Below are 57,250 nucleotides of genomic sequence, written 5' to 3'. Positions count from 1 at the left end.
ACGTGCCGACGCTGCAGCGCTTCTCGGCGGAGAAATGCGCCGGCAAGTTCGCCGTCGCCAGCGCCGGGCCGGGCGTGATCAAGGGCTATGACGTCGCGCTCAACGGCGGTGGTCGCGCGCTGACCAAGCGCACCAGCTATGTCATCGCCAGCGATGGCCGGGTCGCCTATGTCCATGACGACATGAACCCGGCGCAGCACGTCGCGCTGACGCTCGCCGCGGTGCGCAAGCTCCGCCATTCCTGACCAATCTGCAACCCTCCGCTAATCAATCGCTTTTATAAGCGCTCGCGAACGAAGGGTGGGACATGCGCGGGTCTGCAGCGAGGAAGGACGGCAAAACCGATCTGTTTACGCAGATCGGCCACTTCCTTGCGGATCACGGCCTGTCGCCCGAGCCGGCGCATTACAGCTTCGCCTATGACGTCATCGCCGACCCGCAGGGGGCGATCGCCTCGGCGGTGCGACGGCTGACCGACGGCGGCATCCGGCTCAGCCGTTCCGATATCGAGGCGCTGGGCGGCACCGTCCATGCCGGTACCGGCGCCGGCGGCGGAAGCGGCGTCACCGAGTCGCCCGACCGGCGCTCCGCCGACCACGGCCTGTGCGACGAGGATGCCGCCGTTTTGGTGGCGACGACACAGGCGCAGGTCGATGGCTTTGCGACGATGATGCGCGAGATGCAGGACGAGACGCGCGGCTTCGGCCGCGACCTCGCGCAGAGCGCGGCGGCGATCCGCAACACGGCGCCGGCGGTCCCCGCCGCGGCGGGGCTCGACGAGATCGCCCGGATCACCGGCGCGATGCTGACCCGTATCCGCGAGGCGGAGACGCGGCTCGCCAAGGCGACCGACGAGGCGGAGGCGCTGCGCGCCAAGCTGGCCGAGGCGAACGACACGGCACGGCGCGATCCGCTGACCGGCCTGCCCAACCGCCGCGCCTTCGACGAGGCGTTCGCGGTGCGGCGCGAGCTCGACGGCCCGTTCTGCCTCGCGGTGTGCGACATCGACCGGTTCAAGCGGATCAACGATGTGCACGGCCATCCGGTCGGCGACCGGGTGCTGAGCGCAGTGGCACGGACGCTGGCCGACGAATGCGACGACCATCTCGTCGTCCGCCACGGCGGCGAAGAATTCGCGGTGCTGCTGCACGGCGTCGCGCTGGCGGATGCCGCGGCGCATCTCGACGGGGTGCGCGACACGATCTCCAGCAAGCGCTTCCGCCTGCGCGAGACCGACCGGCCGCTGGGCCAGGTGACGGTGTCGATCGGCGTGACCGCGGTCCATGCCGGCGAGACGCTGACCGACGCCTTCGATCGCGCCGATCGGTTGCTCTATACCGCCAAGGCCGAGGGTCGCGACCGGGTGTGCGCCGCCTGATTGTGGCGGAACGCGCCAGGGGGACTGGCGCAAACTACCAATCGCATTCGACGCTCGCCATGTTTTCCGCAGAAATCAGCCGTTTGGCGGATTTGGCACGGCGTCTGCAAAGTCCCTGGCATCGGCGGCGACCCAGCGCCGCGATCAACCAAAAGGGATAAAGACCATGTTTCTCCGTTTCGAACTCGCCCAGCGCACCGCCTTCTCGATCGTCGCGGCCTTCGCCTTCGCCGCCGTCGCGATCAGCGCCGCGATCCCGGTGTCGCCGATCGCCTGACGGCTCAGGCGGGCGCGGCGGCCCCGACGGGGCCGACCGCCGCCGCCTCGCCGCGGCCATAGGTCGCGGTCAACAATCCGGCAGCGAGCACATGCCCCGCCATCGCCTCGACGATCGCGCTGCGCCCCGGTGTCTCGCCCGGCGCCCCGACATCCGGCCCCAGGGCGAACAGCTGAAAGACATAGCGATGCGTGCCATGCCCGGTCGGCGGATCGGGCGGCAGCCAGCCCTCGCGCAGATAGGAATTGCGGCCGACATCACGGTCGGGCGACCCGGCGCCGTCGCCGACGATCGCGCCTTCCTCCAGCCGGCCGGCATCGGCGGCGATGCCCCAGACCACCGCATGGACGAGCGGCTGCGGCGCGGGTGCGTCGGCATCCTCGACCAGCAGCGCGAACAGCGCGGTGCCCTCGGGCGCGGCACCCCAGGTCAGCGGCGGCGAGACGCCCGCCCCGTCCGCGGTGAAGCGATCGGGCAGCCGCGCGCCATCGGCGAAGGCGGGGCTGGTCAGATCGAGCGCGGGGAAGGCCGAACCCAGTTCCGGTCGCGCGATCGCCAGCTTGTCGGCACCGGCGCGGACGCCGCTCAGCGCCTGACCGAGCCAGGCGGGGACATGTTCGAGCATCGCTTACTCCTGCGGACAATCGCCGGGACGGGATTTCGGCGGCGCCCCGGCGGCATACCAGCGGCTGGTCGCGCCCATCGTCTCGCCGTCGTGATAGCAGGCCTCGCCGCGCGTGCCGTCGGGTGCGACGAGGAAGGTCCAGTCCTTGCCGTCACAATTGTGCGCCTCGCAGGCGTGTGCGGCGAGGCGGCCGTCCTTGGTCTGGTAGATCGGCACCGCGACCGCATCCCGCGCGGTGAAGCGATGGCGGATCGCATCGTCGCCGACCGCGTCGATCAGCGCGCGCGACACCTCGGTGCGATCGTAGAAACCGACGCCGTCGACGGCGTCGCCGGGATATTTGCCGACATAGGCGGTGATCGGATTGCTGTGCTCCTGTCCGGGCAGCGGCTTGGGCGGCTGGGTCGGCGGCGGCACGAAGTGCGCCGCGGCGGCATTGTCCTCGCTGGCGGATTGGCCGCTGCCGCACGCGGCGAGCAGCAGGAGCGGGACAAGGGAGAGGAGGCGCATAAGGGTGGAACGCGGCAGGCGGCCCGGCGGTTGCTTGCCCCATGACGCAACAGCTCGATCGTTTCCTGTCCGCTCAAGCACTTGTCCACGATCAGGCGCTCGCCGAGCTGCGCCGCGGGCGCAAGACGAGCCATTGGATGTGGTTCGTGTTCCCGCAGATCGCCGGCCTCGGCCGCAGCGAGACCGCACGCTTCTACGCGATCCGCGACGCGGCCGAGGCGCGTGCCTATTGCGCGCACCCCCTGCTCGGCGCGCGGCTGGTCGAGGCGACGCGGACGGTCACCGCCGCGCCGGGCAGCGCCACCGCGATCCTCGGCGAGATCGATGCGATGAAGCTGCAATCGTCGATGACGCTGTTCGCCGCGGTGGCGGACGACCCGACGCCGTTCGAGGCCGCGCTGGCGCGTTTCTATGGCGGCCAGCGCGATCGCGCGACGCTGGCGCTGCTGGAGCGCGACGCCACGGGGGTGTGAGCCCGGAGGCTGGATCGACATTCCCCTGTCGAAGCGCATCGCAGCGGAGAATGTCGTCGCGCGGAGGCGCGCAGGATGCGGAGATGTGGCGCTTCGGCGTGCTCCGCGCCTCCGCGCGATCCCTATTCTATCCGCAACCGGACAGTTACCGGTGCGATCGGCGAGCCGTTCCGTCGATCAGAACAAACGCCCGCCGTTCGGCACCGCGAGGCTCGGACCGATCAGCACGACCTTGCCGTCGGCATCGGGGAAGCCGAGCGTCAGCACCTCGGACATGAACGGGCCAATCTGGCGCGGCGGGAAGTTGACCACCGCCGCCACCTGCCGGCCGACCAGCGTCTCGGGCGTGTAATGGTCGGTGATCTGCGCCGAGGATTTCTTCACCCCGATCGCCTCGCCGAAATCGATGCGCAGCTTGATCGCGGGCTTGCGCGCCTCCGGGAAGGGTTCGGCGGCGACGATCGTGCCGACGCGGATGTCGACACGCTCGAAATCGGCGAAGGTGATGGGATCAGAAGTCGACATTGTCATAATGCGCCGGTGGCCCGATCATCTCCATCCGCTCGGACAGCAACGGCCGGAAGCTCGGCCGGCTCTTGAAGCCGCGATACCAGCGTGCGGTCTGGTCATGCCCCTTCCAGTCGATGCCGCCGAGGTAATCGGCGACCGAAATCTGCGCCGCCGCCGCCAGATCGGCGAGGCTCAGGGTCGCGCCGCCGAGCCAGTTGCGGTGATCGAGCAGGTAATCGGTATAATCGAGGTGGCTGACCGCCGCCTTCATCGCCTCGCGCAGCCCCTTGGCATCGGGCGCGGCGCGATGCGCCAGCCGCTTGACGACGCGCTCGTGGAGCAGCGGCCCGGTGACGTCGCGATAGAAATGCGTGTCGAACCAGCTCACCAGCCGGCGGATCTCGGCGCGGTTGGCGGCGGTGCCGTTGATCGTCGCCGCCTTGTCGACCGTCTCCTCGAAATATTCGCAGATTGCCATCGAATCGATCAGCGGCGCGCCGGGACGCGAGGCGTCGACCATCACCGGCGTTTCGCCGGCGGGGTTCATGTCCATGAACTCGTCGCGCCGGTCCCAGGGCGATTCGCGCACCAGCTCATAGCCGATGCCCTTCTCGCCGAGCAGCAGGCGCACCTTGCGGCTGAACGGACACAGGGGGAATTGGTAAAGCTGCCACATACGGCCACCTGTAGGGCATCGGCGGGGGCGAGGTGAAGCCGTTGTCTTCCGTCCGCCGGTCTATAAATTGGGGACAAACTCCGAACGAGACATCCGATGGACGTGCACATCCAACGCGAAGCGCATGAACAGGCGATCCGCGAGCTGGCGGCCAGTCGAGGCCTGTCGTTCAGCGACGCCATCGGCGTAGCAGTTTGCAACGAACTTGAACGCGACCGCGAAAAGGCACGCAGGACCGATTATATGGAGCGCGTGCGGGAAGCGCAGGCGATCTTCGCAGCCGCCCCTATCCTTGATCCACGCACACCAGACGAAATCCTCGGCTATGACGAGCATGGTCTGCCGACATGATCGCGCTGGATACGTCAGCGATCGTCGCGATGTTGCAGAACGAACCGGACGCCGATCGCATCGCCGATCGGATGTCGGCCGCCACGCACCTGTTGATCGGCCGGCCGACGGAACTCGAACTGCATCTGGTGACAGCGAGCAAGGTTGGTGAAGCGTCAGCGCGCGCCGCGACGGAACGGCTTCTCGCCGATGTCGAGCGGATCAGCTTCGACGGCATCCATCTTGCGGCCGCGCGTGCCGCTTTCGACCGCTACGGCAAAGGACGCCACCAGGCGTCGCTCAACTACGGCGACTGCATGGCCTATGCCGTCGCGTACGTCGCCGGCTGCCCCTTGCTCTACAAGGGCGAGGATTTCGCGCGGACCGATATCCGGTCCGCGCTGTAACCCTCCGTCCGCGCTTACTCCGCCGCGACCAATTCCACCGAATCATCCAGCGGATAGGTCTGCCGCGACAGCATCTCCTTGGGCACCACCTGCCAGAAATCGCCGGCGATCCGCTCCCAGTCGGCGAGCAGGCCCTTCGACCATTTGCTGTCGGTCGCGGCGGCATGACGCTCGACGAGGTCGCGCAGCACGCCCTCCCAATGCGCCGAGGCGAGCCGCTGCCAGACGATATTCTCCGGATTGGCGCGCTGCGCGAACTCGCCGTCGGGATCGTAGACGAAGGCCATGCCCCCGGTCATGCCCGCACCGAAATTCTGTCCGACCTTGCCGAGCAGCACCGCGACGCCGCCAGTCATATATTCGCAGCCGTTGGCGCCGCAGCCCTCGACCACGACGGTCGCGCCCGAATTGCGCACCGCGAACCGCTCGCCCGCCTGCCCCGCGGCGAGCAGCGTCCCCGAGGTCGCGCCATAGAGCACGGTGTTGCCGAGGATGGTATTGTCCTGGCTCGCCAATGGCGAGGACACCGCCGGGCGGAGCACGATGATACCGCCCGACAGCCCCTTGCCGACGTAATCGTTGGCGTCGCCGAACACCTCGAGCGTGATGCCCTTGCACAGGAAGGCGCCGAGGCTTTGCCCGGCCGACCCGCGCAGCCGGACGGTGACGTGACCGTCGGCGAGCTTGCTCATCCCGAACCGGCGGGTGACCTCGCTCGACAGCCGCGTGCCGACCGCGCGATGCGTGTTGCGCACCGAATAGGTGAGCTGCATCTTCTCGCCGCGGCTGAACACGGCGGCGGCATCCTTGATGATCTGCGCGTCGAGACTGTCGGGCACCTCGTTGCGGAAGGTCGACAGCGAGAAGCGGCGCTCGGCGTCGGTCGCATCGACCTTGGCGAGGATCGGGTTGAGGTCGAGATCGTCGAGATGCTCGGCGCCGCGGCTCACCTGCCGCAGGAATTCGGTGCGGCCGATCACCTCGTCGAGGCTGCGCACGCCGAGCCGGGCGAGGATGTCGCGCACCTCCTCGGCGATGAAGGTCATCAGGTTGATGACCTTCTCGGGCGTGCCGACGAACTTGTCGCGCAAGGCCTGATCCTGCGTGCAGACGCCGACCGGGCAGGTGTTGCTATGGCACTGGCGCACCATGATGCAGCCCATCGCGACGAGGCTCAATGTGCCGATGCCATATTCCTCGGCGCCGAGGATCGCGGCGATGACGATGTCGCGCCCGGTCTTCAGCCCTCCGTCGGTGCGCAGCCGCACCCGGCCGCGCAGGCCGTTGAGCGTGAGCACCTGATTGACCTCGCTGAGGCCCATCTCCCACGGCGTGCCGGCATATTTGACGCTGGTCTGGGGCGAGGCGCCGGTGCCGCCGACATGGCCGGCAATCAGGATGACGTCCGCATGCGCCTTGGCGACGCCGGCGGCAACGGTGCCGATCCCCGACGAGCTGACCAGCTTGACGCAAACGCGCGCCCGCGGGTTGATCTGCTTGAGATCGTAGATGAGCTGCGCCAGATCCTCGATCGAATAGATGTCGTGGTGCGGCGGCGGCGAGATCAGTGTCACGCCCGGCGTCGCATGACGCAGCTTGGCGATGAACTCGGTCACCTTGAAGCCGGGCAGCTGCCCGCCCTCGCCGGGCTTGGCGCCCTGCGCGACCTTGATCTCGATCTCCTCGCAGGCGTTGAGATATTCGGCGGTGACGCCGAACCGGCCGCTAGCGATCTGCTTGATCGTCGAATTGGCGTTGTCGCCGTTCTCATAAGGCTTGAAGCGCTTGGTATCCTCGCCGCCCTCACCCGACACCGCCTTGGCGCCGATGCGGTTCATCGCGATCGCCAGCGTCTCGTGCGCCTCGGGGCTGAGCGCGCCCAAGGACATGCCCGGGGTGACGAAGCGCTTGCGGATCTCGGTGATCGCCTCGACCTGATCGACCGGCACGCCCTCGCTCGGGAAATTGAACTGGAGCAGGTCGCGCAGATAGACCGGCGGCAAATCGGCGACGCCGCGGCTGAATTGCAGATAGCTGGTATAGCTGTCGGTCGACACCGCGGTCTGCAACAGATGCATGAGCTGCGCCGAATAGGCATGGGTCTCGCCGGTATGCCGCTGGCGGTAGAAGCCGCCGATCGGCAGCTTGGCGACGCCTTCGTCCCAGGCGAGCTCGTGCCGCATCATCGCCGAATGGTGCAGCGAATTATAGCCCTCGCCCGAGATCTTGGCGGGCATGCCGGGGAACAGGTCGTTGACTAGGCTGCGCGAGAGACCGACCGCCTCGAAATTATAGCCGCCGCGATAGGAGGAGATCACCGCGATCCCCATCTTGCTCATGATCTTGAGCAGCCCTTCCTCGATCGCATGGCGATGGCGCTTGAGGCACTCGTCCAGCGACAGGTCGCCGAACAGGCCGCGCGCCTGCCGGTCGACGATCGCCGCCTCGGCGAGATAGGCGTTCACCGTCGTCGCGCCGACGCCGATCAGCACCGCATAATAATGCGTGTCGAGGCATTCCGCCGAGCGGACGTTGATCGACGCATAGGAACGCAGCCCCCGGCGGACGAGATGCGTATGCACCGCCGCCGCCGCCAGCACGCCGGCGATCGCGATCCGGTCTTCCGAGACATGCTCGTCGGTCAGGAACAGCTCGCTCTTGCCCTGCCGCACCGCCTGTTCCGCTTCGTTGCGGATGCGCTGGATCGCGGCGCGCAGCTTTTCCGGGCCGCCCTCGGCGTCGAAGGTGCAGTCGATCTCGGTCGCGGTGCGCGCGAAATGCGCCTTGAGCCGCGCCCAATGCTGGCCGGTGAGCACCGGCGAATCGAGCACCAGCACGCGATCACGCTGATCCTCGGTATCGAGGATGTTGGCGAGATTGCCGAACCGGGTGCGCAGCGACATGACGTAGCGCTCGCGCAGCGGATCGATCGGCGGGTTGGTGACCTGGCTGAAATTCTGGCGGAAGAACTGACTGATGAGGCGCGGCTTGTCGCTGATGACGGCGAGCGGCGTATCGTCGCCCATCGAGCCGATCGCCTCCTTGGCGGTCTCGACCATCGGCGACAGGATCAGCTCCATATCCTCGAGGGTCTGGCCGGCGGCGACCTGCCGACGCGCCAGATTGGCGCGGTCGAAGCGGACCACCGCCTCGGCGACCTCGGGCAGGTCGTCGAGCGTGTGGAATTCGCCGATCATCGCGGGATAATCGTGTTCCGCGGCGATCCGGTCCTTGACCTCGCGGTCGCCGAGCACCCGGCCTTTGTCGAGATCGACCGCGATCATCTGCCCCGGCCCGAGCCGGCCCTTGGCGACGACGGTCGATTCGGGGACGACGACCATGCCGGTCTCCGAGCCGACGATCAGCAACCCGTCGGAGGTCTGCGTATAGCGCAGCGGCCGCAGCGCGTTGCGATCGACGCCCGCCACCGCCCAGCGGCCGTCGGTCATCGCCAGCGCGGCGGGACCGTCCCACGGCTCCATCACCGAGGCGAGGTAATTGTACATCGCGGCGTGATCGGGCGGCGTGTCGGCACCGGTCGCCTCAGGCACCAGCATCAGCTTGGCGGTCGGCGCGTCGCGGCCCGAGCGGCAGATCGCCTCGAACACCGCGTCGAGCGCGGCGGTGTCGGATGCGCCGGCGGGGATCACCGGCTTGATGTCCTCCGAATTGTCGCCGAACGCGAGGCTCGCCATGCGGATCTCGTGGCTGAGCATCCAATTCTTGTTGCCGCGGATCGTGTTGATCTCGCCATTGTGCGCGAGGCAGCGGAACGGCTGCGCCAGCCACCATTGCGGGAAGGTGTTGGTCGAATAGCGCTGATGGAAGATCGCGACGCGCGATTCGAAACGCTGGTCCTGGAGGTCGGGATAGAAGACCGACAGGCTCTCGGCGAGGAACAGCCCCTTGTAGACGATCGAGCGGCACGACAGCGAGCAGACGTAGAAGCCCTGGATCTGCGCGGCGATGACGCGCTTCTCGATGCGGCGGCGGACGAGGTAGAGGTTCTTCTCGAACTCGGCGGCGGAGACGTCGTCGGGCAGCGGGCCGGCGATCATGATCTGCTCGATCTCGGGCCGCGTCGTCTGCGCCTTCAGGCCGATCACCGACACGTCGACCGGCACCTGCCGCCAGCCGTAGATGGTATAGCCCGCCTCGATGATCGCGCTCTCGACGATCGTGCGGCAATTCTCCTGCGCGCCGAGATCGGTGCGCGGCAGGAAGATCATGCCGACCGCGAGCCGGTTGGGGAGCACCTTGTGCCCCGAGGCGACGACCGCATCGTCGAAGAAGCGGTGCGGCAGGTCGATATGGATACCTGCGCCGTCGCCGGTCTTGCCGTCGGCATCGACCGCGCCGCGGTGCCACACCGCCTTCAGCGCATCGACCGCCGACTGGACGACGCGCCGCGACGCGCGCCCGTCGGTGGCGGCGACGAGGCCGACGCCGCAGGCATCGCCCTCGCTGTCGGGGCGGTACATGCCGTGTTCGGCGAGATAGGCGCGCTGGTCAGTCATGGTATGAGACCCTGTTCGGCGAGCCTCGCTCGCAAAGTGACATAAGCCTGGATAAGGCCGGACGAAGCATCCCAGGTATCGTTGACCCGATCGACCTGCTCGGCTTCATCAATGGGATATTCGTGAACCAACCGGTTGCGCAGTTCCGCCGCACCGATCCAATCGTCGGCATCCTCGACGATGCCCAGCTTCTCCAGCTGGTTGGCCTGATCGCGTCGGGTCATCGCCCGGACATCTTCGAGCTCCCAGGTCAGGTAGGCTCGAAAGAGGCGGCCGAGCATGTCTTGTAACTGCTCGTACCGTTTCAGCAGCGCGATGCTGGCGATCCGTTCGATCAGCGGCAGTCGCGAGGGATCGTCGCCAATGATCGGCAATACCGGGGTCAGGATCGGCCGAAGGTCATCGAACCCGGCGACGATCCGGTCGCAACGCGCTGCTGCCGCCTTGATCAAATCCTCGGTCGTCATGGCAACGGCCGTGCCTCGGGCTGGACGAGGCGGGCGAAGGCCGATGGCGCGCGGCCTCGCTCGATCAGGACGACATCGACCTTCTGCTCGTCGATATGGCGGAACAGCAGGTCGCGAAAGGCACCGACCCTCCGCCATTCCGCCTCGTCGCTGGGATCGGCTTCGATCAACAGGTCGATGTCGCCTCCCCGCAGATCGTCGCGGAGGCGACTGCCAAACAGGCTGACGGACGCGGTCTCGCCGAACGTCGTGCGCGCGGCGAGACGGATCGCGTCGATATCGCGCTGCTTCAGTCTCACGCCGCGACCTTTCCCGCCTTCACTTTCGCCTTCAGCCACTTGTGCATCGTCGCGGCGACATCGCGACCGTCGCGGATCGCCCAGACCACCAGGCTCGCGCCGCGCACGATGTCGCCCGCCGCGAACACGCCGTCGAGGCTGGTCATCAGCGTCTTGCCGTCGACCAGCACCGTGCCCCAGCGGCTGACCCCCAGCTCGGGCGCGCCGAACAGCGCCGGCAGATCCTCGGCATCGAAGCCCAACGCCTTGATCACCAGATCGGCCTTGAGCGTGAAATCGCCGCTCGGATCGGGTTCGGGCGCGCGGCGGCCGCTCGCATCGGGGGCGCCGAGCCGCATCTTGCGCGCGCGCACCGTACCGTCGCTGTCGAACGCCGCAGGAGCGGAGAGCCAGACGAACTCGGCACCCTCCTCCTCGGCATTGGTCACCTCGCGCTGGCTGCCCGGCATGTTCTTGCGATCGCGGCGATACAGGCATTTCACCGATGCCGCGCCCTGGCGGATCGCGGTGCGGACGCAGTCCATCGCGGTATCGCCGCCGCCGATCACGACGACATGCTTGCCCGCCGCGTCGAGTCCGCCCTGATCGAACGCCGGCACCGCATCGCCGAAGCCCTTGCGGTTCGACGCGATGAGATAGTCGAGCGCCGCCACCACACGGCCGTCGTCGCCGCCCGCCACGTCGAGCGCGCGCGCCTTGTAGACGCCGGTCGCGATCAGCACCGCGTCATGCTCGCGACGCAGATCGTCGAGGCTCGCCTGTTCGCCGACGCTGAACCCTTCGTGGAAGACGATGCCGCCCGCCTTGAGCCGGTCGACGCGACGCATGACGACGGGCTTTTCCAGCTTGAAGCCGGGGATGCCATAGGTCAGCAGCCCGCCGGCGCGATCGTGCCGGTCGTAGACGTGCACCTCATAGCCATGGCCGCGCAGATATTCCGCCGCGGTCAGCCCGGCCGGGCCGGCACCGATCACCGCCACCGACTGGCCGCGCGCTGGCCCCGGCACCAGCGGCTCGACCCAGCCCTCTTCCCAGGCGGTATCGGTGATGAACTTCTCGACCGAGCCGATCGTCACCGCGCCGTGGCCGGTGAACTCGATAACGCAATTGCCCTCGCACAGACGGTCCTGCGGGCAGATGCGCCCGCAGATCTCGGGCATGGTCGAGGTGCTGTTCGACAGCTCATAGGCCTCGCGCAGCCGCCCCTCGGCGGTCAGCCGCAGCCAGTCGGGTATATGATTGTGCAGCGGGCAATGCACCGAACAATAGGGGACGCCGCATTGCGAGCAGCGCCCCGCCTGGTCCTCCGCCGCGGGCGGCGCATAGCGCGCGGCGATCTCCGCGAAGTCCTCCGCACGCGCCTCGGGCGCGCGCTTGGCGGGATAGGCCTGCTGACGGCCGACGAACTTGAGCATGGAATCGTGCGGCATGAGGCCTCCTTGCGCCTCAGCTACGAAGGAAAGCCCGGCATGTCACGCACAAAATCGCCGATATGGCAGGCATACTGCCTTAGTATTGCAGTTCGCCTTGCTTGGCGAACGTCCCCTCGCTTCATCAGCGACAAAGAAGGTAACGATGCGGTCCTATCGCAACTGCAGCGCGACCAAGGCGACCGCGCCGACGACGATTCGATACCATGCGAAAGGTGCAAATCCGTGACGGCTGACGATGCCGACGAACCAGCGGATCACCACCAGCGCGACGACGAACGAAACGGCGAAGCCGATCGCGATGCTTAGCCACTCGCCCTGCCCCAATGTCGCGCCCGACTTCAGCAGGTCGTAGCCCGAGGCGGCGAGCATCGTCGGGATGGCGAGGAAGAAGGAGAACTCCGCCGCCGCGCGCCGGTCGACGCCGAGGCTGAGCGCCCCCATGATCGTCGCGCCCGAACGGCTGATGCCGGGGATCATCGCCAGGCACTGGATGACGCCGACGGTCAGCGCGGTACTCCACGGCATGTCCTCGACCGATTCGATCCGCGCCTTCTTCACCATGCGCTCGATCGCGAGGATCGCCACACCGCCGATGATCAGCGCGACCGCGACGACCGTCGGGCTTTCGAGCAGCGCCTTGACCGCCTTGTAGACCACCAGGCCGATCGCCATCGCGGGAACGAAGCCGAGCACGATGTTGCGCACGAAGGCGATCGACTTGGGCTGGCCGCCGACCAGGCCCACCGCCACGTCCCAGAAGCGCCGCCAGTACAGGACGATCACCGCCAGGATCGCGCCCAGCTGGATGACGATATCGAAGGTCGCGGTCGCCTGGTCCTGCACGCCGAGCAAGGTGCCGGCGAGAATGAGATGGCCGGTCGAGGAGACGGGCAGGAATTCGGTGACCCCCTCGACGATGCCGAGGAGGATGACGGTGAGCAGATCCATGAATAGTCCTTAGGCGGCGAGGGTTTCGGCGCGACGACCGAACCGGCCGGTGCGGCGGAAGCGGACGAGCCATTCGGGCGCGACCGCCTGCAGCGGGGTCGGGTGGATGCCAAGCGCCGCCAGCCCCTGTGCGCCCAGGGCGACGACATTGTCGCGCTGGAGCATCAGCCACTGGTCCTTGGTGATCGGCGCGAACGGCAGACGGGCGAGCAGCGCGCCGGCCGCATCGGGCAGTTCGACGATCGACGGGCTGCGGCCGATCGTCTTGGCGATCCAGCGGATGATCTCGCCCATCGTCATCACGTCGGGGCCGCCGAGCTCGAACGTCTGCCCGGCGAAGCGGGCGTCGGTCGCCGCCGCCATCGCATCGCCGACATCGGCCGCGAACACCGGCTGGAACTTCACCGGCGCGCGCAGCACCGGCACCACCGGCGCCTTGCCGATCATCGCCGCGAATCGATTGATGAACTGATCCTCGCGGCCGAACACGATCGACGGGCGGATGATCGCGGCGTGCGGGAAGGCGGCGCGCACCGCCTCCTCGCCGCGGCCCTTGCTGCTGCCATAGGCGGAGGGCGCCGACGAATCGGCGCCGATCGCCGACATATGCACCAGCGTCGCGACGCCGGCCGCCGCCGCGGCCTCGGCGACGTTGCGCGCACCGCCGACATGGATCCGCTCGAAATCGCCCGCGAGCACGCCGACCATGTTGATCACCGCGTCGGCGCCCTGCACCGCACGCTTGACCGTATCGGGCAGCGTCACGTCGGCGGCAACGAACTGGGTTTGGCCGAGACCGCCCAACGGCCTGAGAAACCACGCATGCCGCGGATCGCGCTCGGCGACGCGCACCCGCGCACCACCGCGCAGCAGCGCCTGCACCACATAGCGGCCGACGAATCCGCCGCCGCCGAAGATCGTAACCAGCTTGTCTTTCATCGCCCGGGCCTCTTTTTTCGTCGCTGTGCTGATGTTTCGCCCCTTGCCCCGCGAAACCCGTGTTGACAAGCGCGCCGAGACCCCCCTAAAGGCCGCCGCCTACCCCGTGCCCAGATGGCGGAATTGGTAGACGCACCAGCTTCAGGTGCTGGCGATCGCAAGGTCGTGGAGGTTCGAGTCCTCTTCTGGGCACCATTTTTTCCCGGGGCTTAAATGCCTTGGGATACGCAGGCTGCCGAGGCCCTTGACGGTCGGCAACTGCGGCGACGCACGAACCAAAAATTGTCGTGCGGGCTTCAGAAAGCCCGATTTGCGTACCATCTTAGGAAAAAACGACGCCGAAGCTAGCGTCGGCTGTGCCTTGCACGCCTGAGGGATAACCTCGTGGACAAGCCTGTGGATAACTCACCGGTCCAATTGCTGCGCGGTGCACCCACCAGCGCGTTTCTCAGCATGCGATTGCATGCCTGACAGCCAGCCCCGGTCTGGTCCGCAAAGATAAATCGAACCGCGGTATGGCAGGGCAAATGCGGCCCCGCCCGAAAAATCGAGTGACCGAGCACGCAATGCGCGGCGAAACCGCGGTATAGTCGGTTACCGTTCGCCCCCCTCGCGCAGCCAGCGGCGCAGCAGCGTCGTCACCTCGCCCGGGCGCTCCATCGGGGAGAGATGGCCGCAATTGCGCAGCACGTGCAGGCGCGCACCGGGGATCGCCTCAGCCAGGGCGCGGGCGTCGTCGGGGGTGCAGATCCGGTCGCGGTCCCCGACCGCGACCAGCGTCGGTACGCGGATCGCAGCGATCGCCTCGGCAATGTCGGGCCGGGCGAGCAGCGCGGCCTGCTGGCGCGCGAAGACCGTCGGGCCGAGCCGCTCGGCCATCGCCAGCGCCGGGCCGCTGACGATGGCGGACAGTTGCGGATCGGCGTGCGGCGCGGTGGCGATCAGGCCCTGATCGGCGACGGTGCGCGCGCGCGGCTCCATCGAGGCACGCGTGCCGAACAGCGCGATGCGGGTGACCCGCTCGGGCGCCTGGCGCACCATCTCGAGCGCGACATAGCCGCCGAGGCTGACGCCGGCGACGGCGCTGCGCGGCGGCATCGTGGCGAGCACCCGCGCCGCCATCGCGCCGATCGTCGTATCCTGCGACAGGTCGCCGAACTCGGGCTCGGCGATGTCGGCAAGGTCCATGATCTGGCGCGCCCACAGGCGCCCGTCGCAGCCCATCGCGGGCAGCAGCATCAGGGGCAGGCGCGGTCGGTCCATAAGGTCTCCGGGGGTTGGGGGCGGCGGAAGGCAAGCGGCGCCCCGATCAGCACCAGCACGACGCGGGTGAGATGGTGGACGATGACGAAACCGGGTTCGAGTGACAGGCCGAGCGCGACCATGCTCATCTCGGCCAGCCCGCCGGGCGAATAGCCGAGCACCAGCAGCACCGGGTCGAGATCGGTCAGCGCGGCGATGGCCGCCGCCCAGGCGATGGTGAGCGTCAGCAGGATCGCGGTCGAGCCGGCGGCGAGCAGCAAGGTGCGGCCGAGCGTCGCCAGCGTCAGCCCGACGAAGCGGCAGCCGATCGTGGCGCCGAGGCCGACCTGCGCCGCGCCGACGATCCAGCCGGGGATGCGGAAGTCGCTCCATCCGGTGAGATGCACCGCGGCGCTGACTGCGAGCGGCCCGATGAGATGCCACGCCGGCAGCCGCAGCGCCCGGCCGAGCAGCAGCCCGAGCGCGATGCACCCGCCGCCCCACAGCAGCAGCGTGGCGTCCAACGCGCCGCCGCCAGCCGGCGCGGCGGCCATCGCCTGCTCCGCCGCGGGGCGGATCAGGTGCACGGCCCAGGGCAGGGTGAAAATTACGAGGAAGATACGCGCGCCGTGGATCAATCCGATCGCGCGTTCGTCGGCACCGCGGTCTGCGCCCATCAGCACCATCTCGGCGATGCCGCCCGGCATGCCGGCGAAATAGGCGGTGGCGGGGTCGAAGCGCGCCACCTTGCGGAAATAGAGGACGCAGAGCAAAGCCGCGCTCGCCAGGAACAGCGGCAGCAGCGCGAGCGGCACGAGCCAGTCGCGCGCCTGCGCGACCAGCCCGGGATGAAAGCTGCTGCCGAGCACGACGCCGATCACCGCCGCCATCGGCCGCCGCGTCGCTGCCGAGGCGCGGATCGGCGCACCCGCGACGCTCGCCGCGGCACACGCCGCCATCGAGCCGAGCACCCAGGGCAGCGGCGCCCCCAAAGCGTGGAACAGCGCGCCGCCCGCGCCGCCGACGAGCAGCGCCGCGGCGAAGCGCAGCGCGATCGAGGCGGCGGCGCGGCTCACCCGGCGACGAACGGGAAGGCGAGCGCGATCATGCCGACCAACGTCATCACCGCGCAGACCATGATTGCCGGCAGCAGCGTGAACCGCTGGTGGTCGGCGAGATCGACGCCGGCGAGGCTGACCAGCAGATAGGTGGAGGGCACCAGCGGGCTGAGCAGATGGACCGGCTGGCCCATCAGCGAGGCGCGGGCGATCGCGATCGGCGACACGCCGTAATGCGCGCCCGCCTCGGCGAGGATCGGCAGCATGCCGAAGTAGAAGGCGTCGTTGGAGATGAAGAAGGTGAAGGGCAGGCTGAGCAGGGCGGTGATCGGCGCCATATAGGGGCCCATCACCGGCGGGATCATGCCGACGACCTCCTTGCTCATCGCCTCGACCATGCCGGTGCCGCCGAGGATGCCGGTGAAGATGCCGGCGGCGAAGATCAGCGACACCACCGACAGCACGTTGCCGGCGTGCGCGGCAATCCGCTCCTTCTGCTCGGCGACGCCGGGATAATTGACGATCATCGCGATCGCGAAAGCGATCATCATCAGCACCGACAGCGGCAGCAGCCCCCAGACGAGCAGGGTCAGCAGCGTGACGACGAGCAGGCCGTTGAACCAGATCAGCTTCGGCCGGCGCGCCTCGGGATATTGCGACACCGCCATGCCGGTGAAGTCGGCGTCGTCGCGCGCCTGCACCGCGCCGATGCGGGCGCGCTCCCTGCGGCCGAACCACACGGCGAGCGCGAGCAGGCTGGCGAGGCCGGCGATCATGCCGGGGATCAGCGGCAGGAACAATGTCGCCGGGTCGAGCTTGAGCGCGCTCGCCGCGCGCGCGGTCGGGCCGCCCCATGGCGTCAGGTTCATGATGCCGCTGGTCGCCATCAACAGGCAGCACAGATACAGCCGGTTCATGTCGTAGCGCTTGTAGAGCGGCAGCAGCGCGGCGATCGTAATGATATAGGTGGTCGAGCCGTCGCCATCGAGGCTGACCAACGCGCACAGCACGACGGTGCCGAGCAGGATGCGCGTGGGATCGCCGTGCACCAGCCGGATCAGCCGACCGACCAGCGGATCGAACAGGCCGGTATCGGTCATCGTCGAGAAGAACAGGATCGCGAACAGCAGCATCACGCCAGTTGGCGCGAGGTTCTTGATGCCGTCGATCATCATGTCGCCGAGCCCCGCCGCCTGGCCGGCGATCACGCCGAACAGCGTCGGGATGACGATCAGCGCGACCAGCGGGGTCATCCGCTTGGTCATGATGAGCGTCATGAAGGTGGCCACCATCAGGAAGCCGAGCAGCGCCAAATCCATGGGCAAAATCCTTGGGAAGGTCAGAAGGTGACGGCGACGCGGGCGCTGACGGTCTCGCCGGAGTCGGAGCCGATGACGGCGCCGCTGCGATTGTCGGTGTCCCAATGGATGCCGTTGACCTGCAGCCGCGTGAAACTGTTGAGGTACCAGTTCACGCCGAGAGTCCCCGCCCAGCCCTCGCCGCCGGTGACGAGATCGGTATAGTCGAGACTCTCATAGCGGGCGGTCAGCTCGATCGCGCCGGGACCGCCATCGAATGTCGGCCGCTTGACCTTGGGCTGGCCGAAGCTGCCGAGGCGCGGATTGTACGGCGGCAGGTCGCCGGTGATGAAGAAACCGCCCGACAGGCTCCACGCCTTGCTGACGAAATCGGAGCGGCCGCCGTCGAGCCGCGCGACGCGCCGCCCCGCCTCGCCCATCACCCACAACGGACCGCGATAGCCGCCGAGTTCGACGCCATAGCCGGTGGTGCCGGTGCCGCCGAGCAGGGTGCCGGTGGAGACGCGCAGGCCGCCGTTGAAGCGGCCGCCGATCACCGTATTGCGGGTCAGCGTCGTCGCGGCGGGCGACAGGCTCTCGTCGAAGCCCCAGGCGCCGACATGCATCACCGTGTCGTCGGTCTTGATCGGGTTCCAGTGCGCGCGGCCGAGCACGGTACGGCCGTCGCTCACCGCCTGGCTGCCGTCGACGCGGTCGCCGGTGACGGTCAGCGAGGCGTGGCCGGTCTTCCAGAACAGCCGCGGCATGATGCCGATGCCGTAGAAGCCGCGCTGCGGGATGATCGCGGTGGCGACCGTCGTGCGTTCGAGGAACGGCGTCGAGTCCGAGCCGGTCGAGCCCTCGAAGCCGCGGTCGTTGAACAGATGGCCGGCGCGGACGTCATAGTCGATCCCCGGCGCGATGCGGTTGCGCCAGCCCATGAAGGCGGTGACGACATCGACCTCGTTCTCCGAGAAATCGGCCTCCATCTGGTAGAAGAAATGCGCGCCGACGCCGCCCTCCAGCCCGAGGCGCAGCGCGCGCATGCCGGTGGTGGTGAGGTTGCGCGTGTCCGATTTGGAGCCGAAGGTGCTGCTGACGTCGGCGAGGATGCGGCCGCGCGGCTTGAACGTGTAGACGCCGTCCGCCGAGTGGAAGACGGGCAGGCCCGATCCCCATTCGGTGGTGACCCCCGAGGGATTGTCGCGCGCCGCGGTCGCCTGCGCGACGTCGCGGTCGGCGGGGCCGGGCGGCACCAGCTGCGGCGCGAACGGCACCGTGCGGCGGACCGCCGGCGGCGCCGCCTGCGCGACCTGTTGCGGCGGCGTCTGCGTCTGCGCCGGCGCGGGCACGGGTGCCGGTGCGGGGGTCGCGGCGAGCGCCTGCTGGCCCTCGATCCGGTCGAGCCGCGCCTTGAGCGCCGCGATCTCCGCCGCCTGTGCCCGCACCAGCTCGGCAAGGTCCGCCTGGCTGGGCGTCTGCGCCAAAGCGGGGGTGGCGACGACAAGCGCCAACAGGGCGCATCCGGTACGCAGGATCATCGAAGGGGGGCTCCGGCAAGGATCGCCTGCCAGTCGCGCAGGAAGCGCTGGCGGGTGATGCGGTCGAGGGGGACGAGAAGTTGCGGCCCGACGCGGATCGGGCGCGCCTGTGCCGCGGGCAGCCGCCGCGCCGGCACGTCGGCGCGCACCGGCCACAGGCTGCGCGCGGCCAGCAGGCTCTGGCCGCGGCGCGACAGCAGGAAATCGAGGAACAGCTTGGCGCTGGCGGGCGAGCGCGCCTGGCGCGCGATGAAGGCGATGCGCGACGAGACGATCGTATAGTCGCTCGGCAGCACCACGCCGAGCCGGGGATCGCGCTTCGCCTGCTCCAGCGCGTAGGAGGCGACGACGTTATAGGCGATCGCCTGCCGCCCGGCGGCGACCGCGGCGAGCATCGGCTCGGTCCGCTCCGCCAGCACCGGCTTGGTCGCCGCGATCGCCGCCATCAGCGCGCGGCTGTCGCGGGTGATCGCCAGATCCTCGGTCAGATAGAGATAGCCGACGTTCGAGCGGACCGGGTCGAAGGTGGTGACGCGGCCGGTGAATTGCGCGCGGCGCTGGCGCAGCAGCGCTTCGAGCGCGGCATGGCTGCGCGGCCGCTGCGCGTCGGGGATCAGCCGGCGGTTGTAGACGATGCCGATCGGCTCGGCGGTGACGCCATAGCCGATGTTCTTCCACACCGCCTGCGGCGGCAGCGCCGGCTTCTCCGGGCTGGCATAGCTCTGGCCGAAGCCGTCGTTGATCAGCTTGACCTGCAGCGCCATCGCCGACGACCAGACGAGGTCCGCCGACGGCCGGCGCGCGCGCGTCTCGCCGACCAGCCGGCGGTAGATGTCGATCGAGCCGAGGTCGACGTAGCGGACGCGGATCGTCGGGTAGAGGCGGTGGAAGCCGGCGACGACGCCGACCAGCTCGCGGCGATCGGCATTGCCGTAGACGGTCAGCCCGCCCTCCGCCTTCGCTGCGGCGATCAGCCCGTCATAGGAGCGCGGATAGCCCGCCGGCCGGGTCTGCGCATGCGCCGTCCCCGCTGCCGTCAGCACCATCATCGTCCCGAATAGGATCGTCCGCATCCCGGCTCCTCTCGCTTTTCCGCTTCTGTGATCGGATAAGCTGCCATCGTGGGATATCCGGCGCACCTGTCAGCAACCTTTCACCGGGTGAAGCCATGCGAATCCTGATGATCGAGGATGATGCGGCGCTCGCCCGGAGCATCGCCGCGCTGCTGCGCGCGGGCGGCCATGCGGTCGATCACTCGGCGAGCGGCGAGGAGGGGCTGACCCTGATCTCGGGCGAACCCTATGCGCTGCTGATCCTCGACGTCGGCCTGCCCGACATCGACGGCTTCACCGTGCTCGAACGGCTGCGGCGGCGCGGCGAGAAGGTGCCGGTGCTGATGCTGACCGCGCGCGACGCGCTCGACGACCGGGTGCGCGGGCTCGACCTCGGCGCCGACGATTATCTGCGCAAGCCGTTCGAACCGCAGGAACTGGAGGCGCGCGTACGTGCGCTCGGCCGGCGCCGTGGTGGCGATCCGACGCCGGTGGTGACGATCGGCGCGCTGACGCTCAACCGCTCGACCGGGCAGGCGGAGGTCGCCGGCCGCGCGCTCGACCTGCGTCGCCGCGAATGGGCGGTGCTCGACGCGCTCGCCACCCGCGCCGGCCAGGTGGTGCCGCGCGAACTGCTGCTCGCCGAGGTGTTCGGCTATGACGAGCCGGTCGGCCCCAATGCGATCGAGGTCAACGTCACCCGCCTGCGCAGCAAGCTCGCCCCCGACGGTCCGCAGATCCGCACCGTGCGCGGCGTGGGGTATCTGCTCGATGCGGGGTGACGCGCGATGCCCGGCGGTCGGACGCGCTGGCCCCGGCGCGGCGCCTGCTCGCGTGTTCCTGCGAAAGCAGAAACCCAGGGTCGAGCAGCACCACGGCCGGCGGGATCCGAAACTTCCGGGCTGCTGCGTCCGCAGGAGCGCTGGCGGATCTGGCAACAGTCGCGGACCACTCCGGGACGGCGCGACGCCCGGCACCCGCCCGACCCCTTCCGGAGGTGCGCAGATGACCTTCCGCGGCGCCAGCTGATGCCCGCCCCGCGCGCCATCGCGCTGCGCACGCGGCTCTTGGTCGCGATGCTCGGGCCGTTGCTCGGCGTCGCGGTGCTGCTCGGCATCGCCGGCGCGGCGCTGATCGCCGACGTCGTCCGCCGCACCAACGATCGCGTGCTCGGCGGCGCGCTCGGCGCGATCGCCGAGACGGTGCAGGTCGAGCGCGGCGAGGTGACGCTCGATCTGCCGCCCGCCGCCTTCGGGATGCTGGAGAATGCCGAGCGCGACAACGTCTATTATCGCATCGCGGTCGGCGGCGATCTGCTCACCGGTTATGCCGATCTGCCCGCCCCCGCCCCCGATGCGCTGGCGATCGACCAGCCGCGCTTCCGCTTCGCGTACTATCGCGACCAGCGCATCCGCATCGCCGAGGTGCGTCGTGCGCTGCCCGGCATCGAGCGGCCGGTCGTCGTGCAGGTCGCCGAGACGCTCGACGGCCGCCGCGCGCTCAGCCGCCGGCTGATGATCGCATTGCTCGGCGGCGAGCTCGCGCTCGTCGGCATCGCGATGCTGCTGTTGCGCCCCGCGCTCGGCTGGAGCCTGCGTCCGCTCGCGCGGCTGCGCGGCGCGGTCGAGGCGCGCCAGGGCCCGGCCGCGCCCGACCTGTCGCCGATCGATGCCGGCCCGCTGCCGCTCGAACTGCGCCCGCTCGCCGACGCCTTCGACCGGCTGCTCGCCCAGCTCGACACCGCCACCGCGGCGACGCGCCGCTTCACCGCCGACGCCTCGCACCAGATGCGCACGCCGCTGTCGGTGCTCAAGGTGCAGATCGAGCTGGCCCGTCGCGGCTCGCGCGAGGCGCTCGACGAGATCGCCACCGCCGCCGCGCGCCTCGAACGGCTGCTGATCCAACTGCTGGCGCTCGCCCGTGCCGAAGAGGCGGGCGCCGCGCCGCCGCTCGAACGCGTCGACCTGCGCGAGGTCGCGGTGCGCGTGATCAGCCGCCGCATCGGCCAGGCGATCGACGCCGGCGTCGAACTGCAACTCGACGCCGATGCCGCTCCCGCCTGGGTGCACGGCCATCGCACCTTGCTGGTCGAGATCCTCAGCAACCTGATCGACAACGGCATCCGCTACAACCGGCACGGCGGCACCGTGACCGTCGTCATCCGTGAGATGGGTGACGCCGTCGTCCTCTCGGTACGCGACGACGGCCCCGGCATCGCCGCCGCCGACCGCGAGCGCGCGCTGGAGCGGTTCGTCCGCCTCGGCGACGGTCATGCGCCCGACGGCAGCGGGCTCGGCCTCGCCGTGGTGCGCTCTGCCGCGGCGCGGATCGGCGCGACGCTGCGGCTGGAGGACGCCGACCCGGGACTCGTCGTCATCCTCCGCCTCCCACGCTCCACGACAACATAGTAAATGGCAAATGAACCATCATTCAACTCACAATGGTTCGATCACTGCCGACATCCGGCGAGATGTCGCCTCGATAGGCCGAACAACATCTCACCGGTCGTAAAGTACAATTCCAGTTGCATTGTCAGGCGATTAGCTGCGATACTTGCGACATCAGACGAAATAGGTGGGAGAGCACGGTGCACGAGCCGCGCGTCAGTTCATGGTTCGATGCGTTCTCCGCCGAGAAGACGCGACAGCTTGCCGTGGATCGCAGCCGCGCCGTGACGTTGCGCGGCAGTACGGAGCTGACCCGCATCGTCGATGTCGTGCGCGATCACTATCGCCGACCCTATGCGGCGATCTCGATCATCGACAAACGCTCGCAGCTGCTGCTCGCCGAGCGCGGGCTGGGCATCACCGAGACCGCGCGCAGCACCGCCTTTTGCGCGGTGACGATCCAGCAGGGCGGCCGCGCGCTCGTCGTCCCCGATGCGCGCGAGGACGTCCGCTTCGCCGGGTTCGACAGCGTCACCCACGATCCCTTCGTCCGCTTCTACGCCGGCGTGGCGATCCATGATGCGGCCGGCATGGCGCTCGGCGCGATCTGCGTCGCCGACAGCGAGCCGCTGCGCGACGAGTTCGACCGTGCGCTGCTCGTCATGATGGCGCACGAGGCCGAGCGCGAGATCGCGGCCAGCGTACCGACGCCGGCCCCTGCCCCCACGCCATGGCGACTGCGCCTCGAACCCGAGGTCTGAGCCCGCCGTCGCTCAGTCGGTGAAGGGACAGCTGATCGACGGCCGGCCGGCAGTATCGAGCCGCCCGGCGAGCCGCCGCACGAAGCGCGGCACGCGCGCGCTGCGCACCGTCACGTCATACCAACCCTGCGATGCGGCGAGCGGCCAGCGCCACTGCCCCGCCCTTAACGGCAGCGCCTCCCCCGGCCGGTCGGCGCGCACGATCGTCAGCCCTGCCGCCGCCGCATCTGCCGGCACGACCGCCGACAGCGCGTCGCCATCCAATCGCCAGTCGAGGGCGATGGGCGGTTCGTCGCGGTGACCGGCGACGTGACGGTGGAAGCCGTTCGGCCCCAGCACCCACAGGTCGTACCGCCCCGCGGCATCATAGGCCCAATGACCGGCGAGCCCGCGCTCGCCGGCGACGGTATAGCGGCGTGGCGGCGCGTCGAGCGCCAATCGATCGTAGACATGGAACACCGCCCCCGCCCCGCCGCCAGCATCGAAGCGCAGCTGGACGCCGGCGGCATCGATCGTATCGGTCATGGCGAGGCGATAGGGCAATGGCCGTGACCGGCGCGTTCCCGGCTCCTGCCACAAGGCTTCCGCTCGCGCAGGCGCGTCCGGACGCACCTGCCGCGGCAGCGCCGCCGCCTGCGCGGCGTCGGGGCGCGGATCGGGTAGTTGCGCGAACGCGGCCGCATCAGCCGCGGTGAAGTCGAACGCCGAGGTGAGGTCGCCACATACCGCCCGCCGCCACGGCGAGATATTGGGCTCGTGAAACCCGAACCGCTGTTCGAGGAAGCGGATCACCGACGTATGGTCGAACACCTGGGAATTGACCCAGCCACCTCGGCTCCACGGCGACACCACGTACATCGGCACGCGCGGCCCCAGGCCATAGGGTCGGCCGCGGAAGGCCGGCAGGTCGACCGCCGCATCCCCGCGGCTCGGCACGTCGTGATAGGCGCCGGCCAGATCCACCGTCGAGCCGCCGAGCAGCGCCCCCGCCGTATTCCGCGAGGGGGGCGCCGGCGGCGGCACATGGTCGAAGAAGCCGTCATTCTCGTCGAACATCACGAACAGGGCGGTGCGCGCCCATACCGCGGGGTCGGCGGTCAGTGCGTCGAGCACCTCTGCGGTATAGGCTGCGCCCTGTGCCGGGCTCGACGGACCGGGATGCTCACTCCCCTGGGCGGTGGCGATCACGTAGCTCACCTGCGGTAACCGCCCGCCGACGACATCGGCGCGTAGCGCGTCGAGCCCGCGCGTGGTGAGCGCACGGTCCTTGAGCACCGGATCACCCGCACCGCGATGCGCCGCGCGAAAGGCTTCGAAGCCGACCAGCGGGTTGTCGGTGAAATTATCCGCCATGTCCTGATAGATACGCCAGTCGACACCATGCGCCTGCAGCCGCTCGACCCCCGTCGTCCAGCGATAGGGCTCGACGGCGCCGCCCTTCTCGGGGAAATCGTCGTGCGAATTGGCGATTGCCGGGCCGCCGTGCGTGCCGGCTGGATCGTTGGTGCCGCTCCACAGGAACAGACGATTGGTATTGGTGCCGGTCTGGACCGAGCAGTGATAGGCGTCGCACAGCGTGAACGCCTCGGCAAGCGCGAACTGGAAGGGGATGTCCTCGCGCCGGTAATGTCCCATCGCGCGCGGCGATTTGGCCTCGGGCCAATGCGCCATCCGCCCCTGATCCCACGCCGCCTGTGCGTCGGGCCAGCTATGTGGCGTGCCCTCCATCCGCATCAGCTCGAAGTCGCGCCGCGTCGCAAGGTGGAACGGCTCGACGACCCGCGCGCCGCCCGGCGCCTGGCGGTCGAGCTGTTGCCACACCGGCCGCGGCGTTCCCTCGCCGGCGAGCGGCGCCAGCGGGATCGGATACCGGTCGCCAAAGCCGCGCACCCCGCGCAGCGTACCGAAATAATGATCGAAGCCGCGGTTCTCCTGCATCAGGATGACGACATGCGCGACATCGGCGATCGAGCCGGTTCGCACGTCCGGCGCGAACCCTACCGCTCGCGCGATCGCCGGCGGCATCGCCGCCAGCGCGCCCAGTCCGGCCAACACTGCCCGCCGCGACACGTCCGTCATCGATTTCTCCACGCAGGATGCGCCGCCTCGCACGGCACATCCTGCTGATGCAAAGGTCAGAAGTCGAGCGTGAGCGACGCAGTCACGGTCCGTGGCGCCCCCAGGAAGGCAGAGCCGCCGTCTGCGCCGGCAAGGTAGCGCTCGTTGGTCAGGTTGCTCCCCTGCACGGTCAGTTCCATGCCCTTGAGCGGCTCGATCACCGCGCCCAGGTCGACGCCGACATAGGCGTTGAGCAGCGTGAAGCTCGGTGCCACCTGCTCGCCCTGCGTATCGACGAAACGGTCGCCGACGAACTTGGCGGCAGCGCCGGCCTTGAAGATCGAGCGGTGGTAATCCGCCGCCAGCACCCACATCGTCCGTGGCGAGTTGATCACCTGGCTGCCTGGGTCGATCCCGACATCCGCATCCTGCCGGGCATCGCCGGTGCCGATATAGACCGCATGATTGTAGGTGTAGCTGCCCGACAGTGCCAGCCCCACCGGCAGACGATAGGCGAGCGCCGCCTCGACGCCGCGGCTGCGAATGCCGCCGACGTTAAGATATACGCTGTCCTGCTGCTCCTGATAATCGATGCCCGTCACCAGATTCGACGAGATGGACACGATGTGGTTGGCGAACTTGATGTCGTAGGCAGTCAACGAAGCCTTGACCCGATTGCTGCTGTAGCGAACCCCGGCTTCGATGTTGTTCGCGGTTTCTGGTTTGATGCGCGTCACGGTTTCAGCCGGCTGGCTGAGCGGGCCGTTGCCGATCGCCGCGAAATTCTGCGAATAACCCGCGAACAGCTCCATTCCGGAGATCGGCGTCTGATAGGTAACGCCTGCGTTGATCAGCGGCTTAGAGTGCGAGTTCAGCGCGGTGTGCACCCGATCGTTGAGCAGCTCCTGACGGTCCTGGTGCAGGAAGAACTGCTTGACGCCGAACCGCGCGGTCACAGGACCATAGGTCAGCGCATCTTCCGCATAATACATCACCTCGTCGGTACCATAGTCGGTGCTGAACTGCTCGTAATAGGGCCGCGCATCGAAGGCGATGCCGAGCCGGGGATTGGTCAGCTTGTGCCAGTCGCGCACCTGATTGGCACGGTCATGCTCAAACCAGAAGCCGCCGCGCAGCACGTTGCTGAGGTCACCAAAGGCGTGCGTCCAGTCGACGTCGACCGTGGTCCCGAATCGGTCGTTCTTGTAATGCGTATGGCGATAGGATTGGACCGGCGTTGCATTCGCCGCGTAGCAGGATGGCGAGTATTCCGGGGGAATGCCCGCAGAGCCGGTGCAACCCGCAATCAGTGTTGCCGCAGCCCCGGTCGGGGTGACGAAATAGATATTGCCGAGCGGCGGGCCGCCTACCACGGTCGGCGCGCCCAGGAACTCGCTCTCCGGCTGGCCGGGGCCGTCATTACGCACATCGACCAGATAAGGCGGAATCCAGTCGCCGCGGCCGCGCATGCGGTGACCGTAACCCGCCACCACCAGCTTGAGCTCGCCCTGCTCCACCTTCGCCTTGAGATAGCCAAACAGGTTTTTGCGCAGCGCGCGTGCCCCGGCGCGATAGGCCTGATCGATATAGGGAATACCGGTCCAGCTGTCGGTATAGGCGTCATGCTCCGGATCGTTGCGGAACTGCGCGACCGAGACCGAACCGAATTCAGCCTCGTCGGCATCGTCGTAGGAAACGAAACCGGTGAGATCGACCTGCGCCACCCGGCTGAGCAGCTTGGCGTCGATGTGGTCACGCCGCGTCTTGCCCGCCCCGCCGATCCAATCGCGGACACGCGAAGTCGACGCGCTGACATAGCCGCGCGTATCCGGGGCGAACTCGCCGGTGTCGCCGCGCACGTAGAATTTGCGCGCCCCGAAGTCGCCGCCGGCCGCCGCAAAGCGCAGCCGCGAGCGCGCCTCCGGGTCGGAGGTGAGATAGTCGAGCGTGCCGCCCAGCGCCTCGTTGGAGCGCGACGAGATGTCCGCCGTTCCCTGCGACACCACCACGGTCTTGAGGTCGAGAACGTCGAGATAGCGGTTGGCGCGCGATCCGCCGCCATAGCCCGATCCGCCGTTGGGCAGGCCGTCGATCGTCGAGCCGATCTGCTGCCCACCGCCACCGCCGCTGCTGAAGCCGCGGATGCTGATCGAGGTCGCCCAGTCGGATGAGCCGAACGCATCGCCTTCGGAGACGAACACGCCGGGCAGTTCGTTGATGACGTCGTTCACACTCGACAGCGCCGACTGGCGCTCGATCATCGCCGGCGTAACCCGGGTATTGGCGAATGCGGTCGACTGGCCGACGACCACGATCTCGTCGCTGCCCCTGCCCGCCTCGTCCTTCCCGGCAACAGCGGCCGGCGGAGCGGCCTGGGTTTGCGCCTGGGCATGACTCGCCCCCGCCGCGATCGCCATGATCGCGGCGCCAACCATCCACTTCGTCATCATGTCTCCCTGCGAGCCGGAAGGCTCCGTCCGCGCCGTACCTGCGTCGGCGTCGCCAGCCCGCTAGCCGCGACCAATGACGAGATCGTGACACTCGCGATGGACCGATCGCGCGATCGATCGTGGCCTCTTACGAGACGAGGACCGCCTCAGAACCGGACGCCGGCCGCATGCAGTTGCGCCTCGGCGGCGTCGACGGTCGTGCCGTGTGCCAGCGGCATGGCGATGGAGCGCGTGTACGGCGTCCAGATCATCGCCTCGAACCCCTCGCGGCGCGCGTCGAGCGCCGACCAGGCCACGCAGAAGTCATAGGCCAGCCCGACGAACACGCAGCGCTGCACGCCGATGTCGCGGAGATAGCCGGCCAGCCCGGTCCGCGTCGTCTTGTCGTTCTCGAAGAAGGCCGAATAGGAATCGACGTCGGGATGATGGCCCTTGCGGACGATCACCTGCGCCCGGGCGACCGCCGCCGCGACCGCCGGATGGAAATCGGCCCCCGCCGATCCCTGGATGCAATGGTCCGGCCACAGCACCTGCTCGCCATAGGGCATGGCCACGATGTCGAATGGCTGATGGCCGGCATGACTGCTGGCGAAGGAGCTGTGCCCCGCGGGATGCCAGTCCTGCGTAACCACGACATGCGCGAACCGCGTCGCCAGCTCGGCGATCGGCGCCATCACCGCGTCGCCGTCTGCGACGGCAAGCCGCCCGCCGGGACAGAAGTCGATCTGCGGATCGACGATGACGAGCGCATCGGCGCTGTTCGGCGTGGCGGGCGCGGCAATCATGCCGGCATCTTACCGCGCCCGCACGGCGGGGCAACCGGCGCGACGCAGCAACGCCCTTGCCAAGGGTATTGCGAATCATTAGCAGCGCAGCACTAGCGAGGGTGCCGGGGGGCATTGTTCGCAACGATTGGGGGACATATGGTTCGCATCTCGCGATGTGCGGCCGGGAGCGCGCTCGGGCTGCTGTCGACCGCCTGTGCTTTGGCGCTGGCCACCCAGGCGCAGGCGCAGGACAGGGCGGCGCAGGACAAGCCGGCGCAGGACAGGGCAGCGCGGCCGGGCGACGGCGTGGCGGCCGACGACATCATCGTCACCGGCGAGAAGATCGACCGCACCTTGCAGGAGACGAGCACGGCGGTGACGGTGATCCGCGCCGTCGATCCGCAGGTATTCAAATCGCCCTATGACGTCGCCGCGGTAGTGCCGAACATGGTCGCGACCGCCGCCGACCTGCCGAGTATCCGCGGCGTCACCGGATCGGGCGCGGCGAGCGGCATCTTCACGCTGATGTCGGGCGCACGCCCCCGCGTCGCGACGATCGTCGACGGCATTGCCGAGACCTTCGCGGGGCAGCGTTATGCCGACGCCGGCATGTGGGACATCGCGCAGGTGGAGGTGCTGCGCGGGCCGCAATCGACGACGACCGGGCGCAACAGCCTGGGCGGCGCGATCATCCTCAACACCAAGGACCCGACCTGGAGCTGGGAGGGCGCCGCCCGCGCCGGCTTCGAGACCGAGCGCGGCACCGGCCTGCTCGCGGCGGCGCTGTCGGGGCCCCTGATCGCAGACCAGCTGGCGATCCGCCTCGCCGCCGACGGCACGCGCGGCAAGAGCTATATCCATTACGACGCCGGCACCGGTTTCCCGTTCGATCCGGCGCGGATCGAACGCACCAACCTGCGCGGCAAGCTGCTGTGGGTGCCCGCGGCGTTGCCCGGCTTCACCGCGCTGGTCACCGGCACCAAGCGCTGGAACAAGGGGGAATACCTCTATTCCGCCACCGGTCCGGACTTCTTCCGTTACCGCTGGGACAATCCGTTCCTCAACACCCGCACGAGCGATTCGAGCGTCGGAACCGTCGCGGTCGACCTCGGCTACACGCTGTCGCCGGGGGTCCGGGCGCGGCTGCTCTACGGCCATGGCTGGTTCGACGCGCAGTTCCGCCAGGCCAACCAGAACAATGCCGCCACGACGGCCGGCCAGCTCGACCTGACCGAGGGCAACAACACGGTCGAGGCGCGGCTCTCCTATGCTCCGGCGGGCAGCCGGGTGTCGGGGGTGATCGGCCTCTATCATTACGACCGGCACCAGGATCTGCGCTCGACCCTGGGCGTCAACGGGCCGGACCGGATCGCCACGCAGGCGGTCTATGTCGACGCGACGCTCGGGCTGGCGGCGCGGCTCGACCTGCTCGCCGGCGGCCGGGTCGAGCGCGAGACGCAGCGGCGCAACGTCGCGCTGTCCTGGGGCGTGGTCGACGGCCGCACCGCGCAGACGGTCGCGCTGCCCAAGCTGGGGCTGCGTTATGCGCTCAGCGACAGCACCAACGTCAGCGCGACGCTGCGCAAGGGCTACAGCCCCGGCGGCGGCGCGATCGACTGGATCACCGGGGACTATTACGTCTACGATCCGGAGACGGTATGGACCTACGAAGTCGGCTCGCGCACCGCGGTGGCGGGACGCAGGCTGACGCTCGGCACCACCGCCTTCCTCAACAGCTATCGCGGTTTCCAGACGCTGGTCGCCTCGACCTTCACCAATATTCCGCGCGCGCGCACTTATGGTGTGGAGTTGGAGGCGGGCTATCGGCCGTGGGCCGGGCTCGACCTCCACGCCAGCCTCGGCCTGCTCGCCAGCGACATCCGCGAGGCGCCCGCCGGCCATGCCGAGGTCGCCGGGCACCGGCTCAACAACGCGCCGTCCTTCACCGGATCGCTCGGCTGGGACCAGCATTTTGCCAGCGGGGTCCTGTTCGGCGCCGACGCCAATCGGGTCAGCCGCTACACGTCGCAGGTGGAAAGCGGCACCGGCATCGACGGCGGCGACTATACCGTGGTCAACGCGCACATCGGCTATGAGCACGCGGGATTCGGCATCCGCGCCTATGTTCGCAATCTCGGCGATGCGCACATCCTCTATTCGGCGCGCGTCAGCCGCGCCGGCGACGTCCAGGGCCAGGTCGGCCAGCCCCGCGCGTTCGGCGTGGCGGCCGACATGCACTGGTAGGCCCCCGCAAAATCCTGCGGCCGAAACGGCGGCTTCATGCGTTGGGGGTGCTGGGCGGTCGGTGTGGACCGCCGGGAGAGGATCATGAGCACGACCCTGACCGCGAAGTTCGAGACGCGGCGCGAAGCGGAGATGACGGTGGAACGGCTGGTCCAGCAGTTCGAGATTCCGCGCACCGACGTGTTCATCGCCGCCGACGGGCCGCAGAATACCGTCGGCACCGAGGAAGCCGGCTCCGACACCGAGGCGGGCGCGCCGAGCCCCGAAGGCCGCGACGACGGCCAGCATGCCGGCGCCGTCGTGGTGTCGGTCGACATCAACGACGCGACGCTCGCCGACGAGGTGAGGTCCGCCTTCGCCGAGTTCAACGCGGGGGACGTCACCGCAGCGTGACGACGGGCCGGCCGGGCAGCGTATGCCCGGCCGGCGCTCTGCCGGGATGTGCTTGCCGCCTGGCGCGCAGGACGTAAGATCGACGCGATCGATACGCCGGAACCACCGGCGAAGGTCTCGACAGGGGTTCCTCCATGCGTCTCGCTCTTGCCCTCCTGCTGCTGTCGGCGGCGCCGCCCGTGCAGGCCGATGCCGCCCCGCTGCAAAGCGCGCCTGCCCGCGCCACGGCGACCGCCGCGCAGGATGCGGCGCTGCTGCAGTTCCTCGACCGCGCCTTCGACGAGCAGCTCGATCTCAACCCGGAGGCGCAGACCCAACTCGGCCTCAAGACGCATCAGAACCGGCTCGGCGATTATACCGATGCCGGCGCGCGCCGCGAGCAGGCGCTCGCCGAACGCCAGCTCCAGGCGATGCGGGCACGCTTCCGCCCCGACCAGCTCGGCGAGAGCGCGCGGGTCAGCTACCGCCTGTTCGAATATCAGGTCGCGCGCGGGCGCGAATCGCTGCGCTTCCGCAAGTTGCGCTTTCCGGTCTCGACCACCGGCAGCCCAGCGGGCGACATTCCGGTGCTGCTGATCAACAACCACCGCATCGATACGCTCGCCGACGCGCGCGCCTATATCGCCCGCCTGCGTGATACCGAGCGGGTGATGGGTGAGGTCACTTCGCGGATGCGCGAGCAGGCGGCGGCCGGAATCGTGCCCAATTCCGTCAATTTCGCCCCAGCCCGCGCCGACGCCCGCGCGGTCGTCACCGGCGCGCCGTTCGATACCGGCGCCGATTCCACCCTGCTCGCCGACTTCCGCAAGAAGGTGGCGGCGCTCGACGTGCCGGCGGCGACGAAGACGCAGCTGATCGCCGAGGCCTCGGCGGCGCTGGCCGGGCCGTTCCGCCACGGCTACGACCTGCTGTTCGCGACGCTCGACGCGATCGAGCCGCTCGCCAAGGGCAATTTCGGCGCCTGGCATCTGCCCGACGGCGCCGAATATTACGCCGACCAGCTCAAGGGCGCCACGACCACCGATCTCACCGCCGAACAGATCCATGCGCTCGGCCTGCGTCAGGTCGCCGCGATCCGGCAGGAAATGGAGGCGATCAAGCGCGAGGTCGGCTTCACCGGCACGCTCGAACACTTCTTCGACCGTATCCGCACCGATCCGCAGTTCAAATATCCGAATACGGCGGCGGGGCGGCAGGCCTATCTGGGCGATGCGCGCGCGGTGATCGCCGCGGCGATGGCCGCCGCGCCGCGCTATTTCCGCGTCCTGCCCAAGGCGCTGCTGGAGGTGCGTGCGGTCGAGCCGTGGCGCGAGCGCACCGCATCGACCGCCTTCTACGATCCGCCCTCCGCCGACGGATCGCGCCCGGGCGTCTATTACGTCAATCTGGTCGACATGACGCAGACGCAGAAGGTGCAGGTCGCCGCGATCGCCGCGCATGAGGGGGCGCCCGGCCACCATTTCCAGATCGCGCGCCAGCAGGAGCTGACCGGCATCCCCAAGTTCCGCAAATATGGCGGCTACGGCGCCTATGTCGAAGGCTGGGGCCTGTATGCCGAGCGGCTCGGCGACGAGATGCGCCTCTACAAGGACCCCTATGCGCGGTTCGGCATGCTGTCGCTGCAGATGTGGCGGGCGATCCGGCTGGTGCTCGATACCGGTATCCACGCGCAGCGCTGGGACCGCGACGCCGCAATCGCCTATTTCCGCGCCAACAGCTCGGTGTCGGACACCGATATCGCGCGCGAGGTAGACCGCTATTTCAACTGGCCGGGCCAGGCGACCAGCTACATGGTCGGGCAATTGAGGATCAGCGAATTGCGCGCCAGGGCGCAACGCGCGCTGGGCGCCAGGTTCGACATCCGCGATTTCCACGAAGCGGTGCTCGAACAGGGCGCGCTGCCGCTCGACCTGCTCGACGAACAGGTCGACCGCTACATCGCCGCCAAACGCTAGGCGGCGCGGCGCTCGGTCAGGAACAGCAGGAACACGGCGGTCGTCAGCACCGCGCCGACGGTCGCGGTGGCGGTCCAGCCGCCGTGATCGTAGCTGATCGTCGCGAGCGTCGAGCCGAGCGCGCCGGCGAGGAAGACCATCGTCATATAGACCGAGTTGATCCGCCCGCGCGCTTCGGGCGCGATCGAGAAGAGCACACGCTGGCCGAGCACCTGGTTCATCTGCGTCGCGGCGTCGAGCACCACGGCGGCCAAGGCGAGCAGGATCAGCGCATGCGCCGCCCCCGCCCAGCCGGCGAGCAGGAAGGCGACGATCGCCGCCGCCAGCGCCCCCGCGGTGCCGGCACGGATATGGCCACGGTCGCCGAGCCGCCCCGCGATCGGCGCCGCCAGCGCCCCGCCCGCGCCGGCGAGCGCGAACAGCGCGATCCCCATCTGGCCCAGGCCGAAGCGCTGCGCGAGCAGCAGCGGCACCGTCGTCCAGAACAGGTTGAACACCGCGAACATCGTTGCCTGATAGGCGGTGCGGCGGCGGATCGCCGGGGTGCGGACGAGCAGCGACAGGCCCGACAGCAGCAGCGCGCCATAGCGCAGGTTCGGCCTGGGCCGGTGCTGCGGCACGGTGCGCGCGATCAGCACCGCGAGCAAGGCCATGGCGACCGCCGACACGCCGAAGATCGCGCGCCACCCCGCCACCGCCGCCAGGCCGTTGGCGAGCGGCCGGGCGAGCATGATGCCGGTGATCAGCCCGCCCATGATGTTGCCGACCACCTGCCCGCGACGCTGTTCGGGCGCGAGATGCGCGGCGAGCGGCACCATGATCTGCGCGCCGACTGAACAAAAGCCGGTGACGAACGAGAAGACGAGGAAGCTCATCGCCCCCGCCGCCGTCCAGGTGCCGACCAGCCCCAGGCAGGCGCCGACCGTCAGCAGCAGGATCAGCCGCTTGTTCTCGACCCGGTCGGCGAGCGAGACGACGAAGAACAGACCGGCGCCATAGCCGAGCTGGGTCAGCGTGACGACGAGCCCGGCGACGCCGCCGTGCAGGCCCAGCGCCGGCGCGATCGCGCCGATCAGCGCCTGCGCATAATAGAGGTTGGCGACCATCAGCCCGCAGGCAATCGCGAAGATGGCGGTGAGCCCCGGGCTGATCCCGGCATGGTCGGTCTGGCTGGTCATCGCCGCCGCTTACCGCCTCCCGCCGCGCACGTCGCGGGTCGATCGCCGGTGGATGCGCAGCCGCAACGCCATCGGCGGATCAGGCGCCCGCCACCCGGTCGACGATCTCGCGGATCGCCTCGCGCTGCAACGGCGCGCGGTCGATCGAATTGTGGATGCCGATCCCCTCGACCAGCGCGTCGAGCGCCCGTGCGGTGAGCGGATCGAAGAACCGCTCCAGCGCGGCGCGGCTGTCGTCCATCCAGCGCTGCATTACCGCCGACACCGGCGGATGGCGCGCGGCGAAGGCGTAGAGTTCGTAGCTGAGCAGCAGCGTGCGCGGCTCCGCCCACACCGATTCGGCGATGATGTCGACGATCGCCGCGCGCGCCGCATCGCGATCCGCCGCCTGCGCCAGTCGTGCCGCGAACGCCGCCGAGGATTGCGCCGCCAGTTGCAGGAAGGCGGTGGTCAGCAGCGCCTCCAGCGAGGCGAAATAATAGGTCACCGATCCCAGCGGCACCGCCGCGGCGGTGGCGATACGCCGGTGCGTCGTCGCCGCGACGCCATGCTCGGCGATCACCGCCAGCGTCGCGTCGACGATCCGCTGCCGGCGATCGGGGCCGGTCCGCTTGGGTTGACTGGATGGCACGCATTCTTCCTTTGCCAAGGATGTGTACATTTGTACATATGCCGGTGATTCACGGCGGCTGGTGCTGCCGTACCGCAGGAAAGGCCGACGATCATGTCCCAACCGCCCCCCACCCGCCGCACGATCCTCGGCGCCGCCGCGGCGCTTGCCGTACCGGCGAGCGCCATGGCCGCGGGTGCCGGTGCCGCGGTCGGCGAGGCGGCGGCGGTGCCGGCGCTCGGCCGCCGCGACGGGCGCTGGCTCAACCCGCCCCGGCAGTGGCGCGCCGATCGCGACGGCGACTTGACGATCGTCACCGATCGCGCGACCGATTTCTGGCGCGAGACGCATTACGGCTTCACGCGCGACAGCGGCCATTTCCTCGGCTTCCCCACCCCCGCCGCCTTCACCGCGCAACTGCGCATCCGCGGCGCCTATGAGACGCTCTACGACCAGGCCGGGATCATGGTGCGCGTCGACGAACGCCGCTGGGTCAAGGCCGGGATCGAGCTGTCGGACGGCGCGGCGATGCTGAGCAGCGTGCTGACCGACGGCCGCTCCGACTGGGCGACCGGCCGCTACACCGGCAACCCCGCCGACTTCTGGATGCGCGCCACCGTCGCCAAAGGCGTGCTGCGGTTGCAGGTCTCCGCCGATGGCCACCACTGGCCGCTCGTCCGCCTCGCTCCCTTCCCGGTCGCCGCCGCCTATCGCGTCGGGCCGATGGCCTGTACCCCGGAGCGCAGCGGCCTGCGCGTGCGCGTCTCCGATCTCACCATCGGGGCGCCGCTCGGCAAAGACCTCCACGACCTGAGCTGAGACGATGACCGAGAAAGAGAAGATGCTGGCGGGCGAGCTCTACACCGCCGACGATCCCGTCATCGCCGCCGATTCGGCCCGTGCGGCGCAATGGATGGCCCGCTACAACCAGGCCGCCGCGGCAAGCCCGGCCGAACGCCACGCGCTGCTGGCCGAGGGGCTGGGCGCGGTCGGCCACGGCGTCACTGTACGGTCGCCCTTCCACTGCGACTATGGCTACAACATCCGGCTCGGCGACGGCGTGTTCCTCAATTTCGGCTGCGTCATCCTCGACGTGGTCGCGGTCGAGATCGGCGCGGGTACGCAGATCGGGCCGGGCGTGCAGATCCTGACCGCCGATCACCCGCGCGACCCGGCGGCGCGCGCCCGGATGCTCGAATTCGGACGGCCGATCCGCATCGGCGCCAATGTGTGGATCGGCGGCGGCGCGCTGATCCTGCCCGGCGTGACGATCGGCGACGATGCGATCATCGGCGCCGGCAGCGTCGTGACGCGCGACGTGCCCGCCGGCGCCACCGTCGCCGGCAATCCCGCCCGCGTGCTGCGCGCATGAGCGGCGTACCGACGCCCGACCGCACCAGCGCGGGCAAGACGCATTTCGAGGTGCTCGACGGCCTGCGCGGCACCGCGGCGCTGCTCGTAGTGGCGTTCCACATCCAGGGGATCGCGGTGCTGTTCGACGCGTCGCGGCTGATGCTGCCGCACGCCTATCTCGCGGTCGACTTCTTCTTCGCGCTGTCGGGCTTCGTCATCGCCTACGCCTATGACGATCGCTGGCCGCGGATGACGACGCGCGGCTTCCTGGCGCGGCGTCTCGCCCGGCTCCACCCGCTCGTCGTGCTCGGCGCGCTGCTCGGGCTGGCGAGCTACCTCTTCGATCCCTTCGCGGGTGGAAAGCAGGAGTCGTCCGCCGGCCTGATCGCGCTCGCCGCGGTCGCGGGGCTGCTCGCCCTGCCCTCGCTGCCGCTCGCCAACCGGCTCGGCGACAGCCATCCGCTCAATGCGCCCGCCTGGACGCTGTTTCAGGAGTATATCGCCAATCTCGCCTATGCGCTGGTGCTGCGCCGGCTCGGCCTGCGCGCGCTCGCGGCGGTCGCGCTCGTCGCTGCGCTCGTCTCGGCGGCGACCGCGCTGACGCTGGGGTCGTACGACACCGGCTGGGGCCTCGCCAATTTCTGGGGGGCACCGGTGCGGCTAACCTATCCCTTCGTCGCCGGCCTGTTGCTCTACCGGCTCGGCGACCGCCTGCCGCGGCTGCGGCTCGGCTTCGTGCCGCTCAGCATCGTGCTGGCGCTGGCCTTCGCCGCCCCGGTCTTTCCCGCGGTCGGCGCGCTCAAGCTCAACGGCGTCTACGAAGCGGCCTGCGTGCTGCTGCTCTTTCCGGCGATCATCGTCGCCGGCCGTCATTCCAGCGGCGGCCCGCGCGCGGTGGCGCTCTGCAAACAGGCGGGGCGCCTCTCCTACCCGATCTACGTCACCCATTATCCCTTCGTGTATCTCTACATGAATTGGATCGCCGACCGCCATGGACCGGCCTGGGTGACCGCGGTGGTCGCGGTGGCGCTGTTCGTCTTCACCATCCTGTTCGCCGCCGCCGCCCATGCCTTCTGGGACGTGCCGATCCGCCGGTGGCTGCAGCAGCGCCTGCCGGCCGCCTGAGGGGATATTCGGCACGGTCGCTGCCGCCGAGGAACGATCGCCGCCGCGCATCGCTTGTCCTGCATGCCCGCGGCGTACACCGCGGCCACGACCAAGGATGACATGATGAGCGACAAGGTCCCCACCCCCGTCAGCGGCAATCCGGCGAGCAAGGGCGCGCCCGACGGCGTCTCGGGCGTTCCCGGCGGCAGCGACCAGCGCGAGATCCACGGCCGCAGCGCCGGCGGCGAGAGCGCGGGCGGCGCCTATCCCAATCCGCACACCGGCAAGGCGCCGACCGGCGGCGGCTTCATGGGTCATGGCGGCCAGACCGACATGGCCTATCACGGCAGCGGCCAGGCCGGCGAGGACGGCGCGAGCGTGCCCAATGCGGCGACCGGATCGCGCGAAGGCGCCGACCGCACCGACGGCGCCGGCGACACCGTACCTAGCCCCGACCGCAGGGATCACGATCTCGCCGGCACCGACGGGTCGGTCACCGCGACCGCCACCGACGGCGTCGCCGAGGCGGAAACCAGTGGCAAGATCGGCACCGACGCAAGCTACGAGGCCGAACAGCGCAAGCCCGGTGCCGGCTGACCACAGGTGGAGCGAAACGGGGCGGGGCGGGGCCGGGCGACCGGTTCGTCCCGGTTTGCGACAGCCGGTCGCGTCGGCACACATTGATCGGGATCAGTTTGGCCGCTCACCGGTTCTGGTCGTGATGCGATTGTGACAAGGCTCGGATATTGACGGATTTCCCCAGTCGTGGCGGCGAGATGGCGGCATTGATCGCCGGGCACGACTGGGCCGCTTCGCCGCTGGGGCCGCGCGACGGCTGGCCGCCGCACCTCCACGTCGTCACCGATGTCGTGCTGCAATCGCCGCTGCCGATGGCGCTGCTGTGGGGCGAGCACGGGCTGCTGATCTACAACGATCATTATGCGACGATCGCCGGCCGCTACCATCCCGCGATCCTCGGCCTGCCGGTGGTCGAGGCATGGCCTGAGGCCGCCGACTTCAACCGCGGCGTGCTGCGCGCGGGGCTGGCCGGCGAACACCTCACCTTTTCGCGTCAGGAGGTCACGCTCCACCGCGACGGCTTCCCGGCGCAGGCGTTCTTCAACCTGACCTATGCGCCGGTGCGCGATCCTGCCGGGACGCCCGCCGGCGTCCTCGCCGTCGTCATCGAGGTGACGCAGGCGGTGACGATGGAGCAGGAACTCGTCGCCGAGACGCACAGCCTCGAAACGCTCAACCGGATCGGCGCCGCGCTCGCCGCCGAACTCGATCTCGAACCGCTCGTGCAGATGGTGACCGATGCCGGCGTGACGCTGACCGGCGCCGCCTATGGCGCCTATTTCCACAATGAGATGGACGACAGCGGCGAGCGCCTCCACCTCTTCACGCTGTCCGGCGCCAGCCGCGCCGAGTTCGAGGGGCTGGGCAAACCGCGACCGACCGCGGTGTTCGCGCCGACCTTCCGTAACGAAGGCGTGCTGCGCTCCGACGATATCTGCCGCGACCCGCGCTACGGGCACAACGCGCCGCATGTCGGCCTGCCCGCGGGGCATCTGCCGGTGCGCAGCTATCTCGCGGCGCCGGTCGTCTCGCGCTCGGGCGAGGTGCTCGGCGGGCTGCTGTTCGGCCACCCCGAGCCCGGCCGCTTCCACGTCCGCCACGAACGGCTGCTGGTCGGCATCGCCGCACAGGCGGCGATCGCGATCGACAATGCCCGGCTGTTCGCCGCGGTGCAGGAGGTCAACGACACGCTCGAACGCCGCGTCGCCGAACGCAGCGAGGCGCTGACCCGCGCCCATGACGCCCTCCGCCAGGCGCAGAAGATGGAGACGCTGGGTCAGCTCACCGGTGGCATTGCACACGATTTCAACAACCTGCTCACCGTGATCCGCGGCTCTGCCGATCTGCTGCGGCGGCCGGGGCTCAACGAGGACCGGCGTGACCGCTATATCGAGGCGATCGCCCAGACCGCCGATCGCGCCAGCAAGCTGACCGGTCAGCTGCTCGCCTTCGCCCGCCGCTCGTCGCTCACCCCGCAGGTGTTCGATGTCGGCGACACGATCCGCGGGCTGACCGACATGATGGAGATGCTCGCCGGCGCGCTGATCGAGGTCGATCTCGATTTGCCCGACACCGCCTGTTTCGCCCATGCCGACGTCAGCCAGTTCGAGACCGCGATCGTCAACATGGCGGTCAACGCGCGCGACGCGATGGGTCAGGAGGGCCGGCTGACGATCGCGGTCGGCACCTGCGACCGTATCCCGCCGGTGCGCGGCCATGCCGCACGCGACGGCGACTTCCTCAAGGTGGCGATCACCGATACCGGCACCGGCATCCCGCCCGAGCATCTCGACCGCATCTTCGAACCCTTCTTCACGTCGAAGGGGGTCGGCCATGGCACCGGCCTTGGCCTGTCGCAGGTGTTCGGCTTCGCCAAGCAATCGGGCGGCGACGTGCTCGTTACCAGTCGGCTCGGCGAGGGCGCGACCTTCACGCTCTTCCTGCCGCGCGAGCGCGACGCCACTGCGGCGGAGGCCATGCCCGCGCCGGCCACCGGCACCGCCGGCGCGGCGCTGCGCATCCTGGTCGTCGAGGACAATCCGGAGGTCGGCACCTTCGCCACCACCGCGCTCACCGACCTCGGCCACGACATCGTGCTCGCGCGCAACGCCAAGGAGGCGCTCGGCCGGCTGGAATTCGACGGCGACGGCTTCGACGTCGTCTTCTCCGACGTGATGATGCCCGGCATGAACGGCATCGAACTGGCGCAGCTGATCCGCGGCCGGCTGCCGGCGCTGCCGGTGATCCTGACCAGCGGCTATAGCGAGATCCTGTCCAAAGAGGGCGCGGGTGCGTTCGAGCTGCTCCACAAACCCTATTCGATCGACGCGCTCAGCGCCGTCTTCGAGCGCGTCGCCCCGCTCCGCGCGGATCGCCCTGCCGACGGCCCGCCGCTCAGATCACCGCATCGATGACGAACCGCACGCCCTCGGTCGGATAGTCGATCGACGCGCGCCCGCGCACACGCTGCGCCAGCACGCGCGAGATCATGCGCGTGCCGAAGCCGGTGCGGGTCGGCGGCACCACGGGCGGGCCGCCGCTCTCCACCCACGAGAACCGGACGCGATGCGCGTCGTCGCCATCACCGCCGCCGCCATATTGCCAGCGCACCGCGACATGCCCGCCCGCCACCGACAGCGCGCCATATTTGGCGGCATTGGTCGCCAGTTCGTGCAGCGCCATCGACATCGCCAGCGTCACCGCCGGCGACAGCCGCACCTCCGGCCCGTCGATCGAGAAGACGCTGCCGGCGCGGTCCATGAACGGCATCAGCACGCGTTCGGCCACCTCGCCGAGCGCCGCGCCCTCCACCTCGTCGCGGACCAGCAGATCGTGCGCCGCGCCGAGGCTGGCGATCCGCCCGGCGATCGCATCCTGCGCCTCGGCGATCGAGCCGGCGTTGCGCAGCGTCTGGCTGACCACCGCGCCGACCGTCGCCAGCGTGTTCTTGACGCGATGCGTCAGTTCCTGCGCGAGCACGGCGCGATGCTCCTCGGCGAACTTGCGCGCGGTGATATCGGTCGAAAAGCCGATCATCGTCGCCGCAGCGGCGCCCGCACGGCGCATCACCTCGCCACGCGTCTGCACCCAGCGCAGCTCGCCGGCCGGGGTGATGATGCGATAGTCCTGCGCGCATTCCACCTGGCCGGCGATCGTCGCCTCGATCGCCGCCGCGACCGTCGCCATGTCGTCGGGATGCACAGCGCGGGTGAAATCGGCAAAGGTCAGCGGCTCTTCGGGTGTGCGGCCGAAGATCGCCTTGCACCCGGGCGACGCCTCCAGCGCCTGCGTCGCGATGTCGAAGCTCCAATAGCCCAGCCCGCCGGCGCGCAACGCGAGCTGCAGCTGCAACTCGCGCTCGGCCAGCGCCGCCTCCTGCACCGCGACCTCGACCTTCAGCGCGTCGCGATCCTCGCGCAGCTGGACCAGCTGGTCGCGTTCCAGCGTCACGTCGGTCTGCGACGCGACGAAATAGGCCAGCGCACCGTCGTCGCCGAACACCGGCGCGACCGTCAGCCGGTTCCAGAAGGCGCTGCCGTCGCGGCGGTGGTTGAGCAGGTCGATCTCGATCCGCCGCCGCGCCGCGATCGCCTCGCGCAGCCGCGCGACATCGGCCGGGTCGGTGTCCGGCCCCTGCAGGAAGCGGCAGTTGCGGCCGATCACCGCCTCGGCGGCATAGCCGGTCAGCCGCTCGAATGCGGCATTGACGTAGATGATGGGATCGTCGGGCAACGTCGGGTCGCTGACCGCCATCGGCAGCGTCGCATCGCGGAAACCGACGACCACCGGATCGGCGGCGGCGAGCCGTTGCGCGAAGGCATGGATCGACTGCCGCACGGCCGGGGCAGTGACGTCCGGCGCGCCTGCGTCGGGAGAGGAAGAGAAACGATCCAAGCGGGGTCCGCGCTATCTTATGATAAGCTTTCCAGCAATATCGGGAAAGCTCCAGGATGGGGCTTTGTCGCCGGGGTCAGAGCGGCGGCGTGCCGCGTACCGCATCGGCGAGGACGCCGCACCCCGCCGCCGCCTTGCCGACCTCCAGCGCCACCTTGGGGTCCTTGACCTCGCCGGCGACGCGCAGGAAGTCGCCGACCGTGAGCCGTCCCGGACTGGTGCCACCCTGCCGTGCCGCGCGTGCCGCCCGGCCGAGCTGCTGCAACTGGCTGAGCGACAGGTTGGCCGTGATCCGCTCGCCGACACATTGCGACTGGGCCGGCGCGAATCCGTAACCGGTCATCGCGGTGGCGATCTGCGCGGAGGGGCTGACGCAGCCGGCGACCAGCAGCGCAAGACCGCCGACATGCATCGACCGGCGGTAGATGAAACGATCGGTCATGGCGCTATCCCCCTGTCGCCGCACCTTTGTGTCGGCCGCCTGATTGTCCCGGATCACCGCCGCCAAGTCGACCGAAAAGAGGCGCGATTTCCGCCATTTCGGCCGGTATTCCTGCACTAGGCCATGGTGCTTTTGGCCCATTCGGAGGCGCGCGCGCCGGCCGCCCGGCGTCATCACCCGCGCCGGGCGGCCGCCCGTCGTGCGATTGACACCGGCCCTGCCTCGGGTTCAACTCGCCGCCATCCCATCTGCCCAGCCGGAGCCCTGATCCATGCGCCTCGTTCGTGCCGCCCTGTTGCTCGGGGCCGCGCTCCTGCCCCTCGCCGCGACTGCCCAGACCGCCAAGCCCGCCGCCCCCCGCGCCAACACCGCGACGGTCAAGCCGATCGCCTTTACCGAGCGGACGCTGGCCAACGGGCTGCGCGTCTATGCGCTGCATGACACCGGCACGCCCAACGTCGCGATACAGGTCTGGTACGATGTCGGCTCGAAGGACGATCCGCGCGGCCGGTCGGGCTTCGCGCACATGTTCGAACACCTCATGTTCAAGGCGACGCGCAACCTCGTCTCCGAACAGATGGATCGGCTGACCGAGGATGTCGGCGGCTATAACAACGCCTCGACCAACGACGATTTCACCAATTACTATGAGGTGGTCCCCGCCAACCACCTGCAACGCCTGCTGTTCGCCGAGGCCGATCGCATGGCGAGCCTCGTCGTCGAGCCGAAGAGCTTTGCCTCCGAGCGCGACGTGGTGAAGGAGGAATTGCGCCAGTCGACGCTCGCGCGGCCCTATGGCAAGCTGTTCTCCACCTATCTGTCGGCCGCCGCCTATACCGCGCATCCCTATGCGCGCTCGACGATCGGCAGCATCGAGAATCTGGAAGCCGCATCGATCGACGACGTCCGCGCTTTCCACGCCACGTATTACCGCCCCGACAATGCGATCCTCGTCGTCGCGGGCAATTTCGACCCGGCGCAGCTCGACGCCTGGGTCGACCAGTATTTCAGCAAGATCGCCAGGCCGTCGACGCCGATCCCGCGCGTCACCGTACAGGAACCGCCGCGCACCAAGGCGGTCGGCTACACCGTCTACGAACCCAATACGCCGCTGCCCGCGGTGATGATGAGCTGGCACGTCCCCGCCGATCGCGACGCCGACATTCCGGCGCTGACCGTGCTCAACACCATCCTGTCGACCGGCGAGAGCAGCCGGATGTACGAAAGCCTCGTCTATCGCGACCAGCTCGCGCAGGACGCCTCATCCTTCCTCGACAGCAAGCAGGGCACCGGCAACCTCATCGCCTATGCGATCCTCGCCGGCGGCAAGACGGTCGACCAGGGCGAGGCGGCGCTCAAGCGCGAGATCGCGCGCTTCCGCGATGCACCGGTCAGCGCCGCAGAACTCGCCGAGGCGAAGAACGAGATCCTCACCGCCGCGATCAAGAGCCGCGAGACCGCCGAGGGCAAGGCGCGCATCCTCGCCTCGTCGGTGATCATCGACGGCGATCCCCGCGCTGCCGACCGTCAGCTCGCCGCGATCGCGCAGGTCAGCGCCGCCGACGTCCAGCGCGTCGCGCGCAAGTACCTCGGCGAGAACCAGTCGGCGACGATCCGCTACCTGCCCGACACCGCCAAGCCCGCCGGGAAGGCCGGCGACACGATCGCCGTCGCCCCGACCGTGCAGACCGCGCCGCTCACCCCGCCGGCGCAGATCGCGGTGGTCACCCCGGCACCCGAGGGGCAGCGCGTCCAGCCCCCCGCGCCCGCCGCGCCAGTCAAGGCGGACCTGCCGCAGCCGGTCGAGACGCGTCTCGCCAACGGCCTGCGCGTCATCACCGTCGCGCGCCACGACCTGCCGATCGCCACCGCCTATCTCGTCGCCAGCGGCGGCCAGGCGCTCGATCCGGCCGGCCGCTCGGGGGTCAGCAGCCTCGCCGCCAGCCTGATGACCAAGGGCACGATCACCCGCTCGGCGACCGAGATCGCGCGTCAGGTCGAAAGCCTCGGCGGATCGATCGGCGCCGGCTCGGACAACGAGGGCGGCACCGTCTCGGTGACCGTCAAGTCGGACCAGCTCGCCCCGGCGATGACCATCCTCGCCGATGTCGCGACGCATCCGGTGTTCGCGCCCGACGAACTCGAACGCGCCCGCGCGCAGCAGGTCGATGCGATCACCGTCGCCTTCAAGAACCCGGCGCAGCTCGCCGCGATGGTCGCCGATCGCGCCGCCTTCGGCGCCTCGCCGTTCGGTGCGCCCGGCGGCGGCACCCCCGCCTCGCTCAAGGCGATCACCCGCGGCGACGTCACCGCCGCTTATGCACGCACCTGGCGCCCCGATCAGGCGACGCTGATCCTCGTCGGCGACGTCACGCCGGCACAGGCCAAGGCGCTCGCCGAGGCGCAGCTCGGCCAGTGGCGTGCGCCGACCACTGCCGCCCCGGTCGCCGCGCCGGTCGCCGCCTTCCCCGCACCGCGCACCATCGTCGTCGACATGCCCGGTGCGGGCCAGGCCGGCGTCGTCGTCGAACGCCCGGTGATCGCGCGCGCCGACGCGCGATATTATCCGCTGGCGGTCGCCAATACCGTGCTCGGCGGCGGCTTCTCGTCACGGCTCAACCAGGAGGTGCGGATCAAGCGCGGTCTCGCTTATGGCGCATCGAGCGGCGTCGACGCGGCGCGGACCATCGGCAGCTTCGCGGCGCGCACCCAGACCAAGAACCCGACCGCGGCGGAGGTGGTGACGCTGATCACCGCCGAGATGGCGCGGATGGGCGCGGCGCCGGTGCCCGAGGCGGAACTGGCGACGCGCAAGGCGGTGCTGGTCGGCAATTTCGGCCGCACCGTCGAGACGACCGGCGGCATCGCTGGCATCCTCGGCGAATATGTCCTCGACGCCGTGCCGCTCACCGAATTGCAGAGCTATACCAGCAAGGTCGAGGCGGTGACCCCCGCCGCGGTCCAGTCCGCCGCCGCCGCATTGCTCGACCCCAAAGCGGCGAGCGTCGCAATCGTCGGCGACGCCAAGCAGTTCATCACCCCGCTCAAGGCCGCGCGCCCCGACACGGAAACGCTGACCGAGGCGCAACTGAACCTCGACAGCCCGACGTTGAAATAGCGGCCGGCAGCCGGACCGCCGCTCGACGCCATCGCAAAAGGCGGCACGTCGAGGCCAAAGGTCGCCGGGCGCAAGCACCGACCCGATCGGACATAACGGATTGCGTCGGTCATGCGCGTCCCCGTCACCCCGGCCTTGTTCCGGGGTCCACCGGGCCGCAGGGGAGCGGCAGGACGCTCAAGCGGTTCTCCCCGCCGCGGGGTGGACCCCGGAACTAGTCCGGGGTGACGGATTTCTGTGGGGCGATCGATCGAACCTCACCGGAGTCTTTCACGTCGGTCCGCTTGCCCGCCCGGTCCGCTCGCGAACACGCGCGCCACAGACGCGAAACCCTATGTAAGCTATTGGCCCGTAATGCAGCTGCCGATGCGGACGATCCGGACGATGACGCGCCTGTGGGCGGCCCTGGTCGCGCTCGGCCTCGCGATCGCCGTGCTGCTCGCGGCGCAGGCGGCGTGGCGCGCGGTCGCCGCGCATCGTGTCACGCCGCCGCCGCTGCCCGCCCCCGCCGGCTATGAGGCGGAGGATCATTTTCCCGGTGCCGCGCTGCTCTACGCCGTCGCCACCGTGCCCGCCGCCGGCGAGACCGCAGCACCGGCGGAGGGCGTCACCGGCACCACCGCCCTGCCCGCGCTCCCCGTTTCTGCCGCCGCGCTCGCCGCGGCGCTGCGCGACGGCGGCAGCGTCGCCGCGCCTTTCTCCACCACGGCGGCGATCAGCCTCGACCGGGCGCGCGCGCTCGAATGCCTGACCGCGGCAATCTATTACGAAGCCGCCTCCGAATCCGACGCCGGCCAGTCCGCGGTGGCGCAGGTGATCCTCAACCGGGCGCGCCACGCCGCGTTTCCCGCGACGGTGTGCGGCGTCGTCTATCAGGGATCGGAGCACGCCGGCTGCCAGTTCAGCTTCGCCTGCGACGGGGCGATGGCGCGGGTGCCGACGCGCGCCGCCTGGTCGCGCGCGGCGCGGCATGCGGCGATGGCGCTCGCCGGCTATGTCTATGCGCCGGTCGGCCTCGCGACGCATTACCACACCTATGCGGTGACGCCGGCGTGGAACCGGGCGATGGTGATGACCGACGTCGTCGGCGCGCACCTGTTCCACCGCTGGAAGGGCTTCTGGGGCACCCGTGCCGCGTTTGCCCGAAGCTATCGCGGCGGCGAGCCGGTGCCCGGCCCGCATCTGCGCCTCACCGCCCCGCCGGTCGCCCCGCCCCCCGAGCTGATCGCCGCCGCCGCGCCGCTGCCGGTGGCACCCGGGACGCCCGAGACGCCGCAGCCCGCCGCCAGCCCGACGCCGGACATGCTGCCGCCCGCCGCGACCGTGCTCGACAAGTGGAAGGACTCGGGCAAGCCGCTGTTCTAGCCGCCCGTGCGCCGCTCTCTTCGTCATCCCGGCGAAGGCCGGGACCCATGGTCACGGTGAACACCGTTGTTGTGCCGACCACCAGCCGCCCGGGTCCATGGGTCCCGGCTTCCGCCGGGATGACGGCGATGATGGAGGAGAACCGCTCCCCTCGACCGTCATCCCCGCGCCGGTGGTGATCCAAATTCCCAAGGTCGAGGGAAGCGCTACCTCAGCGTCTATGGATCCCCGCCTGCGCGGGGATGCCAGACGCGGGCGTAGGAACGGCACGTGGGGGACGACACCGCGCGGGGGGACGATGGTGCCAGGAAAAGCCGCCCCTATTTCGCGCCTTTCACATATGTGTCGAACCACGCGATCGACCGCGCCCGCACGTCGCTCGCCTGATCGGGCGCGCTCACGCAATGGCCGGCGTCGGGATAGATCACCAGGCTCACCGGCACGCCGCGGTCCTTCAGCGCATGCCACCATTCGATCGACTGGGTCGGCGGCACCTCGATGTCGCGCTCGCCGACGTAGATGAAGGTCGGTGTCTTCGCCTTCTTCGCCTGATAGACCGCCGACACGTCCTCATAGGCCTTGATGTCGTCGTACATCGACTTGCCGAAGAACGGCAGCAGCCATTGGTCGATGCCGTTGGTGCCGTAATAGCTTACCCAGTTCGACAGGCCGGCACCGGCGACGATTCCCTTGAACCGGTTGGTCTGGGTGTTGGCCCATATCGCCATGAAGCCGCCGTAGCTGCAGCCGCCGAGCCCCAGCCGCGCATCGTCGACCGGCGCGACGCGCTCGACCGCGTCGATCCCGGCGAGGATATCGCGCAGGTCGCCGCCGCCGAAGTCGCGCTTGTTGGCGGCGGTGAACGCCTCGCCCTGGCCGAAGCTACCGCGCGGGTTGGGCAGGAAGACGTAATAGCCCGCCTTGAGCAGCGCGCCGTTGGTCGACCCGGCCGAGACATAGCCGGGCATCGACGCCGCCGCCGGGCCGCCATGCACCATCGTGATCATCGGCGCCTTTCCCGTGCCCGCCGCCGCGTCGCGCGGCGCGAGCAGCCAGCCCTGCACGTCATAGCCCTCGTTCTTCCAGGCGATGCTGCGCGCGGTGGTCAGCGCCGGCGCGGCATCGTTGTCGTGCGTGATCTGCCGCACGCCATTGCCCCCGCCCGCAATCGGCCCGGCATAGATCGCCGGGGCATGTTCGTAATCCTGCACCACCGCCGCGGCGACGCGGCCGTCGGCGGAGAAGACGGCGCGGCCGTCGCCCGCCGCACTGCTCGCCGGCTTGGTGAAGCCCGGCGCCACCGGCTGGCCCGGCGTCAGCGTGCCGAACTGGATGCTGTCGCCCGCCAGCGTGACGGTGCGCAGCCCGGCGGCGGTCCAGTCGATCGTGGTCACCGTCGACTTGGCGCCGGCGGTGATGTTGCGCGGGCTGCCGCCGGACAGCGGCACGGTGAACACGTCGCCGCCGATCGAGCCGAAGTCGCTCATCAGCCCGCCGATATAGGCCACCGTCCGCCCGTCCGGCGAGACGCGCGGCTGGTTGAGCTGCGTCGCCAGCTTGGCGATCGGCCGCACCGCGCCGGTGCGCGCATCGATCGCGTCGAGCGACGCCACCCACCAATTGTTGTCGCCATTGCCGAGCGCCGTCGTCGCGACGAAGCCGCGACTGTCCGGCGTCCAGTCATATTCGTAGACGTAGCGGCCGGCGGGCGACAGCGGCGTCACCGTCGCCGCCGGCGTGGCTGCGGCCGCGATGTCGAACACTGCGAGCCGCTGTTCGTCGTTCTTCTCGCCGATCTCGCCGATCATCCGCACGCCCGCCTGCGTCGCGCCCGCTTCCTTGGCGGCGCCCAGCGTCACCAGCAACGCGATCCGCTTGCCGTCGGGCGAGACGCGCGGCGTCTGCGCGATGCCGGCGATCGTCGCGATGGTCCGCACCGCCTTGGCATCGGCATAGGTCAGCCGCACCGCCGCCGTATCACGCACCAGGAAGACGAGATCGCCATTCGGCGCGAAACTCAGCCCCGAATAGGTGCACGTCTTGCAGGGGTCGATCGTCCGCAGCACCCGCCCGTCCGCGACGGCGCGCACCGTCACCACGCCGTGGTTGCCGCTGCTCTCAACCGCGGCGATCCGGTCACCGGTCGGCGCGATCGCCAGCGCGCCATATTGATGCAGCGCCTGCGCGGCGGCGGGCGAGGTGGACGCGAGCAGGGCGGCAGCGAGGATCAGGCGCATCGGGACTCCGGCGGTCAGACAATATTCCTGACGCTTAACGCCTCGCCGCCGCGCCGCAAGCGGAACGCGGACACCGCGCCACGGGTTGAATCGGCGAGAGGAGCTAAACCATGACAGACCCAGCACAAACCGATTCGGTCACGCCGACGACGGAAACCCGCGATCCCAATCTTTCGACCGAGCATCAGCGCCCGGGCGATGCCCGCCGGCCCAGCGAGACGCTCGACAAAGGCCAGCCGCAGGGCGAGACGATCCCGCGCAAATCGTCGCTGCTCGGCAACGACTAAGCGGGATTCACATTCAGCCCAGTTCCTCCCCCCTGGCGGGGGAGAAATGTCTCCAAAGCTTGAATGTTGATACGGCCTAAAGCGTGGGAGTGCTCTCGCGAAGCCCAACGTAAAAGACGGATGCACCTCAGCACATGATAAACGGAAGGAGCCAGCGGCCCCTCCCCATTATGCCGCGCCGGCAGCCTCGCTGAAGCCACTGCCACGATCGGCGACCAGCGTCGGTGCCGGCCCGGTCGCGGGGCGCAGCGCCTCTTTCTCTTCCTCGGTCGGCACCGCGGTCGGATCGGGGCGGAACGCCTCGACCGCGCGACTGTCATTGCCGGGATGCGTGTCGCCCATCAGGTCGGTCGGCACATGCTCGGCGGCGGGATTGCCCGGCTGCTCCTCGAAATGCTTCTCGGTCTCCGCCATGCCGACCGGCGCGGCGGCCATCGTCGCCGGCCGTGGCGCGATCGGGCTGGTGGTGCTGTCGCCCGGCACCGCGCCGGCCCCCGCATCGTCGCCGCTGTCGTCGCGAACGTCATCGGCAAGCGGACGCGGCCGCGCGCCCGGCTTGGGGCCGAACGCCGCCGTTGCTGCGGTCCATGCCACCGCACCCGCCGCAAAGGCGCCGAGGCCGAAGCCGATCTTCTTATAATCCATCGCAAAGCGTCCCGGTTGCTGCTGTCGGGTCATCCAACGGTGCGGGTCGGGGCGGGTTCCGCCGGCGTCAGCAGTGCGACCAGCGCCGCGACCACCTGCACGTCGCTGAACGGCTTGGCGAGCAGTGGCATCGTCTGGAACCGCTCGGGCAGCGTATAGGGGCGGTTGGCCGACAGGAAGCTGTACGGCACGCCGATCGCGCCGAGCCGGTCGGCGACATCGAACGACATATGATCCATCAGCACGACGTTGAGCGTCGCCGCATCGGGGCGCGGGCGGCCGTGGTCGAGCGCGTCGAGCGCCTGTTGCGCGGTGGCGAACGGGCCGATCACCGATCCGCCGGCATCCGTAACGATCCCGTCGAGATGATCGGCCAGCAGCCACTCGTCCTCGACGATCAGGATGTGCCGCCCCGCAAGCGGATCGCCGCTGTTCAAGGTTTTCATGGTCCTGCAACAGGTTGGCGAAGCAATACGATCCCTCGCGATCAATCGCGGCGCCGGCTGCGGGGCGGGGGCGACGGTGATTTCCCGTGTCGCCACTTTGCTATAGGCGGGCCGACGATGCTCTCGCGCCTCGTCCTGACCGATTACCGCAACCATGCGGCGCTGGCGCTCGCCCCGGGTCCCGGCTTCGTCGTGCTCACCGGCGAGAATGGCGCGGGCAAGACCAACGTGCTCGAAGCGGTGTCGCTGCTCGCGCCCGGCCGCGGGCTGCGCCGCGCCGCGCTCGCCGACATGCAGCGGCAGGGCGGCGGCGGCGGCTTCGGCATCGCCGCGACGCTCGCCGCGGCGGGCGGCGACGTCGAGATCGCCACCGGCGCGCTCGCGTCCGCGCCGGAACGCCGCCAGCTGCGCATCCAGGGCGCGGCCGCCACCGCCAACACGCTGGCCGAATGGCTGACGGTGCTGTGGCTGACCCCGGCGATGGACCGCTTGTTCGTCGAGCCCGCCGGCGAGCGCCGCCGCTTCCTTGACCGCCTGACGCTCGCGCTGGTTCCCGCCCATGCCCATCACGCCGCGCGCTACGAAGCGGCGATGCGCGCGCGCAACCGGCTGCTCGCCGCGGACGAGCCCGCCGACCCCGAGTGGCTGACCGCGCTCGAAACGCAGATGGCCGACCATGGCGGCGCGATCGAGACCGCGCGCCGCACCACCGTTGGGCTGCTCGGCGAACGGCTTGCCGATCAGCCCGACGGCCCGTTCGCCCGCGCCGCGCTGGCGCTGGAGGGGTGGAGCGGCGACGCGGCGCATTTGCTCGACGCGCTGCGCCAGGGCCGCCCGCGCGACGCCGCCGCCGGCCGCGCGCTCGCCGGCCCGCATCGCGCCGATCTCGCCGTCACCCATCTCGGCAAGCGCCAGCCGGCGGCGCTCGCCTCGACCGGCGAGCAGAAGGCGCTGCTGCTCGGCATCGTCCTCGCCCATGCCGAGCTGGTCGCGCAGCGGACCGGCCACGCCCCGATCCTCCTCCTCGACGAGGTCGCCGCGCATCTCGACCCCGTCCGCCGCGCGGCGCTGTTCGCGCGGCTGGCGGATCACGGCCAGGTATGGATGACCGGGACCGAACCCGGCCTGTTCGCGGCGATCGGGGCGGATGCAACGCGGGTGGAGCTGGGGTAGCGCTTCCCAACCGGCCGCCGCCCGCCAACATTCGTCATCCCGGCGAACGCCGGGACCCATGGCAACGGAACGGCCGTGATGCGCATCGCCGTCAGCGACACCGCGACCATGGTTCCCGGCATTCGCCGGGATGACGAAAGGGAAAAGACGGGGGCAACGGACACGGGGGGACGCCCTCCACTCCTCCCGCCCATTTCGCTTTCGTTCCGCCCCCGCAATCCCTATATCCTCGCTATGGCAGAACCCCAGAATGCGAACGAATACGGCGCCTCCTCGATCAAGGTGCTGAAGGGCCTCGACGCGGTGCGTAAGCGGCCGGGCATGTACATCGGCGACACCGACGACGGATCGGGCCTCCACCACATGGTGTTCGAGGTCAGCGACAATGCCATCGACGAGGCGCTCGCCGGCCATTGCGACCGGATCGACATCCAGCTCAACGCCGACGGCTCGGTCAGCGTCACCGACAACGGCCGCGGCATCCCGACCGGCATCCACCCCGAAGAGGGCGTCTCGGCGGCCGAGGTCATCATGACCCAACTCCACGCCGGCGGTAAGTTCGAAAATACCAGCGATGACAATGCCTACAAGGTGTCGGGGGGGTTGCATGGCGTTGGTGTGTCGGTGGTCAATGCGCTGAGCGAATTTCTCGATCTCACGATCTGGCGCGATGGCCAGGAGCATTATATGCGCTTCGCGTTCGGCGATGCGGTCGCGCCGCTCAAGGTCGTCGGCCCCGCCGCGCCCGGCCAGAAGGGGACGCGCGTCACCTTCCTGCCCTCGCCTGCCACCTTCAAGATCACCGAATTCGACTTCGAGAAGCTCGAGCACCGCTATCGCGAGCTGGCGTTCCTCAACTCGGGCGTCCGCCTGTTCCTCACCGACGCGCGCCACGACGAGCCCAAGACGGTGGAGCTTTATTACGAGGGCGGCATCGCCGCGTTCGTCAAATGGCTCGACCGCGCCAAGACGCCGCTCTTCCCCGAGCCGATCGCGATCAACGGCCAGCGCGACGAGGTCGGCATCGACGTCGCGCTCGAATGGAACGATTCCTATTACGAGAACGTCCTCGCCTTCACCAACAACATCCCGCAGCGCGACGGCGGCACCCACCTCGCCGCCTTCCGCGCCGCGCTGACCCGCACGCTCAACAATTATGCCGAAAAGTCGGGCCTCCTGAAGAAGGAGAAGGTGACGCTTACCGGCGACGACATGCGCGAAGGCCTGACCGCGATCGTCTCGGTCAAGCTGCCCGACCCCAAGTTCAGCAGCCAGACCAAGGACAAGCTCGTCTCGTCCGAGGTGCGCCAGCCGCTCGAATCGCTGATGGCCGACAAGCTCGCCGAATGGCTCGAGGAGAATCCGGCGCACGGCAAGGCGATCGTCGGCAAGATCATCGACGCCGCCGCCGCGCGCGAAGCCGCCAAGAAGGCGCGCGAGCTGACCCGGCGCAAGGGCGTGATGGACATCGCCAGCCTGCCCGGCAAGCTCGCCGACTGTCAGGAGAAGGACCCGGCCAAGTCCGAACTGTTCCTCGTCGAGGGCGATTCGGCCGGCGGCTCGGCCAAACAGGGCCGCGACCGCCATTTCCAGGCAATCCTGCCGCTGCGCGGCAAGATCCTCAACACCGAGCGCGCGCGCTTCGACCGGATGATCTCCAGCCGCGAAATCGGCACGCTGATCCAGGCGATGGGCACCGGCATCGGCCGCGACGACTTCAACGCCGACAAGCTGCGCTACCACAAGATCGTCATCATGACCGACGCCGACGTCGACGGCGCGCATATCCGCACGCTGCTGCTGACCTTCTTCTACCGGCAGATGCCCGAGCTGATCACCCGCGGTCACCTCTTCATCGCGCAGCCGCCGCTGTACAAGGCCACCAAGGGTCGGTCGGAAGTCTATCTCAAGGACGATGCCGCGCTCGACGAATATCTGGTCGATGCCGGCGTCTCGACGATGGTGTTCGACGCGCCGAGCGGCACCCGTTCGGGCGCCGACCTCAAGAGCCTGCTCGACCATGCCCGCCGCATGCGCACGCTGATGCGCTACGTGCCGCGCCGCTACGATCCGGTGATCATCGAGGTGCTGGCGCTCGCCGGTGCGCTCGACCCGACCTTCACCCGCGAACAGCGCGCGGCGACGGTCGCCGAGGTCACCCGGCGGCTCGAGTCGGGCGACGAGGAGGCGCGCTGGACGGCGCGGCTCACCGAGGACGGCGGCATCCACTTCGAGCGGCTGTGGCGCGGCGTCACCGACCATCACATCGTCGAGGCGACCTTCCTCGCCAGCGCCGAGGCGCGCAAGCTGCACGGCCTCGCCGCCGAACAGGCGGAAAGCTTCGTCGCCGCGGGCAAGCTGATGCCGATCAAGGGCGTCTCGGTCGCCGCCGCCGAGCCGGAGCCCGCCGCCGGCAGCGGCGAGGATGGTGAGGAGAATGCCGGCCAGATCGGCAGCGTCACCACCACCGTCTCCCGCGGCGAGAGCCTCGTCGCACGGCCCTCGCAATTGCTCGACGCGATCCTCGCGGCGGGGCGCAAGGGCCTCGCGATCCAGCGCTACAAGGGTCTGGGCGAGATGAACGCCGACCAATTGTGGGAAACCACGCTCGATCCGTCCAACCGCACGATGCTGCGCGTCACCTCGGACGACGTCTCGGCCGCCGACGTGATCTTCACCCAGCTGATGGGCGAAGTGGTCGAACCGCGCCGCGAATTCATCCAGGACAATGCGCTGAACGTCGCCAATCTGGACGTTTGATAATCCGCGGGCCGTGGGGGGGTAGGTCCTCCCCCGGACTGTGGCGCGGCGAGGCGCTGACGGCGAGGATACGGCGAACGTGGTCGTATGCGGAGACGCCCCCTCCACCACCCGGCTGCGCCGGGCGGTCCCCCTCCCCCGCTACGCGAGGGAGGACTTTGCTGCACTCGTCGCCGGGTGAGAATGGTTCGGCTGTCGAGATGATCTTCGTCGGCGCTGAGTGCCCCTGATTCCTCCCGTTATGGTAGGGGGATCGGATAGGAGCGTCCGTGTGAGCCCGGCCGTCTTCCAACTCCACCCCGTCACCCCGGACTTGTTCCGGGGTCCACTCTGCGGCGAGGAGAAAGGCTTGATTGGATACCGTTCTCTTGTTGCCCGGTGGACCCCGGAACGAGTCCGGGGTGACGGATAAGAAGAGGAAACCGATCGAACCTCATCACCGCAGCCATGTGCGATAGCCCTCCCCCGCCAGGGGAGGTGGCCGGCCAACAGCCTGACGGAGAGGATGGATACGGCGATTCACCGTCTGCGAAACGCCCCCTTACGACCGGTTCCTCAGCGCACGGAAGGCGTGCTCACGCCGCCAGCCGCTGCGTCATCCCCAGCCAGTCGCGCGCCTGGCGCTGCGCCAGCGCGATCTCGCGCGCGGTCATGTCCTCGGCGACTTCGGCGCGCGCATCGGCGGCTTCGCTGAGGCCCGCCACCGCGGCCAGATTGAACCATTTGTGCGCCTCGATCAGATCGACCCCCGCCCCCGCGGTGCCGGTCTGGTAGCACACGCCGAGGTCGAACAGCGCCTCCGGCCGGCCGCGCCGCGCATCGGCGATCCGGCTGTCTATAAGATACTGTGCGCTCGTGAAACTCTTGCCCATCGTCTGCCCCCATTCGTCATGACGGCACCATCGGCGATTCGTTTTGCGAATAGGTTAACGCAGCGGCAACCCGGCGGGTCAGGCGCCTGGTTCGACCGCGACATTGTCGATCAGCCGCGTCGCCCCCATCCGCGCCGCGGCGAGCAGCCGGCGCGGACGATCCGCGGCGGGCGACTCGGCCAGCGTCTCGGCATCGGCAAGCGCGATATAATCGACGGCGAAGCCCGCCGCGATCAGCGTCGCCCGCGCCTCGGCGAGCGCGGTCTCGACATCGTCGCCGCGCGCCACCGCCCGCGCCGCCACGCCGAGCGCGCGCGGCAGGGCCACCGCCTTGGCGCGCTGCTCGTCGTCGAGATAGATGTTGCGCGAGGACAGCGCGAGCCCGTCATCGTCGCGCTGGGTCGGCACGCCGACGATCTCGATCCCCATGTCGAGATCGGCGACGACGCGACGGATCACGCTGAGCTGCTGGAAATCCTTCTCGCCGAAATAGGCGATGTCGGCACCGGTCTGGTTGAACAATTTGGTGACGACGGTGGCGACGCCGTCGAAATGCCCCGGCCGCGCCGCGCCGTCCAGGCCGTCGCTGACCCCGGTGACGCTGATATTGGTCGCGAAGCCCGCCGGATACATCACCTCGACCGGCGGCAGCCACAGCAGGTCGCAGCCGCCCTCGGCGAGCAGCCGCGCGTCCGCCGCCTCGCGCCGCGGATAGCGGGCGAGGTCCTCGTTCGGGCCGAATTGCCTGGGATTGACGAAGATCGACGCGATCACCTTCGTTCCCGGCCGGCGCGCCGCCTCGATCAGCGCCATATGGCCCGCATGCAGCGCCCCCATCGTCGGCACGAGCGCGATCGTCGCGCCATCCGCACGATAGCCGGCCACCGCCGCGCGCAGCCCGTCCAGGTCTCGAACCGTCAGCACCGTTTAATCCCTCGAACAATGAGCGCGCGGCTTCTATGAAGAGCATCGTGACCGAGCAACCCGCCAGCATCGATAAGGAACGAACCGTGCCCGCAGGGCCACACGTCATCGTCTTCGCCAACGAAAAGGGCGGCACCGGCAAATCGACGACCGCGGTGCACGTCGCCATCGCGCTCGCCGCCAAGGGGGCCAAGGTCGCCTGTTTCGACCTCGACCATCGCCAGCGCACCGTCGGCCGCTATCTCGAAAACCGTGCCGCGACGATCAAGCGGACCGGCAGCGACCTGCCGATGCCCGTCCATGCGACGCATGACGGGGTCAGCGAAGAGGTGTTCGAGGAAACGTGGCAGCGGCTGTCCGAGGGCGCCGACTTCCTGATCGTCGACACCCCCGGCCGCGACGATTATTTCGCGCGCACCGCCGCGGCGCTGTCCAACACCCTGGTCACGCCGATGAACGACAGTTTCGTCGACTTCGACCTGATCGGCCAGGTCGATCCCGAGACGTTCAACGTCACCCGCCCCAGTTTCTATTCGGAGCTGATCTGGGATGCGCGCAAGCAGCGCGCGCGCGCCGACGGGACGCAGATCGACTGGGTCGTGCTGCGCAACCGCCTGCAGCATATCGAGGCGCGCAACATGCGCCGCGTCTCCGACGCTCTGGGCCAGCTCGCCAAGCGGGTCGGCTTCCGCATCATTCCCGGCCTCGGCGAACGCGTGATCTATCGCGAGCTGTTCCCGGCCGGGCTGACGATGATCGATTCGAAGGAATTCGGCGCGATGGGCCTCGGCCACGTCGCCTCGCGCCAGGAATTGCGCGAGATGATGAGCGCGTTGCAGCTGCCCGAGCCCGCCGCGCCGCAGTTCGCCGCATGAAGTGGCTGCTCGCCATCGGGCTGATCTGGCTCGCCTGGCATTATCTCCGCCCCGCGCCCAAGCGCGTCAAGCTCACCGACATGCAGCGCGCGCGCCGGGTGCTCGGCCTGCGCGCCGATGCCGACGAGGGCGAGATCCGTGCCGCGCATCGCCGCCTGCTCGCCGACGTGCATCCCGACCGCGGCGGCTCGGCGGAGGCGAGTACCGAGATCAACGCGGCCCGCGACCTGCTGCTCGGCGCGCTGCGGCGCAACGGATGACGCATCGCCTGTCGCCCGCGATCCTGCGGGAATATGACGTGCGCGGCACCGTCGGCCGCAATCTCGGCGCGCCCGATGCGGTGGCGATCGGCCGCAGCTTCGCGACGCGCGTGCGCGCCGCGGGCGGCCA

51 protein-coding genes and 1 tRNA gene (2 of these 52 cut by a window edge) are annotated in these 57,250 nt (G+C 69.4%); 25 read left to right on the top strand and 27 right to left on the bottom strand.

Features of this window, described 5'->3' with window-relative positions:
* Positions 1–245: the final stretch of a peroxiredoxin gene (locus HD841_RS18250; RefSeq protein ID WP_179510312.1), read on the top strand. 286 nt of this gene lie to the left of the window's left edge; only the last 245 of its 531 coding nucleotides appear in the window; the start codon falls outside the window, past its left edge; its stop codon occupies positions 243–245.
* A gap of 62 nt (positions 246–307) precedes the next feature.
* Entirely contained in the window at positions 308–1,378 is a 1,071-nt protein-coding gene (locus tag HD841_RS18245) for a GGDEF domain-containing protein (RefSeq protein WP_179510311.1), read from the top strand.
* Between the two features lie 281 nt (positions 1,379–1,659).
* Here HD841_RS18245 and HD841_RS18240 read toward each other — a convergent pair whose 3' ends face one another.
* On the bottom strand, positions 1,660–2,280 hold the full coding sequence (locus HD841_RS18240; protein WP_179510310.1) for a YbhB/YbcL family Raf kinase inhibitor-like protein: 621 nt from the start codon (positions 2,278–2,280) through the stop codon (positions 1,660–1,662).
* A 3-nt stretch (positions 2,281–2,283) separates the two neighbouring features.
* On the bottom strand, positions 2,284–2,790 hold the full coding sequence (locus tag HD841_RS18235) for a hypothetical protein (protein ID WP_179510309.1): 507 nt from the start codon (positions 2,788–2,790) through the stop codon (positions 2,284–2,286).
* 41 nt (positions 2,791–2,831) lie between these two features.
* Between HD841_RS18235 and HD841_RS18230 the strand changes: the two genes are divergently transcribed.
* Complete coding sequence (locus HD841_RS18230) at positions 2,832–3,263, top strand: DUF1810 domain-containing protein (RefSeq protein WP_179510308.1); 432 nt, start codon at positions 2,832–2,834, stop codon at positions 3,261–3,263.
* A gap of 177 nt (positions 3,264–3,440) precedes the next feature.
* Here HD841_RS18230 and HD841_RS18225 read toward each other — a convergent pair whose 3' ends face one another.
* Together HD841_RS18225 and HD841_RS18220 are read right to left on the bottom strand one after the other, a co-directional pair.
* Complete coding sequence (locus tag HD841_RS18225) at positions 3,441–3,788, bottom strand: tRNA-binding protein (RefSeq protein ID WP_179510307.1); 348 nt, start codon at positions 3,786–3,788, stop codon at positions 3,441–3,443.
* A complete protein-coding gene (locus tag HD841_RS18220; RefSeq protein WP_038665920.1) occupies positions 3,775–4,449 on the bottom strand; it encodes a glutathione S-transferase family protein in 675 nt (224 codons plus the stop codon). The genes HD841_RS18225 and HD841_RS18220 overlap by 14 nt, the downstream gene beginning before the upstream one ends.
* 96 nt (positions 4,450–4,545) lie before the next feature.
* On the opposite strand from HD841_RS18220, the gene HD841_RS18215 reads away from it, so the two are divergent.
* Both HD841_RS18215 and HD841_RS18210 read left to right on the top strand, forming a co-directional pair.
* On the top strand, positions 4,546–4,800 hold the full coding sequence (locus HD841_RS18215; RefSeq protein WP_179510306.1) for a type II toxin-antitoxin system VapB family antitoxin: 255 nt from the start codon (positions 4,546–4,548) through the stop codon (positions 4,798–4,800).
* Positions 4,797–5,186 carry a type II toxin-antitoxin system VapC family toxin gene (locus HD841_RS18210; RefSeq protein WP_179510305.1) on the top strand — a complete coding sequence of 130 codons (390 nt, stop codon included), beginning with the start codon at positions 4,797–4,799 and terminating at the stop codon, positions 5,184–5,186. The genes HD841_RS18215 and HD841_RS18210 overlap by 4 nt, the downstream gene beginning before the upstream one ends.
* Before the next feature lie 14 nt (positions 5,187–5,200).
* On the opposite strand, the gene gltB is transcribed toward HD841_RS18210, so the two are convergent.
* From gltB to HD841_RS18180, 6 genes are all read right to left on the bottom strand, one after another.
* The gene (gene gltB / locus HD841_RS18205; protein ID WP_179510304.1) at positions 5,201–9,703 is read right to left on the bottom strand and encodes a glutamate synthase large subunit; all 4,503 of its coding nucleotides are present in this window, start codon (positions 9,701–9,703) and stop codon (positions 5,201–5,203) included.
* Entirely contained in the window at positions 9,700–10,170 is a 471-nt protein-coding gene (locus HD841_RS18200) for a hypothetical protein (protein WP_179510303.1), read from the bottom strand. Before HD841_RS18200 ends, gltB begins: the two co-directional genes overlap by 4 nt.
* On the bottom strand, positions 10,167–10,469 hold the full coding sequence (locus HD841_RS18195) for a nucleotidyltransferase domain-containing protein (RefSeq protein ID WP_179510302.1): 303 nt from the start codon (positions 10,467–10,469) through the stop codon (positions 10,167–10,169). Before HD841_RS18195 ends, HD841_RS18200 begins: the two co-directional genes overlap by 4 nt.
* The gene (locus HD841_RS18190) at positions 10,466–11,899 is read right to left on the bottom strand and encodes an NAD(P)-dependent oxidoreductase (protein WP_179510301.1); all 1,434 of its coding nucleotides are present in this window, start codon (positions 11,897–11,899) and stop codon (positions 10,466–10,468) included. Before HD841_RS18190 ends, HD841_RS18195 begins: the two co-directional genes overlap by 4 nt.
* A gap of 153 nt (positions 11,900–12,052) precedes the next feature.
* The gene (locus HD841_RS18185) at positions 12,053–12,850 is read right to left on the bottom strand and encodes an undecaprenyl-diphosphate phosphatase (RefSeq protein ID WP_179510300.1); all 798 of its coding nucleotides are present in this window, start codon (positions 12,848–12,850) and stop codon (positions 12,053–12,055) included.
* A 9-nt stretch (positions 12,851–12,859) separates the two neighbouring features.
* Positions 12,860–13,789 (bottom strand): complex I NDUFA9 subunit family protein, encoded by a 930-nt coding sequence (locus HD841_RS18180; protein ID WP_179510299.1) that lies wholly within the window; start codon positions 13,787–13,789, stop codon positions 12,860–12,862.
* Between the two features lie 108 nt (positions 13,790–13,897).
* Between HD841_RS18180 and HD841_RS18175 the strand changes: the two genes are divergently transcribed.
* Positions 13,898–13,984 (top strand) — tRNA-Leu (locus HD841_RS18175).
* Between the two features lie 399 nt (positions 13,985–14,383).
* On the opposite strand, the gene HD841_RS18170 is transcribed toward HD841_RS18175, so the two are convergent.
* Genes HD841_RS18170 through HD841_RS18150 form a run of 5 tightly spaced genes read right to left on the bottom strand, consistent with a single transcriptional unit; the run spans position 14,384 to position 20,001 of the window.
* On the bottom strand, positions 14,384–15,052 hold the full coding sequence (locus HD841_RS18170; protein WP_179510298.1) for an alpha/beta fold hydrolase: 669 nt from the start codon (positions 15,050–15,052) through the stop codon (positions 14,384–14,386).
* Positions 15,028–16,107, bottom strand: coding sequence for an AbrB family transcriptional regulator (locus HD841_RS18165; protein ID WP_373563067.1), 1,080 nt, complete (start codon positions 16,105–16,107; stop codon positions 15,028–15,030). Before HD841_RS18165 ends, HD841_RS18170 begins: the two co-directional genes overlap by 25 nt.
* Positions 16,104–17,408 (bottom strand): CitMHS family transporter, encoded by a 1,305-nt coding sequence (locus tag HD841_RS18160; RefSeq protein ID WP_179510297.1) that lies wholly within the window; start codon positions 17,406–17,408, stop codon positions 16,104–16,106. Before HD841_RS18160 ends, HD841_RS18165 begins: the two co-directional genes overlap by 4 nt.
* 20 nt (positions 17,409–17,428) lie before the next feature.
* Positions 17,429–18,928 carry an OprO/OprP family phosphate-selective porin gene (locus tag HD841_RS18155; RefSeq protein ID WP_179510296.1) on the bottom strand — a complete coding sequence of 500 codons (1,500 nt, stop codon included), beginning with the start codon at positions 18,926–18,928 and terminating at the stop codon, positions 17,429–17,431.
* The gene (locus HD841_RS18150) at positions 18,925–20,001 is read right to left on the bottom strand and encodes an ABC transporter substrate-binding protein (RefSeq protein WP_179510295.1); all 1,077 of its coding nucleotides are present in this window, start codon (positions 19,999–20,001) and stop codon (positions 18,925–18,927) included. Before HD841_RS18150 ends, HD841_RS18155 begins: the two co-directional genes overlap by 4 nt.
* A gap of 107 nt (positions 20,002–20,108) precedes the next feature.
* Here HD841_RS18150 and HD841_RS18145 point away from each other — a divergent pair, with 107 nt between their 5' ends.
* From HD841_RS18145 to HD841_RS18135, 3 genes are all read left to right on the top strand, one after another.
* Positions 20,109–20,762 (top strand): response regulator transcription factor, encoded by a 654-nt coding sequence (locus tag HD841_RS18145; RefSeq protein WP_218845643.1) that lies wholly within the window; start codon positions 20,109–20,111, stop codon positions 20,760–20,762.
* A 246-nt stretch (positions 20,763–21,008) separates the two neighbouring features.
* Complete coding sequence (locus HD841_RS18140; RefSeq protein WP_179510293.1) at positions 21,009–22,388, top strand: sensor histidine kinase; 1,380 nt, start codon at positions 21,009–21,011, stop codon at positions 22,386–22,388.
* Between the two features lie 179 nt (positions 22,389–22,567).
* A complete protein-coding gene (locus HD841_RS18135; protein WP_179510292.1) occupies positions 22,568–23,128 on the top strand; it encodes a GAF domain-containing protein in 561 nt (186 codons plus the stop codon).
* Positions 23,129–23,140: 12 nt separating this feature from the next.
* Here the strand turns inward: HD841_RS18135 and HD841_RS18130 are convergent, their stop codons facing one another.
* The 3 genes from HD841_RS18130 to HD841_RS18120 all read right to left on the bottom strand — a co-directional run bounded on the left by HD841_RS18130 (position 23,141) and on the right by HD841_RS18120 (position 28,421).
* Positions 23,141–25,207: a phosphocholine-specific phospholipase C gene (locus HD841_RS18130; protein WP_179510291.1), complete on the bottom strand. Its 2,067-nt coding sequence runs from the start codon at positions 25,205–25,207 to the stop codon at positions 23,141–23,143.
* Between the two features lie 56 nt (positions 25,208–25,263).
* Positions 25,264–27,633: a TonB-dependent receptor gene (locus tag HD841_RS18125; RefSeq protein ID WP_218845642.1), complete on the bottom strand. Its 2,370-nt coding sequence runs from the start codon at positions 27,631–27,633 to the stop codon at positions 25,264–25,266.
* Positions 27,634–27,782: 149 nt separating this feature from the next.
* Positions 27,783–28,421, bottom strand: coding sequence for a nicotinamidase (locus HD841_RS18120; protein ID WP_179510289.1), 639 nt, complete (start codon positions 28,419–28,421; stop codon positions 27,783–27,785).
* Positions 28,422–28,559: 138 nt separating this feature from the next.
* On the opposite strand from HD841_RS18120, the gene HD841_RS18115 reads away from it, so the two are divergent.
* The 3 genes from HD841_RS18115 (at position 28,560) to HD841_RS18105 (ending at position 32,995) form a co-directional block, all read left to right on the top strand.
* The gene (locus HD841_RS18115; protein WP_179510288.1) at positions 28,560–30,647 is read left to right on the top strand and encodes a TonB-dependent receptor; all 2,088 of its coding nucleotides are present in this window, start codon (positions 28,560–28,562) and stop codon (positions 30,645–30,647) included.
* 84 nt (positions 30,648–30,731) lie between these two features.
* Positions 30,732–31,040: a hypothetical protein gene (locus tag HD841_RS18110; RefSeq protein ID WP_179510287.1), complete on the top strand. Its 309-nt coding sequence runs from the start codon at positions 30,732–30,734 to the stop codon at positions 31,038–31,040.
* Between the two features lie 134 nt (positions 31,041–31,174).
* Positions 31,175–32,995, top strand: a complete 1,821-nt coding sequence (locus tag HD841_RS18105; protein WP_179510286.1) for a DUF885 domain-containing protein — start codon at positions 31,175–31,177, stop codon at positions 32,993–32,995.
* Here HD841_RS18105 and HD841_RS18100 read toward each other — a convergent pair.
* Together HD841_RS18100 and HD841_RS18095 are read right to left on the bottom strand one after the other, a co-directional pair.
* Entirely contained in the window at positions 32,992–34,173 is a 1,182-nt protein-coding gene (locus tag HD841_RS18100; protein WP_179510285.1) for an MFS transporter, read from the bottom strand. The two genes, HD841_RS18105 and HD841_RS18100, sit on opposite strands and share 4 nt — an antisense overlap.
* Before the next feature lie 79 nt (positions 34,174–34,252).
* Positions 34,253–34,804, bottom strand: coding sequence for a TetR/AcrR family transcriptional regulator (locus HD841_RS18095; protein ID WP_218845641.1), 552 nt, complete (start codon positions 34,802–34,804; stop codon positions 34,253–34,255).
* Between the two features lie 93 nt (positions 34,805–34,897).
* Between HD841_RS18095 and HD841_RS18090 the strand changes: the two genes are divergently transcribed.
* The 5 genes from HD841_RS18090 to HD841_RS18070 all read left to right on the top strand — a co-directional run bounded on the left by HD841_RS18090 (position 34,898) and on the right by HD841_RS18070 (position 40,236).
* The gene (locus tag HD841_RS18090) at positions 34,898–35,602 is read left to right on the top strand and encodes a DUF1349 domain-containing protein (protein WP_218845640.1); all 705 of its coding nucleotides are present in this window, start codon (positions 34,898–34,900) and stop codon (positions 35,600–35,602) included.
* Between the two features lie 4 nt (positions 35,603–35,606).
* Positions 35,607–36,155 (top strand): sugar O-acetyltransferase, encoded by a 549-nt coding sequence (locus HD841_RS18085; protein WP_179510283.1) that lies wholly within the window; start codon positions 35,607–35,609, stop codon positions 36,153–36,155.
* The gene (locus HD841_RS18080; RefSeq protein WP_179510282.1) at positions 36,152–37,261 is read left to right on the top strand and encodes an acyltransferase family protein; all 1,110 of its coding nucleotides are present in this window, start codon (positions 36,152–36,154) and stop codon (positions 37,259–37,261) included. Before HD841_RS18085 ends, HD841_RS18080 begins: the two co-directional genes overlap by 4 nt.
* Positions 37,262–37,366: 105 nt before the next feature.
* Positions 37,367–37,840 carry a hypothetical protein gene (locus HD841_RS18075; RefSeq protein WP_179510281.1) on the top strand — a complete coding sequence of 158 codons (474 nt, stop codon included), beginning with the start codon at positions 37,367–37,369 and terminating at the stop codon, positions 37,838–37,840.
* 149 nt (positions 37,841–37,989) lie between these two features.
* Positions 37,990–40,236, top strand: a complete 2,247-nt coding sequence (locus tag HD841_RS18070; protein WP_179510280.1) for a hybrid sensor histidine kinase/response regulator — start codon at positions 37,990–37,992, stop codon at positions 40,234–40,236.
* On the opposite strand, the gene HD841_RS18065 is transcribed toward HD841_RS18070, so the two are convergent.
* Positions 40,217–41,716 carry a PAS domain-containing protein gene (locus HD841_RS18065; protein WP_257015755.1) on the bottom strand — a complete coding sequence of 500 codons (1,500 nt, stop codon included), beginning with the start codon at positions 41,714–41,716 and terminating at the stop codon, positions 40,217–40,219. The genes HD841_RS18070 and HD841_RS18065 overlap by 20 nt on opposite strands.
* A gap of 76 nt (positions 41,717–41,792) precedes the next feature.
* Complete coding sequence (locus HD841_RS18060) at positions 41,793–42,158, bottom strand: hypothetical protein (RefSeq protein WP_179510279.1); 366 nt, start codon at positions 42,156–42,158, stop codon at positions 41,793–41,795.
* Positions 42,159–42,429: 271 nt separating this feature from the next.
* On the opposite strand from HD841_RS18060, the gene HD841_RS18055 reads away from it, so the two are divergent.
* Together HD841_RS18055 and HD841_RS18050 are read left to right on the top strand one after the other, a co-directional pair.
* The gene (locus tag HD841_RS18055; RefSeq protein ID WP_179510278.1) at positions 42,430–45,276 is read left to right on the top strand and encodes a M16 family metallopeptidase; all 2,847 of its coding nucleotides are present in this window, start codon (positions 42,430–42,432) and stop codon (positions 45,274–45,276) included.
* 384 nt (positions 45,277–45,660) lie between these two features.
* The gene (locus HD841_RS18050; protein WP_179510277.1) at positions 45,661–46,641 is read left to right on the top strand and encodes a cell wall hydrolase; all 981 of its coding nucleotides are present in this window, start codon (positions 45,661–45,663) and stop codon (positions 46,639–46,641) included.
* A 320-nt stretch (positions 46,642–46,961) separates the two neighbouring features.
* Here the strand turns inward: HD841_RS18050 and HD841_RS18045 are convergent, their stop codons facing one another.
* On the bottom strand, positions 46,962–48,878 hold the full coding sequence (locus HD841_RS18045; RefSeq protein WP_179510276.1) for a prolyl oligopeptidase family serine peptidase: 1,917 nt from the start codon (positions 48,876–48,878) through the stop codon (positions 46,962–46,964).
* 110 nt (positions 48,879–48,988) lie between these two features.
* On the opposite strand from HD841_RS18045, the gene HD841_RS18040 reads away from it, so the two are divergent.
* Positions 48,989–49,165, top strand: coding sequence for a hypothetical protein (locus HD841_RS18040; RefSeq protein ID WP_179510275.1), 177 nt, complete (start codon positions 48,989–48,991; stop codon positions 49,163–49,165).
* Between the two features lie 168 nt (positions 49,166–49,333).
* Here HD841_RS18040 and HD841_RS18035 read toward each other — a convergent pair whose 3' ends face one another.
* A complete protein-coding gene (locus HD841_RS18035; protein WP_179510274.1) occupies positions 49,334–49,810 on the bottom strand; it encodes a hypothetical protein in 477 nt (158 codons plus the stop codon).
* Positions 49,811–49,839: 29 nt separating this feature from the next.
* Positions 49,840–50,256: a response regulator gene (locus HD841_RS18030; RefSeq protein ID WP_179510273.1), complete on the bottom strand. Its 417-nt coding sequence runs from the start codon at positions 50,254–50,256 to the stop codon at positions 49,840–49,842.
* Between the two features lie 117 nt (positions 50,257–50,373).
* Between HD841_RS18030 and recF the strand changes: the two genes are divergently transcribed.
* Together recF and gyrB are read left to right on the top strand one after the other, a co-directional pair.
* Complete coding sequence (recF, locus tag HD841_RS18025; RefSeq protein ID WP_179510272.1) at positions 50,374–51,429, top strand: DNA replication/repair protein RecF; 1,056 nt, start codon at positions 50,374–50,376, stop codon at positions 51,427–51,429.
* Between the two features lie 234 nt (positions 51,430–51,663).
* Complete coding sequence (gyrB, locus tag HD841_RS18020) at positions 51,664–54,189, top strand: DNA topoisomerase (ATP-hydrolyzing) subunit B (protein ID WP_179510271.1); 2,526 nt, start codon at positions 51,664–51,666, stop codon at positions 54,187–54,189.
* A 575-nt stretch (positions 54,190–54,764) separates the two neighbouring features.
* On the opposite strand, the gene HD841_RS18015 is transcribed toward gyrB, so the two are convergent.
* On the bottom strand, positions 54,765–55,061 hold the full coding sequence (locus HD841_RS18015; protein WP_179510270.1) for a sel1 repeat family protein: 297 nt from the start codon (positions 55,059–55,061) through the stop codon (positions 54,765–54,767).
* A gap of 78 nt (positions 55,062–55,139) precedes the next feature.
* Positions 55,140–55,985, bottom strand: a complete 846-nt coding sequence (gene panC / locus HD841_RS18010) for a pantoate--beta-alanine ligase (RefSeq protein WP_179510269.1) — start codon at positions 55,983–55,985, stop codon at positions 55,140–55,142.
* Positions 55,986–56,071: 86 nt separating this feature from the next.
* Between panC and HD841_RS18005 the strand changes: the two genes are divergently transcribed.
* The 3 genes in view from HD841_RS18005 to pgmG are tightly spaced (each overlapping or abutting the next) and all read left to right on the top strand, a layout consistent with a single transcriptional unit that may run on beyond the window.
* On the top strand, positions 56,072–56,860 hold the full coding sequence (locus tag HD841_RS18005) for a division plane positioning ATPase MipZ (protein WP_179510350.1): 789 nt from the start codon (positions 56,072–56,074) through the stop codon (positions 56,858–56,860).
* Positions 56,857–57,120 carry a J domain-containing protein gene (locus tag HD841_RS18000; protein ID WP_179510268.1) on the top strand — a complete coding sequence of 88 codons (264 nt, stop codon included), beginning with the start codon at positions 56,857–56,859 and terminating at the stop codon, positions 57,118–57,120. The genes HD841_RS18005 and HD841_RS18000 overlap by 4 nt, the downstream gene beginning before the upstream one ends.
* Positions 57,117–57,250 carry the 5' portion of a phosphoglucomutase/phosphomannomutase PgmG gene (gene pgmG / locus HD841_RS17995; protein WP_179510267.1) on the top strand. Its footprint extends 1,234 nt past the window's final position, so the window shows 134 of its 1,368 coding nt (coding positions 1–134); its start codon is at positions 57,117–57,119; its stop codon lies off the right edge, out of view. The genes HD841_RS18000 and pgmG overlap by 4 nt, the downstream gene beginning before the upstream one ends.

It is taken from the genome of Sphingomonas melonis (genome assembly GCF_013409985.1).
In the GTDB taxonomy this organism is placed as follows: Bacteria; Pseudomonadota; Alphaproteobacteria; order Sphingomonadales; family Sphingomonadaceae; genus Sphingomonas; species Sphingomonas melonis_A.
Note: the sequence above shows the minus strand (reverse complement) of the source record. Positions and strands in the feature narration are given on the sequence as shown.

Coding starts and splice junctions, on each gene's coding strand:
- HD841_RS18130 (WP_179510291.1), bottom strand. CDS start 25,207: ATGACGGACGTGTCGCGGCGGGCAGTGTTGGCCGGACTGGGCGCGCTG.
- HD841_RS18015 (WP_179510270.1), bottom strand. CDS start 55,061: ATGGGCAAGAGTTTCACGAGCGCACAGTATCTTATAGACAGCCGGATC.
- HD841_RS18060 (WP_179510279.1), bottom strand. CDS start 42,158: ATGACCGATCGTTTCATCTACCGCCGGTCGATGCATGTCGGCGGTCTT.
- HD841_RS18085 (WP_179510283.1), top strand. CDS start 35,607: ATGACCGAGAAAGAGAAGATGCTGGCGGGCGAGCTCTACACCGCCGAC.
- HD841_RS18120 (WP_179510289.1), bottom strand. CDS start 28,421: ATGATTGCCGCGCCCGCCACGCCGAACAGCGCCGATGCGCTCGTCATC.
- HD841_RS18075 (WP_179510281.1), top strand. CDS start 37,367: ATGAGCGACAAGGTCCCCACCCCCGTCAGCGGCAATCCGGCGAGCAAG.
- HD841_RS18185 (WP_179510300.1), bottom strand. CDS start 12,850: ATGGATCTGCTCACCGTCATCCTCCTCGGCATCGTCGAGGGGGTCACC.
- HD841_RS18155 (WP_179510296.1), bottom strand. CDS start 18,928: ATGATCCTGCGTACCGGATGCGCCCTGTTGGCGCTTGTCGTCGCCACC.
- HD841_RS18110 (WP_179510287.1), top strand. CDS start 30,732: ATGAGCACGACCCTGACCGCGAAGTTCGAGACGCGGCGCGAAGCGGAG.
- HD841_RS18240 (WP_179510310.1), bottom strand. CDS start 2,280: ATGCTCGAACATGTCCCCGCCTGGCTCGGTCAGGCGCTGAGCGGCGTC.
- HD841_RS18150 (WP_179510295.1), bottom strand. CDS start 20,001: ATGCGGACGATCCTATTCGGGACGATGATGGTGCTGACGGCAGCGGGG.
- HD841_RS18210 (WP_179510305.1), top strand. CDS start 4,797: ATGATCGCGCTGGATACGTCAGCGATCGTCGCGATGTTGCAGAACGAA.
- HD841_RS18080 (WP_179510282.1), top strand. CDS start 36,152: ATGAGCGGCGTACCGACGCCCGACCGCACCAGCGCGGGCAAGACGCAT.
- HD841_RS18145 (WP_218845643.1), top strand. CDS start 20,109: ATGATCGAGGATGATGCGGCGCTCGCCCGGAGCATCGCCGCGCTGCTG.
- HD841_RS18050 (WP_179510277.1), top strand. CDS start 45,661: ATGACGCGCCTGTGGGCGGCCCTGGTCGCGCTCGGCCTCGCGATCGCC.
- HD841_RS18170 (WP_179510298.1), bottom strand. CDS start 15,052: ATGGACCGACCGCGCCTGCCCCTGATGCTGCTGCCCGCGATGGGCTGC.
- HD841_RS18220 (WP_038665920.1), bottom strand. CDS start 4,449: ATGTGGCAGCTTTACCAATTCCCCCTGTGTCCGTTCAGCCGCAAGGTG.
- gltB (WP_179510304.1), bottom strand. CDS start 9,703: ATGACTGACCAGCGCGCCTATCTCGCCGAACACGGCATGTACCGCCCC.
- HD841_RS18040 (WP_179510275.1), top strand. CDS start 48,989: ATGACAGACCCAGCACAAACCGATTCGGTCACGCCGACGACGGAAACC.
- recF (WP_179510272.1), top strand. CDS start 50,374: ATGCTCTCGCGCCTCGTCCTGACCGATTACCGCAACCATGCGGCGCTG.
- HD841_RS18035 (WP_179510274.1), bottom strand. CDS start 49,810: ATGGATTATAAGAAGATCGGCTTCGGCCTCGGCGCCTTTGCGGCGGGT.
- HD841_RS18225 (WP_179510307.1), bottom strand. CDS start 3,788: ATGTCGACTTCTGATCCCATCACCTTCGCCGATTTCGAGCGTGTCGAC.
- HD841_RS18140 (WP_179510293.1), top strand. CDS start 21,009: ATGCCCGCCCCGCGCGCCATCGCGCTGCGCACGCGGCTCTTGGTCGCG.
- HD841_RS18000 (WP_179510268.1), top strand. CDS start 56,857: ATGAAGTGGCTGCTCGCCATCGGGCTGATCTGGCTCGCCTGGCATTAT.
- HD841_RS18160 (WP_179510297.1), bottom strand. CDS start 17,408: ATGGATTTGGCGCTGCTCGGCTTCCTGATGGTGGCCACCTTCATGACG.
- HD841_RS18100 (WP_179510285.1), bottom strand. CDS start 34,173: ATGACCAGCCAGACCGACCATGCCGGGATCAGCCCGGGGCTCACCGCC.
- HD841_RS18115 (WP_179510288.1), top strand. CDS start 28,560: ATGGTTCGCATCTCGCGATGTGCGGCCGGGAGCGCGCTCGGGCTGCTG.
- HD841_RS18200 (WP_179510303.1), bottom strand. CDS start 10,170: ATGACGACCGAGGATTTGATCAAGGCGGCAGCAGCGCGTTGCGACCGG.
- HD841_RS18180 (WP_179510299.1), bottom strand. CDS start 13,789: ATGAAAGACAAGCTGGTTACGATCTTCGGCGGCGGCGGATTCGTCGGC.
- HD841_RS18190 (WP_179510301.1), bottom strand. CDS start 11,899: ATGCCGCACGATTCCATGCTCAAGTTCGTCGGCCGTCAGCAGGCCTAT.
- HD841_RS18125 (WP_218845642.1), bottom strand. CDS start 27,633: ATGACGAAGTGGATGGTTGGCGCCGCGATCATGGCGATCGCGGCGGGG.
- gyrB (WP_179510271.1), top strand. CDS start 51,664: ATGGCAGAACCCCAGAATGCGAACGAATACGGCGCCTCCTCGATCAAG.
- HD841_RS18245 (WP_179510311.1), top strand. CDS start 308: ATGCGCGGGTCTGCAGCGAGGAAGGACGGCAAAACCGATCTGTTTACG.
- HD841_RS18055 (WP_179510278.1), top strand. CDS start 42,430: ATGCGCCTCGTTCGTGCCGCCCTGTTGCTCGGGGCCGCGCTCCTGCCC.
- HD841_RS18105 (WP_179510286.1), top strand. CDS start 31,175: ATGCGTCTCGCTCTTGCCCTCCTGCTGCTGTCGGCGGCGCCGCCCGTG.
- HD841_RS18045 (WP_179510276.1), bottom strand. CDS start 48,878: ATGCGCCTGATCCTCGCTGCCGCCCTGCTCGCGTCCACCTCGCCCGCC.
- HD841_RS18090 (WP_218845640.1), top strand. CDS start 34,898: ATGTCCCAACCGCCCCCCACCCGCCGCACGATCCTCGGCGCCGCCGCG.
- HD841_RS18030 (WP_179510273.1), bottom strand. CDS start 50,256: ATGAAAACCTTGAACAGCGGCGATCCGCTTGCGGGGCGGCACATCCTG.
- HD841_RS18230 (WP_179510308.1), top strand. CDS start 2,832: ATGACGCAACAGCTCGATCGTTTCCTGTCCGCTCAAGCACTTGTCCAC.
- HD841_RS18215 (WP_179510306.1), top strand. CDS start 4,546: ATGGACGTGCACATCCAACGCGAAGCGCATGAACAGGCGATCCGCGAG.
- HD841_RS18235 (WP_179510309.1), bottom strand. CDS start 2,790: ATGCGCCTCCTCTCCCTTGTCCCGCTCCTGCTGCTCGCCGCGTGCGGC.